41 protein-coding genes are annotated in these 44,019 nt (G+C 37.3%); 4 read left to right on the top strand and 37 right to left on the bottom strand.

Annotated elements, in window-relative coordinates:
- The first annotated feature begins 211 nt into the window (after window positions 1–211).
- On the top strand, window positions 212–943 hold the full coding sequence (locus EKM66_RS10185) for an alpha/beta hydrolase (protein WP_125764249.1): 732 nt from the start codon (window positions 212–214) through the stop codon (window positions 941–943).
- Window positions 944–1,046: 103 nt separating this feature from the next.
- Window positions 1,047–1,775, top strand: a complete 729-nt coding sequence (locus tag EKM66_RS10180; RefSeq protein ID WP_125764247.1) for an alpha/beta hydrolase — start codon at window positions 1,047–1,049, stop codon at window positions 1,773–1,775.
- Between the two features lie 51 nt (window positions 1,776–1,826).
- Here the strand turns inward: EKM66_RS10180 and EKM66_RS10175 are convergent, their stop codons facing one another.
- The 25 genes from EKM66_RS10175 to EKM66_RS10060 form a co-directional block, all read right to left on the bottom strand.
- Window positions 1,827–2,381 carry a GNAT family N-acetyltransferase gene (locus EKM66_RS10175; protein ID WP_164505122.1) on the bottom strand — a complete coding sequence of 185 codons (555 nt, stop codon included), beginning with the start codon at window positions 2,379–2,381 and terminating at the stop codon, window positions 1,827–1,829.
- Window positions 2,365–2,538, bottom strand: coding sequence for a hypothetical protein (locus tag EKM66_RS12615; protein WP_164505121.1), 174 nt, complete (start codon window positions 2,536–2,538; stop codon window positions 2,365–2,367). Before EKM66_RS12615 ends, EKM66_RS10175 begins: the two co-directional genes overlap by 17 nt.
- Before the next feature lie 86 nt (window positions 2,539–2,624).
- On the bottom strand, window positions 2,625–3,482 hold the full coding sequence (locus EKM66_RS10170) for a MurR/RpiR family transcriptional regulator (RefSeq protein ID WP_125764243.1): 858 nt from the start codon (window positions 3,480–3,482) through the stop codon (window positions 2,625–2,627).
- Between the two features lie 55 nt (window positions 3,483–3,537).
- Complete coding sequence (locus EKM66_RS10165) at window positions 3,538–4,515, bottom strand: Gfo/Idh/MocA family protein (RefSeq protein WP_125764240.1); 978 nt, start codon at window positions 4,513–4,515, stop codon at window positions 3,538–3,540.
- Window positions 4,516–4,544: 29 nt separating this feature from the next.
- Entirely contained in the window at window positions 4,545–5,555 is a 1,011-nt protein-coding gene (locus EKM66_RS10160; RefSeq protein WP_125764255.1) for a Gfo/Idh/MocA family oxidoreductase, read from the bottom strand.
- Between the two features lie 170 nt (window positions 5,556–5,725).
- On the bottom strand, window positions 5,726–6,232 hold the full coding sequence (locus tag EKM66_RS10155) for a citrate lyase holo-[acyl-carrier protein] synthase (RefSeq protein ID WP_125764238.1): 507 nt from the start codon (window positions 6,230–6,232) through the stop codon (window positions 5,726–5,728).
- Between the two features lie 93 nt (window positions 6,233–6,325).
- Entirely contained in the window at window positions 6,326–6,802 is a 477-nt protein-coding gene (gene ribH / locus EKM66_RS10150; protein WP_125764236.1) for a 6,7-dimethyl-8-ribityllumazine synthase, read from the bottom strand.
- Between the two features lie 228 nt (window positions 6,803–7,030).
- Window positions 7,031–8,320 carry an APC family permease gene (locus EKM66_RS10145; protein ID WP_125764234.1) on the bottom strand — a complete coding sequence of 430 codons (1,290 nt, stop codon included), beginning with the start codon at window positions 8,318–8,320 and terminating at the stop codon, window positions 7,031–7,033.
- Between the two features lie 24 nt (window positions 8,321–8,344).
- Window positions 8,345–9,058: a gamma-glutamyl-gamma-aminobutyrate hydrolase family protein gene (locus EKM66_RS10140; RefSeq protein ID WP_125764232.1), complete on the bottom strand. Its 714-nt coding sequence runs from the start codon at window positions 9,056–9,058 to the stop codon at window positions 8,345–8,347.
- 162 nt (window positions 9,059–9,220) lie between these two features.
- Window positions 9,221–9,589 (bottom strand): dihydroxyacetone kinase phosphoryl donor subunit DhaM, encoded by a 369-nt coding sequence (dhaM, locus tag EKM66_RS10135; protein ID WP_125764230.1) that lies wholly within the window; start codon window positions 9,587–9,589, stop codon window positions 9,221–9,223.
- Window positions 9,589–10,182, bottom strand: a complete 594-nt coding sequence (dhaL, locus tag EKM66_RS10130; protein ID WP_125764228.1) for a dihydroxyacetone kinase subunit DhaL — start codon at window positions 10,180–10,182, stop codon at window positions 9,589–9,591. The genes dhaM and dhaL overlap by 1 nt, the downstream gene beginning before the upstream one ends.
- A 21-nt stretch (window positions 10,183–10,203) precedes the next feature.
- The gene (dhaK, locus tag EKM66_RS10125) at window positions 10,204–11,196 is read right to left on the bottom strand and encodes a dihydroxyacetone kinase subunit DhaK (protein WP_125764226.1); all 993 of its coding nucleotides are present in this window, start codon (window positions 11,194–11,196) and stop codon (window positions 10,204–10,206) included.
- 282 nt (window positions 11,197–11,478) lie between these two features.
- Window positions 11,479–12,903 carry a 6-phospho-beta-galactosidase gene (lacG, locus tag EKM66_RS10120; RefSeq protein WP_125764224.1) on the bottom strand — a complete coding sequence of 475 codons (1,425 nt, stop codon included), beginning with the start codon at window positions 12,901–12,903 and terminating at the stop codon, window positions 11,479–11,481.
- A gap of 50 nt (window positions 12,904–12,953) precedes the next feature.
- Entirely contained in the window at window positions 12,954–14,696 is a 1,743-nt protein-coding gene (locus EKM66_RS10115) for a lactose/cellobiose PTS transporter subunit IIB (RefSeq protein ID WP_125764222.1), read from the bottom strand.
- A 39-nt stretch (window positions 14,697–14,735) separates the two neighbouring features.
- Complete coding sequence (locus EKM66_RS10110) at window positions 14,736–15,083, bottom strand: PTS lactose/cellobiose transporter subunit IIA (RefSeq protein ID WP_125764220.1); 348 nt, start codon at window positions 15,081–15,083, stop codon at window positions 14,736–14,738.
- Between the two features lie 14 nt (window positions 15,084–15,097).
- Window positions 15,098–15,952, bottom strand: a complete 855-nt coding sequence (locus EKM66_RS10105) for a PRD domain-containing protein (protein WP_125764219.1) — start codon at window positions 15,950–15,952, stop codon at window positions 15,098–15,100.
- Between the two features lie 315 nt (window positions 15,953–16,267).
- The gene (gene lacG, locus EKM66_RS10100; protein WP_125764217.1) at window positions 16,268–17,692 is read right to left on the bottom strand and encodes a 6-phospho-beta-galactosidase; all 1,425 of its coding nucleotides are present in this window, start codon (window positions 17,690–17,692) and stop codon (window positions 16,268–16,270) included.
- 42 nt (window positions 17,693–17,734) lie between these two features.
- The gene (locus EKM66_RS10095; protein WP_164505123.1) at window positions 17,735–19,474 is read right to left on the bottom strand and encodes a lactose-specific PTS transporter subunit EIIC; all 1,740 of its coding nucleotides are present in this window, start codon (window positions 19,472–19,474) and stop codon (window positions 17,735–17,737) included.
- Between the two features lie 32 nt (window positions 19,475–19,506).
- A complete protein-coding gene (locus tag EKM66_RS10090; protein WP_125764215.1) occupies window positions 19,507–19,857 on the bottom strand; it encodes a PTS lactose/cellobiose transporter subunit IIA in 351 nt (116 codons plus the stop codon).
- Between the two features lie 41 nt (window positions 19,858–19,898).
- A complete protein-coding gene (locus EKM66_RS10085) occupies window positions 19,899–20,753 on the bottom strand; it encodes a PRD domain-containing protein (protein WP_125764213.1) in 855 nt (284 codons plus the stop codon).
- A 314-nt stretch (window positions 20,754–21,067) separates the two neighbouring features.
- A complete protein-coding gene (locus tag EKM66_RS10080; protein ID WP_125764211.1) occupies window positions 21,068–22,378 on the bottom strand; it encodes a Sapep family Mn(2+)-dependent dipeptidase in 1,311 nt (436 codons plus the stop codon).
- Between the two features lie 12 nt (window positions 22,379–22,390).
- Window positions 22,391–23,707, bottom strand: a complete 1,317-nt coding sequence (locus EKM66_RS10075; RefSeq protein ID WP_125764209.1) for a PTS sugar transporter subunit IIC — start codon at window positions 23,705–23,707, stop codon at window positions 22,391–22,393.
- A gap of 36 nt (window positions 23,708–23,743) precedes the next feature.
- Complete coding sequence (locus EKM66_RS10070) at window positions 23,744–24,268, bottom strand: GrdB-related putative oxidoreductase (protein WP_125764207.1); 525 nt, start codon at window positions 24,266–24,268, stop codon at window positions 23,744–23,746.
- 16 nt (window positions 24,269–24,284) lie between these two features.
- Window positions 24,285–25,001 (bottom strand): GntR family transcriptional regulator, LSA1692 subfamily, encoded by a 717-nt coding sequence (locus EKM66_RS10065; protein ID WP_125764205.1) that lies wholly within the window; start codon window positions 24,999–25,001, stop codon window positions 24,285–24,287.
- Window positions 25,002–25,025: 24 nt separating this feature from the next.
- A complete protein-coding gene (locus EKM66_RS10060) occupies window positions 25,026–25,979 on the bottom strand; it encodes a N(4)-(beta-N-acetylglucosaminyl)-L-asparaginase (protein WP_125764251.1) in 954 nt (317 codons plus the stop codon).
- 263 nt (window positions 25,980–26,242) lie between these two features.
- Here EKM66_RS10060 and guaD point away from each other — a divergent pair, with 263 nt between their 5' ends.
- Both guaD and EKM66_RS10050 read left to right on the top strand, forming a co-directional pair.
- Window positions 26,243–27,565 (top strand): guanine deaminase, encoded by a 1,323-nt coding sequence (guaD, locus tag EKM66_RS10055; protein ID WP_404811469.1) that lies wholly within the window; start codon window positions 26,243–26,245, stop codon window positions 27,563–27,565.
- Complete coding sequence (locus EKM66_RS10050) at window positions 27,552–28,895, top strand: uracil-xanthine permease family protein (RefSeq protein ID WP_125764202.1); 1,344 nt, start codon at window positions 27,552–27,554, stop codon at window positions 28,893–28,895. Before guaD ends, EKM66_RS10050 begins: the two co-directional genes overlap by 14 nt.
- A gap of 486 nt (window positions 28,896–29,381) precedes the next feature.
- Here EKM66_RS10050 and EKM66_RS10045 read toward each other — a convergent pair whose 3' ends face one another.
- From EKM66_RS10045 to EKM66_RS09990, 12 genes are all read right to left on the bottom strand, one after another.
- On the bottom strand, window positions 29,382–30,542 hold the full coding sequence (locus EKM66_RS10045; protein ID WP_125764200.1) for a GNAT family N-acetyltransferase: 1,161 nt from the start codon (window positions 30,540–30,542) through the stop codon (window positions 29,382–29,384).
- Between the two features lie 58 nt (window positions 30,543–30,600).
- Window positions 30,601–31,686 (bottom strand): DUF871 domain-containing protein, encoded by a 1,086-nt coding sequence (locus EKM66_RS10040; protein WP_125764198.1) that lies wholly within the window; start codon window positions 31,684–31,686, stop codon window positions 30,601–30,603.
- A gap of 25 nt (window positions 31,687–31,711) precedes the next feature.
- Window positions 31,712–33,034, bottom strand: coding sequence for a PTS cellobiose transporter subunit IIC (gene celB, locus EKM66_RS10035; protein ID WP_125764196.1), 1,323 nt, complete (start codon window positions 33,032–33,034; stop codon window positions 31,712–31,714).
- Window positions 33,035–33,173: 139 nt separating this feature from the next.
- Window positions 33,174–33,947, bottom strand: a complete 774-nt coding sequence (locus EKM66_RS10030; protein ID WP_125764194.1) for a MurR/RpiR family transcriptional regulator — start codon at window positions 33,945–33,947, stop codon at window positions 33,174–33,176.
- A 131-nt stretch (window positions 33,948–34,078) separates the two neighbouring features.
- Window positions 34,079–35,530, bottom strand: a complete 1,452-nt coding sequence (locus EKM66_RS10025) for a 6-phospho-beta-glucosidase (RefSeq protein ID WP_125764191.1) — start codon at window positions 35,528–35,530, stop codon at window positions 34,079–34,081.
- Window positions 35,531–35,546: 16 nt separating this feature from the next.
- Entirely contained in the window at window positions 35,547–37,004 is a 1,458-nt protein-coding gene (locus EKM66_RS10020; RefSeq protein ID WP_125764189.1) for a 6-phospho-beta-glucosidase, read from the bottom strand.
- 51 nt (window positions 37,005–37,055) lie between these two features.
- The gene (locus EKM66_RS10015; protein WP_125764187.1) at window positions 37,056–37,391 is read right to left on the bottom strand and encodes a PTS lactose/cellobiose transporter subunit IIA; all 336 of its coding nucleotides are present in this window, start codon (window positions 37,389–37,391) and stop codon (window positions 37,056–37,058) included.
- 108 nt (window positions 37,392–37,499) lie between these two features.
- A complete protein-coding gene (locus EKM66_RS10010; protein WP_125764185.1) occupies window positions 37,500–37,808 on the bottom strand; it encodes a PTS sugar transporter subunit IIB in 309 nt (102 codons plus the stop codon).
- Between the two features lie 190 nt (window positions 37,809–37,998).
- Window positions 37,999–38,850 (bottom strand): Cof-type HAD-IIB family hydrolase, encoded by an 852-nt coding sequence (locus EKM66_RS10005; RefSeq protein WP_125764183.1) that lies wholly within the window; start codon window positions 38,848–38,850, stop codon window positions 37,999–38,001.
- Window positions 38,851–38,926: 76 nt separating this feature from the next.
- Window positions 38,927–40,231, bottom strand: a complete 1,305-nt coding sequence (gene aroA, locus EKM66_RS10000) for a 3-phosphoshikimate 1-carboxyvinyltransferase (RefSeq protein WP_125764181.1) — start codon at window positions 40,229–40,231, stop codon at window positions 38,927–38,929.
- 704 nt (window positions 40,232–40,935) lie between these two features.
- Window positions 40,936–42,270 carry a M20 family metallopeptidase gene (locus EKM66_RS09995; protein WP_125764179.1) on the bottom strand — a complete coding sequence of 445 codons (1,335 nt, stop codon included), beginning with the start codon at window positions 42,268–42,270 and terminating at the stop codon, window positions 40,936–40,938.
- 39 nt (window positions 42,271–42,309) lie between these two features.
- Window positions 42,310–43,812, bottom strand: a complete 1,503-nt coding sequence (locus tag EKM66_RS09990; protein WP_125764177.1) for a YfcC family protein — start codon at window positions 43,810–43,812, stop codon at window positions 42,310–42,312.
- Window positions 43,813–44,019 lie beyond the last annotated feature (207 nt).

Genomic DNA, 44,019 nt, shown 5'->3' with positions numbered 1-44,019 from the left:
ACACTAAATTTTATCATGAGTTGGAGAAAAGTTATTAAGATTTGTTTAAGATGTTGCATTTGGGCTTGACATGTAGCTAAAATTTCTAACTTCATATAATTTTTGTTATGTAACCTTGTAATACTTTAATTGTCATTTACCTAACTTGACATCAAACTCAAAGACCCTCAACATGAACAATAGATAAAAAATAATATTCGGAGGCAATTCAATGACTTTATTGAGCACAAGTTTTCGTACTAATTATTTACACACGTATTTTAAGACAACGGTTGTGATACCAGACACAGGCAAGACCGACTACAAGGCGGTTTGGCTATTGCACGGATATACCGCTGACGATACGACTTGGATGAGAAATACAAATGTCGAGAAGCTGGCAGACAAATACAACTGGGCAATCATAATGCCAGAAGGCAGAAATGCATTCTATACTGATTCAGACTTCATCCCATATTACAGTTTCTTCATTAAAGAACTGATTCCAAAGATGCAAGGCCTACTACCTATCTCCTCAGAACCTGAAGATAATTATATTGCAGGTGTAAGTATGGGCGGTTACGGTGCACTTAAAATTGGATTGGAAAATCCTGATAAATTCGGTCGTATTGCGGCAATGTCACCTGTTGCTGACATTGAAAATTTCAGAAACAATCCCAAGAGCCCAATGCCATTAAATACTTTTGATACTATTTTCGACTCGACAAATAAAATTCATGATAATCAACTTACAAATATTTTGGATAAAGTAGATGCCACAGATCAAAAAGTTCTTCAATTATGTGGTGACGATGACTTCATGCATAATGATAATGTGGTTTTGAAAGACAAATTAACTAAGAAATTCGGTGCTAACTACAAGTGGATGCCAGTTGAGGGCGATCACTCATGGACAACTTGGACAGCAAATGTCGATGGAGTATTCAACTGGTTAAACAAATAGCTATTAAACGTCATACTTTTGTATGATGTTTTTTTGGTTCAACTTGCAAAATACTAAAACTGATTTAAAATCATTAACATAATTAATCTATCGAGGTTTTTAAATGACACTAATAAATATGAGCTATCGCACCAACTATCCGCACACATACTTCAAAACAACTATCGTTATTCCCGATTCGGGGAAAAAACAGTACAAAGCTGTTTGGTTGTTACATGGATATACTGGAGACGATACCGCTTGGATTCGCCATGCAAATATTGAAGAACTGGCACGTGAACATGATTGGGCAGTCATTATGCCTGAAGCAAGGAATGCATTCTATACCGATTCCGACTTCATCCCATACTACAGCTACTTTATTGATGAATTAATTCCTAAAATTCAGGGAATGTTCCCTATTTCTGATAAAGCTGAAGACAATTATATTGTTGGATCAAGCATGGGCGGTTATGGTGCTCTCAAAATTGGCTTCACTAACACTGATAAATTCAGTAAAATTGCTGCATTATCACCAGTTGTAGATATTGAAAACTTTAGAAATAATCCTAAATGCCCAATGTCCAAAAATACTTTCGATACCATTTTTGATTCTCGTGAAAAAATTCAGGCTAATCAGTTAACAAGTATTTTTAATAGGCTTCAGCCACGATCAAAAGTCCTGACGCTTTGCGGCGATGAAGATTATATGCACGAAGATAATATTATGTTCAAAAACTTCATGACAATACATTTGACTGACCATTATACTTGGATGCCAGTTGACGGTGACCATTCCTGGGTAACTTGGGTTGGTAATATTGGCAAGGTTTTTAAATGGTTAGAAAATTAAAAAGCTATGAATCGGTATTTAAACCGGTCCATAGCTTTTTGCGCTTAATAATTATTTTTCAACATAATGAAATAATTCATCATGTGTAATTAGCATAAGTGCACTACTTAAGCTTGAATTGTCTGCATCCCAAGGCTGTAAATACTCAAATCCCATAATCTCGTAAAAATCCATAGCATTCGTTAAAGCTTCTAAATAAATAACCTTACATCCTAAATTGAAAACTCTATCCAATTCTAGCAATTTATGTAATAAATAGCTCATCATACTTCTACCAAATCCCAAGCTTTGATACTTTTTATCAATAGCAAAGTACTGTATCTTCACCGCACTAAATTCCCTCATAGTTTCCCGTGATGCCGGCGGTTTAACGTAACAACTAGAATGTTCAACTAGCAATAAAGATGAAGAAGTTGAAAAAAATCCAACAATCACATTATTTTTAATTAATAAGGTGGTGGAAATACAATTCTCAATATCTAAGTTCATTGCTTCATAAACAAGAAACTCATTTAACCGTGGATCACCACAATCAAATGAGTTTAATAAGTTTATATCATCAATCATTGAAATACGTATTGGCATAAGATTAATATTTTTTCCCATTAATAGTAACATTAGATTCATTAACAAATTTTCTAATCATCTTTTGTTTAGCGTCTAATTCTTTCTTAGTTTTTTTTCGAAACAAGACATCGTTAATTCTACTTTCCTCAATGGCAGAGTTAATAACTATCTTATTTCCAATTTTGTAATTAGTCATTATAACTCCTCCTCTCAGTAACATTAGAATAACAGGTAATATCACCAATAACAATCAAACAAATTCAAAACCAAAAACAAATAATATTAATTATCAAAATTCTTTTCAGATACCTTTTCCTTATTCATAATATCCACTAAATGAGTTGTATATTCATCTTCGTAAATAATAGCAAATAATGTATCCAAGATATACTCAAATGAAATCTGTGAAGCAAAAGTTCCTACTTTAACAAAATTATATTCCGTCTGAGGAACTTCGACAACATACTTGGCCAACTTAGCCATTTCAGAATTGGCGTCACCAGTTATAAGAATAGTATTTCTGCCTTCATTTCTTAGATAATTCAAATATTGAATAGACTGGTGATTATTACCGCTGTAACTAATGAACATTCCACAGTCTTTTTCTTCCAAGTTTAATGAGTGCCAACTGCCTTCTCCATATTCTCCAGCAACGATTGGATAACGATTGATCTTGTTGAACTTATTTTGAAAGCTTCGCGCTCGTATTTGCGAATCCCCCGTACCAAATAAGAATATTCTATTGGCTTTAATTAATATTTTGGCAACCTCTTCTAAAACGTTTTTGTCCAGTTTGTCAGCAGTCTTTTGAATAGATTCAATCGACAAATCTGCCATATTCTTAGCAATTTCAAATGCAGAATCAGATGACGTAAACGGAAAGTTAGCATTAACATTCGATACAACATGAAGATTATCTTGCACTTCCTTGACCATTGCCACACGGAAATCCTTGAACCCAGTGAACCCAAGTTTCTTAGTTAAACGAATAACTGCAGAATGTGAAGAGTACGCTCTTTTAGCCAAATTCTGAACAGTTATTTCTGCCATATCCATTTGATTATCCAATATATAATCAGCAATTCTTTGCTCAGTTTCGGTAAAATCAGACTTTTGTTTTAATTTATCAATTACGGACACAAAATCACCTTCTTAGTTTCAATATATCATATTGATTCCAAGAAGGTGATTTGTTTTAACCTAATTTAATATCAGCGCTGCTCAATGCATCATCAACTATTTCCATGACCGTTTCACTGTGATTTAATTGTTGTTTAACAAAATCCATATCATGATCCGCAATTAATTGATTAAATTTCTTAAATTCTTCATACATACGATGATCGTTAACCTTATCATCTACATGTTTAGAAAATCCATCATTCAAATCAATATCGAAGTCTGACAAAACATTCGTTGGCCCATTAACGACAATTGATCCCTCGTTACCTTGGATAGTCGTTTGAATCTTGGCAGAGGTGTCCTTAGAACCGATACATACTACTTTTGTTTTCCCATAATCCAACAGCAACATCCCTGATGTATCGATATTCTTTTCAATATTTGCCATATATCTCACTGACTTGGGTTTACCAAGAATTCCAGCGATAAAGTGAATATTGTAAATATTAATATCCATTAAGGCTCCACCACCCTTTTTCGGATCAAACGCCGGTAGGATTTTACCTTCTTTAAAGGCATCATAACGATGTGAATACTGAGAATAATTGCATTCAATTAATTTCACATCACCAATTTTGTTCATTGAGTCTTTTAATTCTTTATAATTGGTCAAATATTGGTTGGTGATGGCTTCTACAAGAACTAGTTTCTTATCCAAAGCTAGTTGTTTTAAGTCTCTCATTTCTGACAATTTGAGCGTGAATGGTTTTTCACAAATTACATTTTTGCCTGCTTCCAAGCCTTTTTTGGCATATGCATAATGCAAGAAGTTTGGTAAGGCAACATAAACTGTATCAATATCAGCTTCATTTAAACACTCATCATAGTCAGTATAGACTTTTTTAATTCCATATTTGTTGCTTAATTCTGTCATTGTTGGAACGTCTTGTTCAACTCCAACAATAGCATTTAATTCAATTTCTGGAAGATCGTGAACCATTGTTAAATAGTCCTTAACAATCATACCAGCGCCAATTATAGCTAATTTCATATTAATTCATCCTTTCAATTTCCAAATATCTACTTCATCTGTTTGATTCCTTCTTGCAAAATTTCAATCTGTTTAATTGTTTCTTCGTCCTTAACCAACTTGTCAGCACCATTAATAATTGAATCATAGACGCCTTGATAGACACGACTATAATCACCGACTTCAGAAACAACCTTTTCTTCATGATACTTACCGGCATCGTCGTAATATGTCAAAGTCCCGTAGTCTTCAGGTCTATCCAATCCAAAATCATCATGATCAGGCATATAGAAATGCTTCAAATCGTACTCTTGTCTATCCATATCTTGTTTAATAAACATCCCTTTTTTACCATAGACAGTAAAACTTGGACGTTGCTTGATTCTGAAATAACTTGATTTGACTGAAACCTTCATCACGCCATAATACATATCCAAATCAAAATAATCATTCATCCTACCTTTGCCAAGTAACTGGCGTACATCATAATGAATAGAATCTGGATTACCAAAGAATGACAAAACTTGATCTACTGTATGACAACCATGACCATACAAGTAACTACTGCCAATCGAGAACTCCTTCACACTTTCAGGAATATAAGGACGATAGTAATCATACGTTGACTCTACTTCCAAAATATCGCCTAATACACCACTCTTGATAACCTTTTGAAGTGTCAAAAAGTCTGAATCAAAACGTCTATTTTGATAGCATTGTAAAAACAGATGCTTGCTCTCAGCCAAATCAAACAATTCTCTTGCTTCCTCAGGTGTCGAAACAAACGGTTTCTCAAGTAAGACATTCTTTCCAGCTTCCAAGGCTTGTTTGGCTAATGGATAGTGTAAATTTGCGGGTACACTGACGGTTACCAATTGAATCTCTGGATCCTTCAAAACATCGTTAATGTCATGTGTATATTTAATTCCATCAATTCTTTCCCAAGGGCTATCATTGGGTGCGTAGATAGTCTTCACATTGATATTTCCCCTCTTCAATGCAAATGGTAGATGATAACGATTAACACTCTTTCCGTTTCCGATAAATCCCATTGTTAACATAATGAATTCCTCCAAATCACTTGATAAATTCATTATATGTATCACCATTTGTAAAATCCCATTTTGGAGAATTATAGGTATGAATGTTCAGAAATTAATTCCAAATTGCTGTATTCATTAAACAAAATGTTCAAAAAAAAATGATTCCACAACGAAGTGAAATCATTTCATCAAAACTCAATATTCTCATTAATCAGTTTACATACAATTTTTCGTTTTTCCTCAAGTGTTTTGGCATCTTTATAGACACTCTCACGAGGACGCATTTTTAGATCCTCTCGATTCAACACTCCCAGCGTATCACCATGAACAATATAAACATCAATATTGAACAATGCGCCTAAGGGATTGTGATTCTCAAAAATAATTGCTGCATTCTTTACCATCTGCGCATCAGCACCAATAATTGCGAATGCCTGTGGACCTGTAGCAATATCCCAAACAATACGTTTCTTAACCTCAAAGTCCTTAAGAAAATCCGTAAATCCTTTTTCAAAGACACTGCTTAAGTACTGATTATTTTTGATTGGTCCAGGAACATTTAATTTTGCACTTACTAGAGATCCATAATCAGGTACCTCATCAGAAAGATACTTTCTCTCGCCAACATTTGCTACATGACTAAAATCTAATTGAGCTTCACTTTGCTCGAAACCCTCTGCAAAAACATCAACCATTCCGAAACACTCCCAAATTCTTTTATTGAATTGACCCCACGTCAACTATAAATTATTCTACCATGAATCAAAGAAATAATTTGTATCAATATATCATAATGATAATTTTGAGATTTGGTTTTCAATATCAATCATTTCTAGAACACCAGTTGCACACTCTGATCCTTTATTGCCAGCTTTTCCACCAGCACGATTCATTGCTTGATCCATATTATCCGTAGTTAAAATACCAAACATAACTGGTATTTGTCCTGTCAAAGATGTTTGTGCAACACCTCTTGAAGATTCTTTACTTACATAATCTGAATTAGTAGTCTCCCCTTTGACTACTACACCTAGAGCAATAATTCCATCAAAAACATCAATTTCAGACAAAATACTAGTTATTCTTGGCACTTCCATGACACCAGGTACCTTTACAACAGTAATATTCTCATCAGTAACACCACTGGATATAAGAGTATCAACGGCACCCTTACACAATTTATCCGTAACTGATTTATTAATTTGTGAAACAACAACAGCAATCCTCAAGTTCTTACCATCAATTTTGCCTACTATAGTGTTCATCCTTAATCATCCCCTCAATATAATTTCATAATATGTTATTTGTATTCCATTAATTTTCAGAAACATTGTTCAACAACATTCATAAAATATTTTATAACCGGAAGCGGCAACCAAAGTATTACTTCAAATTCAACATACTATATGCGACTATCATTTGCAAACCAATTTCATCATAAAACAAGGGATTCGCTCAAAGAACGAATCTCTTGTTTTCTAATAATATTTTAATTAATCTATAAAATTCTTTCTAGTAATAAAGTAGAACGGAACGGCGATGATCAAAGCTCCAAGTCCCCATAACAAGTTGACAACTGCCGTATTAACCAACAGCCATACTGATACAACAACTGCGACAACTGGAATGAACCAACCAAACGGAATCTTGAACCCTGTAGGTCTATTCTTCATGGTCTTTCTAAACACTAGAACAGCTATACATGCAGGAATGTATTGAGCAAATCTTGATACTGCACTGATTTGTGCCAATGTAGCGAATGTCCCTGACATTGCAATTCCCCATCCTAGAATGGTTGAAACAATAATTGCGACATATGGTGCACCCTTACTATTTTCCTTTTTCAAAATAGCTGGCATCATACCGTGGTTAGCCATGGCAACACCAGAACGTGGTGTAATAAATGATGAAGCTACACAGATACCACCAATGGATAATAGACTACCTGCGGCAATCAGATACTTACCAAAACCACCAAGGATCTTGCCAAATGCATCCTGCACTGGTGTGACACTGCTTGCCAAACTACTACCCAAAATACCGATACATACAGCTTGAATCAATAGATAGAATGCTGCAACGATCAATAAAATGGCAACTAATGCACGTGGTAAGTTCTTCTCAGGATTCTTCATTTCACCTGCGGCAACAACAGCACCTTCAACACCTGTGAAAGCATAAAACATTGTCATAGAAGCAGTTGCAAATGAACTAGTATTAGCAACTTTACTTGGTAGAAATGGTGTGAAGTTACCACCTTTGATGAACCAGATACCAACAGCGATGAAAATCACTAATGGCAATAGTTTTGAAATTGTAATCGTATTATTAACGATTGAAGTGACTTTTAAACCTGAAATATTCATTACCATCAAAACAATGGCAATCACTGTAACAACTAAGTCCTTTGAAAAGGTATTATTCAACGATGGAAAAATACCACCTAAGGCAGTCGCAAATCCAACATACATTGTACCTTCAGCGATAATACGAATCGCCCAAGTAACGAATCCGACTTCATAACCAACAAAGTCACCGAATGCTGCTTTGGCATAAACATACGGTCCACCAGTTTCATCGAACAAACTGGCATCTTCAGCTAAACATAATCCAATAGTCAAAATAAGAAGTGCATCGAATACCAAGACTATCAAACTAGCTGGGCCAAAAAGTTTCATCCCCTGATTAGGTAGTAAGAAAATACCTGATCCAATAATTCCGTTAATACCAAATAATAAAATTGTCCAAAAACCCATTTTGTGATTTGCTTTAGTTTTTTCCATATTAAGAATCCCCTTTAGTTCGTCTTATGTTCTATCGACAAAATCTTTGAATATTGCTAACTGTTCGGGGTACTGCTGCCACAAATTTTCGGGATGCCATTGGACTGCTTGAACACTGGCATCTTCATTCTCAATCGCTTCAATAACACCGTCTGGTGCTTCAGCAACAATCTTGACACTTGGAGCTGGTTCTTTAATTGCCTGATGATGTCTTGAGTTAACGAACGACTCTGTACCAACTGACTTTTGAAGCGCTGATTCTTCAACCTTAACGTGATGTGTTGGTTGATCTCCAGGTGCATTTTGGTGATGTTTTAACAATGTTGGAGCATCATATTGGACTGCTAAGTCCTGATAGACACTGCCACCAAGGGCAACATTGATAACTTGTGCCCCACGGCAAATTCCAAGAATTGGAACATGCTTGGCAACCGCCTTTTTGATCAAAGGAATCTCAAACAAATCGCGATTACGATTAGTTGTGCCTAATTCAGGAATAGGTTCCTCACCCATAAATGTTGGATCAACATCTGGTCCACCAGTAATCAGAATACCGTCTAACTTATCCAATAATATATCGATCTTATCCTCTGGAAGATACGGCAAACTAACTGGAACTCCACCAGCTGCGAGAATCGCGTTGACTGCAGGACGAGGAACGAAGTCAGCCTGCTGCTGATTGATGACCGCCGTGGCTTCTAAGAATACATCTGCTGTAATACCAATTACTTTACTCATCTTTTTACCCCTTTAAATTATTATATGTTGATTAGATTAACACTTTTTTAATTTTCGTCAAATATATCGATAAGAATATTAAATTAATTTTAATGATAAAACTCAAAAAAAGACTTAAAAACACGTATATTGTGCTCTTAAGTCTTCTTAGCGACATTCCGTCTATTTAATTTTCATATCTTTGACACTATTTTCAATTATCTCTAGCGGTGAATCCACCTGCGCCAGAGTAGCGGCGGCATAAGCACCTTCAACTAGAGCAACGTCGAAACGATGAATCTTTTTATCGCTCATTTCTGAAACCATATCGAGATTCATCTTAGAACTGCCCAAATCATAAAAGGCTAATATTTCATCACCAGTATTGGCATCCACCGCATCTTGGACCTTCTGCATTGAACTACCAATCTCATTATCATCAGTTCCACCAGCAGTCGTAATAGATACATCAGGTGCTGCTTCAGATATCAAATCTTTAACACCCTCAGCAATTTTATTTGAGTGAGAAACAATTACTATTCCAAATTTCATTAGCTATTTTCTCCTAAGACGTCTACTAATGATTCAAATAAATAGGCGCTAGATTGTGAGCCAGGATCCAAATGTCCCTTGGATTTCTCCTCCAAGTAACTTGCACGTCCCTTAGTTGCTACCATATCCTTGGTAGAATCAAGTGCATCCTCAACTACAGACTTATCGAAGTTATCTTGCTTCATTGCATCGGCTATAGGTTGCCATACATCGATCATAGTCTTCATCTTGATATCTGATTCACCACGGCGCTTAATACCATCGGCACCTATTTGAATCAGGTCTGCCAACTCAATATTCTCAGATTTTACAGCCTTCGACATATCTAAGAAGGCTGTCCCATACAATGGACCAGATGCTCCGCCAACTTTTTGAATCATAGCAAAAGCTGTTGCCTTGTACAGATCAGAAACATTCTCTGGTGCTTTTTTAGCGAATGATTCAGTTATTGCCTTGGCACCACGATCCATGTTCGTACCATGATCCCCATCACCGATTGCTGTATCTAATTCATTCAATTCTGACTTATTTGCTTCTAGCTTCTCAACAAACAGTTCGATCCACTTTTGTGCTTCATTTAACTCAAGTTTCATAATGTCATCCCTTCCAAATAATTACCAACCTATAGTGGTTACAGGTTCCTTTAATTTAGAGATCCAATCATCATCAGCCTTCATAATGGTCAATGAGATACCTTGCATATCAAGTGATGTAACGAGATTCCCAACTTTACTGAATCCCACGTCAATGCCATCAGACTGCAATTCATCCAAGACATTATTAGCGAAGATATATTGTTCCATGAGTGGAGTTCCACCCATACCGTTGATTAGTACTGCGAACTTACCTGACTTATCATCAAACTCTTTCATAATTTTTTCGATCAACTCATGTGCCAATTCTTTAGCATGCTGAATCTTCTCAACTGAATAGCCACGCTCGTTGTGAATACCGATACCATATTCTATTTCATCATCTTTCAATTCAAATCCAGGATGACCAACGGCTGGGACAGTCGCAGCATGAAGTGCAATACCAATTGTCTTAGTATTGTCGATCACACTCTGACCTAACTTAGCCAAATCATCTAAGTTCATTCCAGAACGTGCAGCAGCTCCAACAATCTTCTCGACCAAAGCAGTACCAGCAACTCCACGCTTGCCTTGAGTAAATTCACTATTTTTAACAGAAATATCATCATCAACCACAATTGTAGCAATTTTAATATCATCAGCTTCAGCCATTTCCTTTGCCATATCAAAGTTCATGACATCACCGGAATAATTCTTAACTATCAACAACACACCCAACCCTTGGTCAACTGCATTGATAGCCTCATATATTTGATCAGGAGTTGGGGATGTGAACACTTCACCAGCAACAGCAGCGGACAACATTCCGTCACCAACGAATCCGGCATGTAATGGTTCATGACCACTTCCACCACCGGAAACAACACCTACCTGCTTGTTCTCAGAAAACTTTTTATCATTTCTAACTACAGCAGTAGTATCCTCAATTTGTTTGACCAAATCAGAATTTGTCTTAACTAGTCCCGAAATCATTTCAGGAACAATGTCTTCGACATTATTGATAATTTTCTTCATTAAAGAACCCTCCATTTTGAACAAATATTAAACGAAAAACTGAATACGATTACAACTTCCATTATACTTCATTCAGAAACTCGATGAAATTTATTAGTATATTTATAAATGAATAGACAAAAAGACGTGATGATTTCAAGTCATCACGTCTTTTAATTACGATTTACTTACAGGATTACTCCTAGGGTGAGCATCGATTAACGATACTAAGTAAGGCTGTACTTCAATCACAAGCAATTAAGCGGCAATTAAGCATTTACTTCAGAAGAATTTAAATCCAAACTAATCTTTCATTGTATCTGAGAGCTCTTTGAACCAAAGGGCACTCTTCTTGATATAACGTTTTTGTGTCTCAAAATCAACATAGAACAAACCATAACGCTTGTTATAACCATTTGCCCATGAGAATTGATCTTGAAGTGACCAGATGAAGTAACCTTGTACATCGACACCTTCAGCACGTGCCTTGAGCAATGCCTCAATATGTTGATCTACATAGTCGATTCTTGGTGAATCATCAATAACTTCATCAGGACTAACAAATTTGTCTTTGTATCCCATACCGTTTTCGGTAATATAGATAGTCTTGCAATTCTTGTACTCTTTTGAAATTCTTGTTAGTACGTCATACAACCCTTGCGGGAAGATGTTCCAGTCCCAATCCGTCGTAGGAACATCTGGATTTGTAACAGATTCACATACTCCATGGAACTTGAATGATGTAGTACCTTTAGCACCAGTTCCATTGAATACATTGCCACTTGGTCCATCGTATGCCTTAACATATTGGTTTTGATAATAGTTAAGTCCGAAGAAGTCATTTTGAGTACTTGCGGCTTTTAGATAATCCATATCGCCATCTGCGATTTCAAGATGTGCGTCATTCTTATCCAATATCTCGTTGATCAAGTCCATTGTACCGTCACTATACTTGCCCAAGAATGTACCATCAAGCAAGAAACGATTAATGAATGCGTCTTGAAGATCAGCGGCATGTTGGTTTTCGGGTGTTTCTGTAATTGGATAAACTGGTTGGATCACATGGATCAAACCAATTCTACCTTCCAATCCCAACTCTTTATAAGCTAGAACTGCACGAGCATGTGCAACCAATTCGTTGTGTTGTGCCTGAATAGCACTAGTTACATCGAAGTGATGATTTGGAGGGAAAGCACCAGCAATGTATTGACTTTCGGCTAAAGAAATCAATTCATTGATAGTGAACCAATTTGTAACTTCAGGGAACTCTTTGAAACAAAACTTAGCATAATCAACAAAGTCATCAATTTGCTTCCTATTTAACCAGTCTCCTTGGTCAAATAGGGCCTTTGGTGTATCGAAATGATGCAAAGTAACGTATGGTGTAATACCATGTTTCAAGCATTCGTGGAATAATTCGTGATAATATTTAACACCCAATTCGTTAGGTGTACCAACAACACCATCTGGAAAAATTCTTGTCCAAGCAATTGAAACACGAATTGCATTTAGACCATATTTTGCTGACAACTCAAGATCTTCAGGATAACGGTTATAGAAGTCACTGGCAGGATCTGGACTGAAACGTCCCTGCTTCTTCAAGTAGTCATCCCACATTGTCTTCCCTTTGCCGTCAACTTTTGTATTTCCTTCAACTTGGTATGCGGCTGTGGCACCACCAAGAACAAAATTCTTTGGCAATGATTTTACACGATTTAATAATGTCATATAAACTCTTTCTCCTCGTAATTTTTGAAATTAATACATAATCTTAAATATTAGTTTGTTGCAGGATCTGCATCAGTATCTTTGTCGTCACTTGTACCATCTAATTTACCAACGATAAAGTGAAGAGCTTTGTCAGCATGTCTTGTCAAATCAATATATTGTTTACCAGTAGTTGTGATCATCTTAACATTTGATTTATCTGCTTCTTGTTTCAATGTGTCACGCATAGCATCCATTTGTGGAGCTAAAACAACAACATCCATATCAGGTAACAAGTCACCGTGAGCACCATAAGCTGCGGCTGCGGCTTCAACAGGCAAATCTTTTTCTTTTGACATCTTATTCAATGCGTTAGCAAGGATACCTGAAGTACCACCACCAGCACAGATAACTAAAATATTTAGATCTTTCTTATCTTTTGTTAAACCTAGTGGAATATCTCCTGCGGCTGTAGCAACAACTGCTGATGTATCAGCGTTAGGATCAATTCCGTTTGCTTTATCTTCTGCTGCCTTTTCAGCTTCTTCTTGAACCTTTTGTGCATCATAGGCCTTGAAGAATGGGTAGTAGAATATGAAATCGACTGCTAATAGTAAGAATACCAAGATTAATGCTTGAATAGAGAATCCAGTACCCATGTACAATCCGATAGGACCTGGTGTTGTCCATGGTAAGTTATAGATAAATCCGTTCATACCCAAGTGATCAATGAAGAACTTGAATAACCATACGTTCAAGATTGGTGTTAATAGGAATGGAATAAAGAATACAGGGTTCAAAATCAATGGAGCACCGAACAAGATAGGTTCGTTAACACCGAATGAAACAGGAATTGCTGCGGCACGACCAACAGCTTTCAATTCACTTGACTTAGCCATCAAAGCAAACATGTAAGTGATGACCAATGTAGCACCAGTACCACCAAGTGTAGCAACGAAGTACTGTGTACCTTGTGCTAGAACGTCTGTAGCATGTCCACCAGCTTGGAACATCTTCAAGTTAGCTTCAACGTTTGATAGATAAATAGCTGTAACGGCAGGTTCAACGATTGATGGTCCTTGAATACCAATGAACCAGAAGAATGCCATAGCACCATAGATAATTGCCAAACCAACATAACCATCAGCGGCAGTGAACAATGGAGCCAATACTTGGATGATCCAAGCAGCTAAGTTAGTACCTGTAGCTGCACGGAATCCAATATCAAATAGTGCGAAAACAGATGTTGACAATGCAAAAGGAATGATATTTGCAAAGGCTGATGAAATGTTCTGTGGAACAGCATCAGGCATCTTGATTGTAATGTGATTCTTAAAACATACATAGTAAAGATTTGGAACAATGAAACCAACTAAGAATGCGGCCAATAGACCTTTAGTACCCATGTAGCCTGTTGTAAAGAACAAACCTAATTTGTTATTGAATGGATCAACAGCAACCAATAGGAATGCAATTTGTGCAGCAAACATAACTGAAGCTGTAGGAATTTGGTTGATCTTGGGTAATCTCAAGTTCAAACTTCCAGTAAGTGCTCTGGCAACATTAGCTGCAGCCATTAATGATAAAACACCCATTGAATAGTTATAAACCTTTAATAATCCATCACTAACATTTGTTGGCCAGAAGAAACCCCAAATGTTAGGAACGTTTGCAACAAGTAAGAACAAACTGGAAAAGATGATGATTGGCATCAATGAAATGAAACCATCACGGACAGCTTGTAGATAAATGTTAGCGGACAATTTCTTGAAAAATGGTTGAGCTTTTTCAATTTGCTTAACAATTCCGTTCATGATTCTTACTCCCCTCGAATTTTAATATCTGAAACTTAATTATTTCATACCAAGTTTTTTCTCAATCTTATTGATACGATCATACTCATCAATGAAGAATTCAACTTGATCCTTTAACATCATTGTTGTCATCAATGTATCTTGACCATGAACCATAATGAATGTGACATCCATATCCATACCGCCGGCTTCATTAGCCAAGAGCTTTGTTTGTTCGTTATGTGCATCGACGATTGATTCATTTGATTCTTCAACCAATTTACGAGCTTCATCGATCTCACCATCACGAGCTTTGTTCAAAGCTTTGATCAAAGCTGTTTTTGCATCGCCAGCATATGCGACGATTGCGAATCCTGTCATTGATATATCTTCTTTAGTAACTGCCATAATTCTTACCTCACTTAGTTATTTGCTTTCTCTTGCGTTAATCGTTGAATATGAATTATAAAGTATAAGAGCTCGTTACCACTCAATTTCTTACCTAGCTTAAGTTGAAGCTGTTCGTAGATCTCTTTCGCAATTTCAAATGATTTTGGATACGCTTTCATCATTTCCGACTCAAGTGTCTCATTTAATTCTTCATTGTCATTGTTTGGAGTATCTAATCGACCAGCTAAATACTGAAGATGAATCATGAACCTATCGTAATAATTTGCGTTATCGTCAAACCTGATAATCTTGTTATCACTCAAAATTTTCTTAACAACCTTATTGATATCGATTGTCTGACTCTTGTTCAATGAACTCTCATTGGACTCTTCACCTTTAGCATTGATAAAATGCAGCGCTATACTTTTCATTTCTGATTCTGGAAAACTAACATTCAAGTTTTTGTTAATTACATCTAATCCATAGCTTGCAATTAAGTATTCAGTTGGATATTGGTTACTCATATCAGGAATGACACTCTCAGTATAGGTGCGAGATAGAAATCTCTGGTAAGCCCCGTAGATGTGATCGCTTAAAGTAATATAAACGTAATCTAAAACGTTGTAATTAAATTTCTTTTTAGCATAATCGATAATTTCATAAGTAGTTGTGACCACATCGATTGGAATGTCTTTCATCAAGAAGTACAGGTTCTGTTGAGATTCCTTAGTGTTTAAGTAAAAAATCTTTTCGACCCTGTCGGTATCGATATCCGCACCTTTCGTCTTGCCAAAAGCAATTCCTTTGCCCTTCACAATAGCCTGACGCTTGTCTCCCAGGTTGACTAACGCACTGTTATTATTAAAGACTTGGGCTATCTTTACCATCGCTTTTCCCCCTTTCTGCACAAAAAAGCGAGACTACCAGCATTGCAAAAAGTCTGGCATTAACTATGTTATATGCCTTTACTCTTAATTACAATGCTTAGTAATCTCGCCTAATTTAATAGTAACGATTTACTTTGCTTTATTTTTTCAACAAACCCATTGTATAACAGAATATACGATTTGTAAACGTTTACAAACAATTAAGTTACAAAAGCGAACAAAAAGCCCCAAAACTCAACAGTTTTAGAGGCTAATTTTGTTTGTTTATTTTTATTTCATAGGGGTGAAATAAGAGTTTTATTGCTCTGTTTCGAGTTAATCTTCAATTACATGTGTCTCACTAAGTTTCTTAAACCATAGGGCACTACGCTTTACGTAACGTTTCTGTGTAGGAAAATCGACGAAGAACATACCATAACGTTTGCTGTAGCCATTTGTCCATGAGAACTGATCTTGTAATGACCACATGAAGTAACCCTTAACATTAGCACCATCGTGAATTGCATCAGCGATCGCACCGAAGTACTTAGTTAAATAATCAATACGTTTTGGATCATCAATAATAGTATTGTCAGTCACATTGTCTGGAAGACTCTCTTTCAAGCCAATACCGTTTTCAGTAACGTAAGTTTCAGGAACTAATGGATATTCATCGTGAATTCTCATAAGAATATCGTGCATCCCCTTTGGATAGATCGACCAATCCCAGTCAGTCGTCTCAACATCATCTGGCTTCTTCTCTTCACCAATACCATGTAGACGGTTGACCGAGCTACCTTTGGCACCTGTACCATTATGAACGGTCTCTGAAGCACCATTGTAGGCACGCATCCACTTGCTGAAGTAGTTATTGACTCCGACAAAGTCTAATTGATGAGCAGCCTTACTTAACTCAACCATTTCTTCATCAGTGTATTTGAACATCGGCTGATTATTGGCATCGAGAATCTCCTTGACCAAGTCCAATGTCTCTTTGTGATACTCACCAGCTAGAGTTCCATCTAGATATAGTCTATCTTCAAAAGCATCCATCAAATCAGCAGCGTGCTTGTCAGAGGCACTATCACTATATGGATAAACAGTTTGAAGTGCATGAACAACACCGATTTTGCCGCCTAAGTTCATATCTTTATACGCATTAACAATTCGAGCGTGAACAACATTTTGATTATGCTCAGCTTGGAAGGCTAGATCAAAACGACCAGTTGTTGCAGGTGGGAATGTTCCAGAAACATTTTGTTGAATAGCCATCGATGTTGGTTCATTGATAGTGATCCAGTTCTTGATTTCTGGGAATTCCTTGAAGCAATACCTAGCATATGCTAAGAAATCATCAAGCATTTCTTGGCTCAGCCAATCACCATTATTGTGTAATCTCTCAGGTGTATCAAAGTGATGCAAAGTTACATAAGGTACGATATGATGCTTCTCACATGCAGCAAATAACTTGTGATAAAATGCCACACCACGTGGTTCAACCTTACCAGCACCATCTGGGAAAATACGTGACCAAGCAATTGATACTCTGATAACTTGAACACCGTACTTTTCGGCGAGTGTTAAATCTTCTTCATATTTGTGATAGAAGTCAGCGGCTGGGTCCGGGCTGAAACGCCCTTGTTTCTCCAAATAATCATCCCAGAGAACACGTCCCTTGCCATCCTCTTTAGTAGCACCTTCAACTTGATACGCAGCGCTGGCGCCACCCATTACGAAATCTTTTGGTAATGTCTTAGTCATTTATAACTCTCCTTTTAAAAACGTTTTCACTTTAACTATATCTTATAAATATGATTTGACAAACTTCAATGCCATATCTGCATCACGAGTCAATGCAATATACTCTTTACCTGAGGTTGTAGCTAGTTTAACTCCATACTTATCGGTAATCTTTTGAACATTGCCTTTCATACTTTCCATTTGTGGAGCTAAGATAACTAGATCCATATCTTGAATCATATTCATATCTTGACCGTATGCACGTGCTGCGGCTGATAGCGGTAAATCACGATCTTTGGCAATCTTATTTAATGCATTAGCAAGAATACCTGATGTACCACCGCCGGCACAGATAACCATGACAGCTGTTTCTTTATCAAAACCAGTTCCTGAATCTGTTGTGTCATCGACTGCTTCTGCTGTAGATGTTGCACCTGCAGTTGCTGTAGCCATAACTGTTCCATCAGCTGAAACTTCAATGTCACCATCATCTTCGGCAACGTCTGCTTCAGCATCGTCTAAATCTAATCCTTCTTCTTCAGCTTTTTTAGCTTCTTCAGTTAGTAATTGATTGTCGTAAACTTTCATGAATGGGAACCAGATAACAACATCAATTGCCAAACTTAGAATTACGAATAAGAATGCTAATGGAGCAAATCCTGTACTGATCAAAATACCAATTGGTGCAGGGATAACCCAAGGCATAACATACATCATACCGTTCATCCCAAGAACAGAGATAAAGAACTTGAACAACATAATATTAACAGCTGGTGTTAACACAAATGGAACAAAGAATACAGGGTTCATGATAATTGGAGCACCGAACAAAATTGGCTCATTAACAGAGAAACTGACAGGAATAAATGCAGCCTTACCTAAAGCTTTCAATTGTTTTGATCTGGCAAGGAATAAGAACAAGAATACTAGTACGAATGTAGAACCAGTACCACCCATGTTCATAACATAATCTTGTGCGTTTTGTGCAAGTACATGTGTTGCTTGATGTCCAGCTTGAATCAACTTCAAGTTAGCTTCAGTATTTGTAACTTCAATAGCTGCAACGGCTGGAGCAACGATTGATGGACCTTGAACACCTACGAACCAGAAGAATCCCATGGCAGCAGCAATAATTGCTAGACCAATATATGAATCACTGGCTGAGAAAACAGGTGCTAAAATTGCGACGATTAGTTCAGGTAAATTCTTACCAGTTGTTGTAACGAGCAATAATGAAAATGCCCAGAAAACTGTAACTGATAATGCCATAGGAATAACATCTTTGAATGTTTGAGAAATATTCTGTGGTACCTGTGGAGGCATCTTGATTGTAACGTTGTTCTTAATACATACATAGTAGATATTTGGAACAATCAAACCTACAAGATATGAAGCAATAAGTCCTTGTGTACCCATGTATGTTAGATCAGCGCCACCCTTATTTTGGATAATGGCACAAATGATAAAGGCAATTTCTGAAGCCATAATAACTGAAACGGCATTCATTTGATTTGTCTTTGGTAAATCAAGGTTCTTTGCATCAGTAAGATTCTTAGCGGTTGTTGCAGTAACAAACAATGCTAAAAGTCCCATTGAGTAGTTATAAGCAATCATTAAATTACTTTCAATGTTTGAAGGCCAATAGAAACCCCATGCATTTGGTAAATATGTTACTAATAGGAACAAAGATGAGAATAAGATAATAGGCATTGCTGCGATAAACCCATCACGAATAGCAGAAACATAAATGTTAGCGGCAAACTTTTCGAATACCGGTCTCATTTTATCGACTCTACGAGTCATAGCATCCATCATAATGAAATCCCTCTTTTATTTTAGTTTTTCATATCTAATTTATCTTCAATTTTATTGATTCTTTCATACTCATCGATGAAGAACTCAACTTCATCTTTAAGCATCATAGTGGTCATTAATGTGTCCTGTCCGTGAACCATGATGAATGTCACGTCCATTTCCATTCCACCTGCTTCATTCGCAAGTAATTTAGTTTGTTCATTGTGAGCATCAACGATTGACTCATTAGCAGTTTCAACTAACTTTTTAGCCTCGTCGATTTTTCCTTCTTTTGCCTTGTTTAATGCATTGATCAAGGCTGATTTTGCATCCCCTGCGTAGGCGACGATGGCAAATCCTGTCATTGATATATCTTCTTTTGTTACAGCCATAATAATTCCATCTCCCTGAGTCTTTTCGTTTCGTTTCGTTTTTAGTCTTTCGTATCTTCTTGAATTAATCGTTGAATATGAATTACGAAGTACAATAGCTCATTGCTTCCTAATTTATTATCAAGTCTTGCTTGTAGTTCATCATAAATTTGTTTTGCAATTTCAAATGATTCTGGATATGACTCCTTCATCTCTTTTTCAAATTTCGGACTTAGGACATCATCACCTTCATCAGGTTTATCAAGCCGGCCAGCTAAGTATTGCAAATGAATCATAAATCTATCAAAATAATTGCCATTGGAACCCAATCTAAAAATCTTATTGTCATTAAGAATGTTTTTGACTATTTCATTAATATCCTTGCTCTCAGCTTGCTTCATTTGACCCTCTTGGGGCTCTTCACCCTTAGAATTAATGAAATGTAATGCGATTGCTTTCACCTCAGATGCAGGAAATCTTATTCCAAGATTATTATGGATAACTTCCAATGCATGTTCGGCAATTGCATACTCCTCCGGATATTGGGCAGCCATATCGGGAATTAAGTTTTCTTGATATGTACCACCATTAAAGCGTTTTGTCGATTCTAAGATATGATCACTCAGCGTAATATACGCATAATCTAGAACGCTATAGTTAAACTTTTTATAACCATAGTCAATAATTTCATAAGTAGTTGTGACGACATCTATTGGAATATCTTTCAATAGAAAATAAAGATTTTCTTGAGATCCTTTGGTATTCAGATAAAAAATCTTCTCGACCTTATCTGTGTTAACCTTTGATCCTTTGTGTTTGTTAAAAGCAATGCCATTTCCTTTGATGATAGCCTGGCGATGATCTCCTATATCGGCCAAAACGCTGTTGTTATTAAATACTTGTAGTATGTCTACCAATTTTTGTTGCCCCCTCTCTTCCTTTATGCGTGCATTCTCTGCACAAAAAAGAGACCACTGATGGCATGGTTTTGAATCTCAAACAACCATGACACCAAGTGATCTCGCCTAATCTAATAGTAACAACTCACCGTCTCATATAAAAAAAGAGACCACCAGCATTTCAAATAATCGAAATGCCAAGTGATCTCGCCTAATTTAATAGTAACAATTCACTAGAGCTATTCATTTCTTTCAACAGCTCTTAGTATATGACAAATAATTGAATTTGTAAACGGTTACAATTAAACTTTTTTTACTTTACTAAATATTTACTAACATAATTCATTGATGAAACAATCATAATAAACTTCCATCATCATTTGCCAATCACTGAATTGTAGCCATTCGTCACCCTTGTGAGCAATTCCCTTTTGACCAGGGAATGATGGTCCAAAAGCAACAATATTAGGCATAGCTCTAGCATAGGTTGCTCCAGTGGTTGTAACAGGAGTTCCGTCAAGACCAGTATCTTCTTCATAAATATTTGAAAAGCGCTTGATATAGTCTTGATTCTTCTCACTTAGCTTAGATGGGAAGCTACGATTGACTGTTACAGACATGCCATCATTCAATTGTGACTTCAACTGGTTAATGACCTTATCTTCAGTAATTGAGATTGGATAACGCATCGAAATATTGAATGACAACTTGTTATCCTTCTTCTCAATCTTGTAAAGTGACAACTGCAAACTTCCAGAAGCTTCATCGGCGAAGTTCAGTCCTAGATTCTTACCATCGTATTGACTCGATAGCTTAGCTGATAGCCACATGAAGAAGTCGCCAGTTTGTCCTGCTAAACCAACCAAATTATCAGCTACTTTAGGCAATACATTATCGGCCATATCAGGGGCATTACTTGGAGCCTTCTTCCCAGTAAACTCTTTCCATGTGCCATCACTTAGTTGGAATTTAGCATAGTCTGGAATATAACTACGGTCGAATTGACCAGAGATAGATTCGATTTGATCTGATGAGCCATCATCAACAGTTTGAGAAACCGTTAGATCGACTAATCCACGTTCACCATAGACAATTGGGAACTTGCAATCTGGTGTATATCCAGCATATGGTGGCTTCTGTTTTTTCAGATAGTATGGAATATCACGGCTACCGGACTCTTCGTCAGTACCGAACATGATACGGACACGTTTGTTTAATTTAATTCCCTGAAGTTTGAGTAAATATAATGCAAACAATGTCGACATCAGCGGTCCTTTATTGTCGAGAGCTCCACGACCATACATCATATTGTCAACTTGAGTCAATTTGAAAGGAGGATAACTCCAATCATCTTCAACGTCAACAACATCAATATGTCCTAATACACCAAAATATTCTTCTGCATCTTCTGGACCATATTCAGCCCATCCAACACAATTAGATACACTACCCGTACGGAATCCTAGCTTCTTAGATAATGCCAGCATATATTCCAAGGCACGCTTAGGTCCAATACCAAACGGTGCTTCAAAAGTAGCATTACCATTAACACTAGGAATTTGAAGCAATTCGTCCAGATATCCTAGAAATTCATATTTATGTTCATCAAATAATTCTTGAAAATCGGGTCTAACTTCATTCATTTTTTAACTTCCTTAAATTGTACTAAAGTCGATATCAATATCGGCATCCTTCTCGACTGCTGCTTCCTCACCTAGATATTGTTTATCAAGCATCTTAATGAATGGGTAGTAAATCACAATACCTAAGACTAATTCGAATAACTGAAGAATGGAACCAAGAATACTTCCGGTAGATAGCCATCCAGAAATCAAAGGAGGTGTCGTCCATGGGAGCATAACACCATTGGTATATGGTACCCATCCCATTGAAAATACGAAACCAGAAATAGCTGTGTTCAAAACAGGAACAATGATAAATGGAATAGCAATAATAGGGTTTAGAACAACTGGCAAACCGAAGATAACAGGTTCGTTAATTCCGAAAACACCAGGAACAATAGCTAATTTACCAAGTTCTCTAACACGTTTTGATTTACATACAGTCAACATAAGAATTAGTAGTGATAGTGTACTACCACCACCACCGTATGTTGTGAAAATATCAATAAATTGTTGTGTGTAGATATGTGGCAAAGCTGTACCAGCATTGTAAGCAGTAAGGTTATCTTGTGTTAAAGCAAAGAAAATTGGTGACCAAACACTGTTAACAATAGTTGGTCCATTGATACCAAAGCACCATAGAACTGATGACAAGAAGTTGTATAGCAATACTGATGGTAGTGAATTACCAACGTTCTTCAATGGTGATTGGATCAATGTGTAAATAAAGTTATAAGCTGTTTGATAATCTGTCAAACTAAATACAACTCTGACAATAAAGAATACTAGAACAACTAAAGCACTAGGAATCAAAGCATCGAATGATTCACTAACTGCAGGTGGAACCCCTTCGGGCATCTTAATTGTCCAATTTCTCTTAATAGCAAATCTAAAAATTACAACGGCGATAATAGCTGTAAAAATACCTAAGAAAATACCGTTAGGTCCTAAAAATTGTGTTTCAACGGCGCCAACTGTTTTTTTGCCAACAGTTACTGACGTAGGAGTCATGATCAAGAATGAAATAATTGCTACAGCAGCTGAGTTAACAGCGTGTAGTCCACGGTTCTTACCATAAGCATACGCAATACCAAAACATGATAACAAACCAGTGAAACTAAATACTGAGTTAGAAACAGCACTAAACCATTCTGCCCATTGTGGTCCTAATACGCCTGTCCAAAAGTCTTCCCATCCAGGGATCGGAAAATTACCGATCAATAGGAAAATTGACGTAACAATGATCAATGGTGTGATGATTAAGAAACCATCACGCAGTGAACGTAAAACAACATTGTTAGCCAATTTGGTTGCGACCGGCATCAATACTTTTTCAAATTGTTTCTGCATGACTTTTCACCCCTTCTTAAAAAATAACAATATTATTTAAAAACAATAGTTAGATTTGAGTTCTGATATATCTTCGTTATTAACCTTTTTATTGCATAATTCCAAAGCATGATCAATAGAATCAGACAATCCTGTGCCACCCTTTTTTGGCATATGAATAATATCTAGCTTGTCACTAAATTGTGGAACTAAGTCTTCATTCTTCTCACTGGCAACCATCGCTACAACAGGAATATCGGAATTAGTTTGAACGGCTAGACCTACTTCTAGAGCCATATCAGCGAAGTCATGGTAATCATATGTTGGTCCAACTAATAGAACATCTGGTTTCATTTTTTGTAACATACGTGTGATTTTTCCAGATACCAAATCCTTATTCTCTGAAAAATATTCTGTACCACAGAAGAATGTTGCCATAACTTCAGAATCTTTTTTCTTTAGGGTCTTATCAATTGTATCTGCAGCACCCATAGCAAGTTTTTTACCACCAAGTTCAGTATCAGCTTTTTCCTTACCACCAAGTCCAGCTTGAATTTGATCCAAAAGGACAATAATCTTCATTAAGAATCCCTTCTTTCTAATGATTTCTATATAAAATATTGTGGAACGTATATTTATCAGAACGATAGTATGAATCATCATACAAAATAGGATATCCATCGACTGAATATGCGACAGTATGAGCCAAAAATGCTGGAGAAGATTCTTTTGTCTCAAGTAAACGACTTGTCTTCTTATCTAGCTGTACTGCTTCCAATTCCTGGCTTGCATATGCAATAGATATATTCTGTTCGATCAATTCATACAATGAACCTTCGGCTTGCTTCTCATCTAGCATTGGCAAAAGCTGCTCTTTTAAATAAATTTGTTCATGAGTCATTGGTTCATCGTTAACGTATCGTAAACGTTCGATTTTCCAAATCTCATCATCCTTGTTTAGTCTTAAATCATTCGCTACAACTTGCGGGTAATCAGTAACTTCTGTTAGACTCAAAACCTTTGTTTGAGGATTCAAATTCATTTTTTTAGCTACTTCGGTAAATCCTGCTAGACCATTAGCACCACTGGAAATCTTTTTGTTTGCGGCAAGTACATATGTACCTCGATTACGATCTTTGACAACTACTTGTCTCTTTTCCAATGCATCAATAGCTTTTCTAATCGTTAATCTACTAGTCCGATATTGATCGGCAAGATCATTTTCGGAAGGTAATTTTTGGTGAATACCGTAAACTTTTCGTCTGATTTCATCTTGCAGTTTGTCTGCAACTTCTAAATACAAGTAATTCTGCATACGTGGTTTCCCTCAACCGCTAATCTAATCGATTGGAGCTTTAATTCTCTTTTCATATGCATCGAGCCATTCCTGAGTGATTGGTTCAATTACGGTAGTTCCATTCTCTCCAGGATTTGCCATCATAATCTTTGGAGCGTGCTCATTATCGCCAGCAGCAAATGTAAACTCGACGTTTGTGGCAACTCCCCATTCACCCTTGTTGTTCAATGCTACTAATGAAAATTCACCGACTTTTCCATAGCGTTTTTTTAATTTCTCTACAAATGGATAAACTGCTTGGTCACATGCCTCTTGTGGAGTTAATCCAGTACCCATCAAACGAACAATTTCGTAACATAGGCAACCCTTCATAATATCTTCACCAAGACCAGTAGCCGCAGCCCCACCGATTTCACTATCACAATAGAATCCATCACCAACTAGAGCTGAGTCTCCTGTACGGCCAGGTTTCTTCATAAATAATCCAGATGTTGATGTTCCTACTGCCATTGAGCCTTTACTGTCAAGACTGACCATTCCAACCGTGTCATGTCCATCGTAAGGACTCAAATTTTTTTCTTCTATTTCACGTTTGCGCTTTTCCCAAATCTTCTTAGCACGAGCTGTGAGCATGCCCTTACGTTCAAAATCATTTAATACAGCGTATTCTGATGCACCTTGTCCAACTAAGAAACTGTTGAAATGTTCACCGCTCAACTTGCGTGAAACAGAAATTGGATTCTTGATGTCACTAATGCCGGCAACAGCTCCAACCGCAAAGGTGTCTCCATCCATAAAGGCTGAATCCATTTCTACTAAACCATTAGCATTAGGTAAACCACCATAACCAACTGACTTAAAGAATGGATAATCTTCTACTTCCTTGATGGCAGTTTCAACAGCATCATTACTATTTCCACCGTTCTTCATCAATTCCATACCCTTACTCAAGCCTTCATATGCCATTCTCCAAGTTCCGATCATAGCAAATGTCATCATTTATCACCCCATATTCGGATTTATTAAAACCAATTGTCTACACCAATCCAAAAGTTATGCAATCGATTTCACACATAGTATATGCAGAATTGTATATACAATCAAGCTTTATTTTAGAATTCTTTTAATTTAATAATAATGCTATAAATATTTTTCTATTGAAATACTTATTTCCGAACGTTTAGTCCTTTATTAAAAGGAATATTCATGTTAACCTATTTACAACAAAAATAAGGAAGTGTTAGATTATCACCTATCAAATCGTTTTTGAAGGAGCAATTTTTTCTTCAGCATCGTTTGACAAGGCGGATTTTTCACCCAAAGTTCTCACATGTATTGATCGATCAGGAATGATTGATCGCGTAATATCTGTCGACGAACCGGATTATAAATCGGTCAAGCAAACTGCTGAAAATCTTAATATTCTTCATCCTATACCGAAGGGCAGTTACTTACTGCCAGGATTCATAGATTTACATGTCCATGCACCACAATGGCTACAAGCTGGCCTTGCTTTGGACAAACCGTTATATGAGTGGTTACAAAATTATACTTTTCCACTCGAAGCTAAGTATCAAGATTTGGACTTTGCAAAGAAGAGTTATACAAGTCTTGTTAATGAATTACTAGCAAACGGAACAACGACTGTTTTGTACTTTGGCTCGATTCATACAGATGCCAATTTAGTTCTCGCGGATATTTGTGCGCAGGCTGGTCAACGTGCTTTCATTGGTAAGGTTGCAATGGACAATCCTGAACAAACTCCAGATTTCTATCGTGACTCTTCATCTAAAGAATCATTGGAACAAACCGAACTATTTATTCAACGGTTATTTGATCTGCAAAAGAAAATAAGTGCTGAATTAACACCAGTCATTACACCTAGATTCGTTCCCAGTTGTACTGATGAAACACTTGCTGGTCTTGGACAATTGGCTGCCAAATACAATCTCCCCATTCAATCACACTGTAGTGAAAGTATCTGGGAAGATAATTATGCAACTGAACGTTTTAATTTAAGAGACGCAGAAGTTCTCGACAAGTTCCATTTATTAACCGACAAATCTGTTATGGCTCATGGTACTCAACTGAGTGATTCAGATTTGGACCTATTTAACGAAAGAAATACCGCTATTGCTCACTGCCCTATTTCAAATGTTTACTTTGGTAATTCCGTATTACCGGTTAAACACACACATGAAAAGAATGTCGAAATAGGTATGGGTACAGATATTTCTGGAGGTTTCTCCCCAAGTATTTATCGCAATATTCAACAAGCTGTTATGTCCTCACAAATATTACAAGATAGTGGTGAAGCAGATGCCCGTATATCTGCTACCAACGCCTTCTATCTTGCGACAGTTGGTGGTGCAAAAGCACTTCACGTTAAGACTGGACAGATCAAAGCTGGATATAAAGCTGATTTCCAAATTGTTACTGATCAATATTCTGAATTAATGTCTAATGAACCACAGGATGTTTTTGAAAGACTAATTTATCACACGACAAAATCAGAAATTAATGAAGTATATGTTTCTGGTAAAAAAGTAATCAATCGAGGAGAGAATCATGGAAGAAAATAAAAGTACGCTATTAGTCGGACCTGATGACAAAGTTGGATTCGGTGAAGCCGGATTCCTAGGTCTGCAACATGTCTTGGCAATGGATATTTACGTTCCACCTATTATCTTGGCAGGAATGATGGCAATGACTGCTGGACAACAGATGAGTCTCTTGCAGTCGACTTTCCTCGCTGCTGGAATTGGTACAATTTTACAAACTTACGTATTCATGAAAATGCCGGTATCACAGGGACCTTCATTTGTTCCACTTGGAGCTGCTGCAGGTGTCGTATTAGCATCTGGTGGTGTTAATGGCAACGGAATGGCGACGCTTATTGGTGCCTTGTTGGTCGGATCGATAATTCTGGTCATACTTGGTGTCACTGGTATTTTTCATAAGATCATCAACACATTAGTCCCTGCTCTTGTTGGTGGAACAATCATTACTTGCGTTGGTTTGTCATTAATTCCATCTGCCTTAAACAGTAATATCTTTGAAGCGCCAGGTAATATCAATAACAACATTATCCTTGCTTCGATCACAGCTTTAACTCTCCTAGTTTCAGTTGCCATTAGTATGAAATTCCCAAGTGTTCGCCGTGTCTTTCGGACTGGTTCGATCATCTTCGCTTTAGCAGTTGGTACAATTGCCTCTAGTATGATGGGCTTGTTCAATTGGAAGACAGTTGCAGATGCCGCTTGGTTTAGTCTTCCTTCTGGAACAGCCTTTAATTACGGAATCTCATTCTCACCTTCAGCTATCATTACTTTTATTATCATCTATGCAGTTATCACAACTGAAACAACCGGTACATGGTTCGCCATGGGAGCCGTTACTAACCATGAGATCAGTAAGAAACAATGGAACATGGGTATCATTGGTGAAGGATTCAGTTGTTTAGTTGCTGCATTACTTGGTACTACTCCTGTTACCGGTTACTCTACAAATGCTGGTGTTATTTCAATTACCGGCGTCGCCAGTAAACGTGTCTTCTTATTTGCAGGTATCTGGTTCACAGTCCTTGGATTCTTCAGTAAATTGTCAGCATTCTTGGCCGCCATCCCTGCACCAGTTATCGGTGGTGTCTTCGCAATTATCTGTGTAACTATCATGTTGAATGGACTTAATGTTATCCGTGGATTGCATACAACTGACCGTGATATCTATGTTATCGGATTACCCATCATCCTTACACTTGCATTGGTATTACTTCCAGCAAACGTTACTAAACAAGCACCACAAATTATTCAATACTTACTAGGTTCTCCAATTGCGGCCGCAGCCATTGCTGCAATTATCTTGAATCTGGTTATGCCTAAAGTTAAAACTATTACTTCTGAAGCTAAGTAGATGGTTAATGCCGCCTACGATTGAAAATAACTGTTCTGCTGAGGGACCTAATTCAGCCATAAAGCGGTCTGAATTCTCGATTTTGAACTCTGCATAAACCGCAGATTTCAAAAGTCGTCCTGTGCTGCACAGACGGTAGAACACCGTCTTACACCACTGCCACAGCGGAACAGTTACTTTCAATCTACGGCTGATTTTACTACAAATTTTAGAATCAAAAATAAAAAGAGGTTGTATCACACTTGGAAAAGTTCAAGTGTAATACAACCTCTTTTTCGTACTATTAAATTTAAAAATCAAATGGTCGGAAGGTTTGATAATATTCACAGCTATGACAGTGACGTTATGGCTTTAGCCATTTACGTCACCGGGCGTGTTTGAAGACTTGCCGAACTTAGCAAGGCTTCAAACCGAAGCATGAGACCGCCCCTTGGCTCAGGCTGGTCCGCATAGCAGGTGAATATTTTCAAACCTGGAGACTTACTACTAGAAGTAGTCCCTTAATTGAGGCTTCTCCGTAACAAAAGCATTGCTTAAAGCATCAATCGAAGTAGCATCCCCCTTAACATAACCATAATGAGCAAGTGAATCAAGTGATCTAATCCCAAACATAGCCTTAGTCAAAGTCGTAATATCCAATTGAATATTACTTGGCTCATTAGTCTTCTCAAACTTGATATTGCCATTATTGATAGATAACAACCACTTTTGATTGTTCCAATCCAGAGTATCACTAACATTGATAACTACTGGATCAAGGTTGTGCTTAATAAATGGATATTTCTTAATAAAACTCTTCAGATTAACGATTCTAGCCGACATATATGGAACAGTTGTAACAGTGGCTACATATGGTTCTTCCAACAAATCCGCCTTAACCTCAGCATCAGATGACTCATAAACAAAATTACTGAACATCGATTGATGCTTAACAATGAAGTTAGCCAATGCACTGTAACTGTTAGGATCATTTGTTACCCATTCCTGAATTCTTAAGTTGTCGCCATCGTTCGAATACAATAGATAGCCACTCAACTCATCGGTATCATCAAAGTACAATGCAGCGAACCAATCAGAATGCTTGTATGCCATGTGATCCCACCACCAGTCTTCACGGACTACTCCGCCAAGTGAGTTGTGATCTTCATACAGTTTTCTAACTGACTTAGGCATTTCATTCAACCTAACACGTTCAATGTGACCTGTCTTAGGTGCTTTGATACGAGGCCACTTTGAACTAGGAATATCTGTTATCACGTGGTTAAATACTTGTTCGTAACCGAAGCGGCGATAATATCTGAATGAGAATGGTGCTAAATAAGACAAAGTAACATTGTTATTGTACATATCTGTCAATGCTTGATTCAGCAATGTTCCAGCTCCACCACGTCCGGCAAACTCCGGAGCACTCATTACGTCTCCAATACCATTCATGTGATATGTCACACCGTGGAAGTCAACTTTAAATGGAATACTTAACAATCCACTTCCAAGTTTATTGCCATTCATAATTCCATATGCCAGTGAGTTATCAAATCTAGTACTCAAGGCATTCTTCTTTTGCTCATTGTCTGGGCGATTAAAGGAATAAAGATATAATTCATAGAACTTTTCAAAATCTTCTTTCCCTAAGCGATAATCTGTCATGAATCTCACTCCTATAAAAAAGATACTATTCAGTTGAGAATAGTATCTTTATTTTTTATTATTCTGCTAACTTAAAACTACTCCATGTCCCAATATAACTCAATAAAAATGCTTCTTCTGAGCTTAAGTGTCCGACAACATTTCTACGTCCATCATTCTTGATATCACGTAAAGCAATTTGTGTTTCACCTTTATATTGACCATATTGATTGTTAACAATAATGATGTCTCCACGTTTGATATCGTCAGTATCATGGGCTGGAAAGTCCTTATCACGATATACAACACGTGTCATCGTACTACGTAGTAGATAATCTGAGGCATCACCACGGTACATATGTGTAGATTTTAAGATAACTTCTTTTTCAATATCAGTAATGTTTTGAGATAAATCAACTTTCAATTCAGGCAATGGAGCAAAGAATGCCTTAGATGCTTCTTCAAGTTCTTCATCAGATGCATAAGTGTTACCAATGATAACATCGTCAACCATTCCTGTTAGAACAAGATGTTTAACTTGTGTAGCAATTGGTAGATCACGATCATCTTCCAATGTTGGCAAACCATCTTGAACTGGCCATGGTCCAAATGTTGCTGTATGTGAACTTACGAATGCAGCTGAATGAATGTTGTGCTTTCTGAACAACTTAGACCATTTAGTAAAGAAGTCCTCGCCTAGTCCAGTGTATCTTTGTGGATAGAAGTTGTGGCAACCAAGGAGATTGTTGGCATTAGGTTGGAATGCCAATATGTTATCTAAGTAGTGTGTACCTGAACTCATATTGATCTCAATCTTCAATCCATAAGGATTATGAGTCATTTTAGCTTCTTCCATACCAGTGAAACCTTCGTCCAAACGAAGTCCAGCAGCACCGATTTCCTTGAAGAATGAAAGATCGTCATAACTGATGCCTAATTTGGTAAATAGTCTTGGGTTCATGTCGACAATTGTTGCCATTCCCAAATCATTAGCGTAAGAAATGGTTTCTTTGAATCTTGCAATTGTCTTATTCTTGTCATCACCTAATTCGAGCAATGACATGAATATACGTGAATAGTCTAACTTACTTGCAGTATCAAGATATTTCTTATCCTCATCCAAAGTTGAATGTTCAGGATATAGTGATAATCCTAGTCTTCTCAAAACATGACCTCCGAAAAAATTTTTATTATGCTTTGGCAGTATCTACTGAGCCAGCAAGATCAACGTCTTTAAGTTCTTCTTTGAGCTTTTCACTATCCATCTTCTTGAAGAAGTAGTAGTAAATTGCAAAGTCAATAACAATATTGATGATCTGCATTACTGAACCAGAAATATGACCAGTAGCGATAAATCCAGAAATAATTGGTGGAGTCGTCCATGGTAGGTAAACTCCCATTGGTTTGGCGACTAATCCTGTTGCCATACCAATATATGTAGTAATAACGTTAGCAAGTGGTGTCAAAATAAATGGAACAGCCATCTTGTAGTTCATAACGATAGGTAGACCGAAGACGATAGGTTCGTTAATGTTGAAGATTGCGGGACCTGCAACCAACTTACCTAATGTCTTCAATTCCTTACTCTTAGATGCAAATGCTAGAAGCATAGCCAATCCAAGTGTGGCACCAGAACCACCCATGTGAACGAACAAATCAAAGAATGATGTTGTAACAATGTTTGGTAGTGGTTTACCAGCTGCAAGAGCAGCTTGGTTTTGTTGCAAGGCTGTTAGCCAGATAGGCATCATAACACCTGAAACAACGTTGGCACCGTGGATACCGAATAACCATAGGAATGAAACAAGGAATTCAGCAACTAAAGCACCTGGTAATGTATCACTTAATGTACCAAGTGGTGCAGCCAAGAAGTAACTGATGATGTTTGGAATACTTTGCATTGGTGTTGCTTCAACACCTAAACGTACGATCCAAACAACGAACAAAACAATCAAACCTGGGAATAAAGCAGCAAATGAGTTACTTACTGCAGGTGGAACTGTATCAGGCATCTTAATTGTCCAGTTCTTGTGAATCATCCAGACATAAAAGTCTGTGATGAACAATCCAACAATAATAGCTGTAAATAAACCAGCTGAGTCAAGTTGTGTTAATGGTAACCACAATGCTCCAGCCTTATCTGTCTTCAATGGAATCGTTAGGATAAATGCACCTAATGAAACAATTGCAGCAGAGATTGGATCTACCTTATAACTCTTAGCCAAGTTAAAGGAAATACCAACAACAGCGATGAGTCCCATAATATGGAACGATGCATTAGTTGGATATTGTAATACGGTTGCCCAATTCTTACCGAATACACTAGCCATGAAGTCTAGGTATGATTGAATTGGAAATTGTGCGATGATCATGAAAATTGAACCAATGATAATCATTGGAACAGCCAATGTCATACCATCACGCAAAGCAATCAAATGACGTGACGAAGCGAGTTTGCCAGCTAGTGGAACTAGCTTTTCTTGGACAAAGCCGCCTTTCTTATTGTCAGCCATGTTAAAGCCCCCTCAAATTTTTTCTTGTTACTAAGCAGAAACACCCGAATCCGCTTACAAGAACTATTGTAACCCTTTTCAGTAAAAAATGTTGATAAATTGGCATAATGGAACTTTTTTACATAAAAAAAACACGTTACTAATCTGTAACATGTTCCTTAAATATATTTTCAGGTTGGTCTACCATCTTATGATAAGCACAACTTGATATCTGTTCGAGCATATAAACCATCGGAACTTGGGTCGTAACATTGATATGTCCCTTTCGCACCTGTGGAATATCATATGATAGTGAAAAGTCCACCACTTGGTTCAATGTCGAATACGAGTTAGCAGTCAGCGCAATCGTTGATGCACCATGCTCCTTGTAGTATTTTGCTTGTTGTAACGTTTGTTGTGTCTCGCCTGAAACAGAGATGATCACCAGCAGTGTTTTGGAGAAGTCACGGTCTGAAAATGGCTCCGGTTGAAACGGATCATTTATCGGTAATGAATAGATACCGTAACTAGACAGGATGCTTGCACCATAATCAGCGATTCGGCCACTATTACTTACCCCGAAGAATAGCACTAGATCGGCGGCATTGATCATCTGTGCCGCCTGATTGATCTTATCTGAGAACACACCTTCATGTGTGATCACATCGAAGAAGTTCTTGATTGGCTCCATACTGCTATCAGTGAATTTCTTTGCAGGTGACTTTTGACTCTGTTTCAATGCATATTTGAATTCTGAGAAACCACTATAATCCATTTTTTTTAGGAATCGCAACACAGTGGTAGTTGAGACATGTGCTTCATTCGCAAGATCTCGAATGGTCATATCTTCAACTTCTTTTAAATGACTAACAATGTACTTGTAAACGATCAATTCTAGTCGATTTAACTCGTGAATTTTCTGATATGGAAACATGAATCTCACCTTCTTTTTTAAATTGGTCTATATCATTCATAAAAAACAGTATTACAAAATATATGTAACCTGTTACATATTATCTAAAATAAAAGGCTGGAACAAATGTCCCAGCCCTTAGTTACTCATCCCTAGTCAATATCAGCACCGTTTGTACGGATAACCTTTTGATACCAGTAGAATGAATCTTTCTTGGAACGAGCAAGTGTTCCATTTCCTTCATCGTCTTTGTCGACATAAATGAAGCCATATCTCTTAGACATTTGTCCTGTTCCAGCAGAAACAAGGTCAATACAACCCCATGGAGTGTATCCCATTAGATCGATTCCATCTTCATTTACTGCTGTGATCATTTGTTGAACGTGGGCACGTAAGTAGTCGATACGATATGGATCATGAATGCTTCCATCTTTTTCGACCTTATCATAAGCACCGAATCCGTTCTCAACAATCATCAATGGTTTGTGATAGTGTTCAGTCAACCAGTTCATTGAATATCTCAATCCAATTGGATCTACTGGCCAGCCCCAATCGTTATATTTAAGATTAGGGTTCTTAACAGTCTCACGGTCACCAATAAATTTGAATTCTGGATTATCATCACTGTATTTGACAGTCATTGAGTTGTAATAACTGAATCCAACATAGTCAACAGTACCTTCTTTGAGTACGACACGGTCTTCTTCAGTGATATCTTTTCTCAAATCATGATTCTTGAAGTAAGCTTCCATACCAACTGGATATTCACCCAAGGCTTGGACATCTGCCCACCAGTAACGTCTTTGCATAGCTTTTTCAGCCAACAAGATGTCTTTTGGATCTGATGATGCAGGATATACTGGTGTGAAGTTGACCATATTACCAATTACAAAATCAGGATTGATCTTGTGACCGATCTTAACAGCCAATGCACTAGCAACTACTTCATAGTGTGATGCTTGATACATCAATTTTTCACGTTCGTCTTCTGATTCATTATCTCTGAAGATCAAGCCAGAGTCTGTAGCAATCGAGAAGTCATTTGTGAAAGTTGTTTGGTTGTTGATCTCGTTAAATGTCATCCAATACTTAACTTTGTCAGCGTAACGTTCGAAACAAACCTTAGCAAACTTAACAAAGAAGTCGATGACCTTACGATTTCTCCAACCACCATATTCTGTTACCAAATGATATGGCATTTCGAAGTGAGACAATGTGATAACTGGTTCAATTCCATATTTGAGACATTCGTCGAACATGTCATCATAGAACTTCAAGCCAGCTTCATTGGGTTCATCTTCATCACCATTTGGAAAAATTCTTGTCCAAGCAATTGATGTTCTAAAACATTTGTAGCCCATTTCAGCAAATAACTTAATATCTTCCTTGTAGTGGTGATAAAAGTCGATTGCTTCGTGATTAGGGTAGTTTTTACCTGGAATAATTCCATCAGTGATTTCACGTGGGTGTTGATAAGCGCCGGCAGTCATAATGTCACTGACACTGACACCTTTACCATCTACATCCCATGCTCCTTCTAGTTGGTTGGCAGCCACAGCGCCACCCCACAAGAAATCTTTTCTTAAACCACTTTTTTCCGTCATGTAAAATCCTCCCTAATTATTTTTGAATATTTGTATCTAGATTTTTACCATTTGATTCAATTACATTCTTAAACCAGTAGAATGAATCTTTCTTATAACGAGATTTTGAACCATTGCCTTCGTCATCTTGATCGACATAGATCATACCGTAACGCTTCTTCATTTCACCAGTACTTGCTGAAATAAGATCGATGAAGCCCCATGGAGTATATCCAATTAAGTCAACACCATCTTCTTTAACAGCCTTTTCCATTTGTAAAATGTGATCGTGGAAATATGAAATACGGTAATCATCATGCACACTGTGATCAGCTTCCAACTTGTCATATGCACCAAAACCATTTTCAACGATGAATAATGGCTTGTGCCAACGTGTTGTCATCCAATTCATTGCGTAACGAAGCCCAACTGGATCAATCTGCCAACCCCAGTCTGACTTCTGAACAGTAGGATTTGAAACCAAATCATTGTGTTCATCAAAGTCAAAGTGAGTCTCACCGGCATGTGCTTTGGTTGTGAATGACATGTAGTAACTGAATCCTACATAGTCCACAGTTCCAGCCTTGATAGTAGCCAAGTCAGCGGCTGTAATATCCAAGTTATAACCTTTACGCTCACGATATTTCTCCATCCATTCTGGATAGAAGCCTAATGCTTGAACATCACCGTAATAATAACGATATTGTTGAGCACGTTCAGCCTTCATAATATCTTGAGGTTTAGATGACAATGGATATACAGGACACATTGCAATCATTGATCCGACTTGCATTTCTGGGTTGATCTTGTGTGCCATTTGAACTGCTTTCGCACTGGCAACGAATTCGTAATGTGCAGCTTGCAACATTGCTTCTTCCCAGTTGTCTGAGTCTGTCAATTCAAGACCTGAGTCTTGTAGTAGTGGATGTGGATCTCTGTAATCAATTTGATTATTGATTTCATTGAATGTCATCCAATACTTAACCTTGTTCTTATAACGTTTGAAACATACTTCAGCAAAACGATCGAAGAATTCAATCATCTTACGATTGCTCCAGCCACCGTATTCTTTAACCAAGTGATATGGAATTTCAAAATGAGATAGTGTGATAACTGGTTGAATACCGTACTTCAAACATTCATCAAACATATCATCATAAAACTTTAATCCAGCTTCATTTGGTTCAGTTTCATCACCATTTGGGAAAATTCTTGTCCAAGCAATTGATGTTCTGAAACATTTCAATCCCATTTCAGCAAATAACTTAATATCTTCTGGATACATGTGATAGAAATCGTTTCCCCAATGATTAGGATAAACTTTTCCTTCTTTTACGCCGTCAGTAACCTCTCTAGCAACGCCTTTAGCTCCGGCAGTCATAACATCAGCAATGCTGACACCTTTACCACCTTCTTGCCATCCACCCTCAAGTTGGTGAGCAGCAACAGCGCCGCCCCAAAGGAAGCCTTCTGGCATCTCAATTCCTTCACTCATTGATGTTTCTCCAATCGTTAATACTTTTTAATAACTCAATTAATAACTAAATTATTTAGCGTCTTTAGCTAACTTCTTGTATAAGTCAACAATTTCACCAGCAAGGTCTCTGAATGTAATAGCATTCATGATGTGGTCTTGTGAGTGAACCATTAGTAATGTAACTTTGGCATGGTTACCATTTGCTTCTTCAGTTAACATTCCTGTTTGAACATTGTGTGCTTCTGTTAGGAAGTTATCTGATTCTTTTAATTTTGAGTCAGCTACTGTAAATTGACCTTTCTTAGCAGCAGCGATAGCCTCAAATGCAGAGCTCTTAGCGTTACCCCCATTGATGATCAATCCCATAATTGTTTGTAGTTGTTCGTCGTGTTCTTCTTCAGCCATTTGTAAAATCCTCCATAAGCGCTGTATACGCTTCCCATTTTTTTGAATATAAAAGGGGTGCAATTTCAGCGCCCCTTAATTTGTTACTATAATACGCAATCTGCGTGATTAACCAATTAATTCCAAAGCTCTCTTGAATACTTTTTCACCATTCATCATTCCGTAGTCTTGCATGTTGATTACTTCAACAGGAATTGAAAGCTTGTCTTTAAATTGTCCTTCAAGATATCTAACTTGAGGTCCAAGCATAAGTACTTCTGGATGTTTCTCTTCAATCTTTGCATCTGCATCTGAAGCAGCAGTAGCGAAGATTTCTGCATCGATTCCATCTGCGGCAGCAGCCTTTTGCATTTTTGAAACTAGTAAACTTGTTGACATACCTGCGGCACAGCATAACATAATTGTTCTTTCAGCCATGATAAAAACTCCTCTGTATAGTAAATTGTATTAATTTGTTTTTTGATAAAAACGTTTTCTTAAAACGCTTTCATCGAACAACTTGATTGTATAACTAGAATCAACATTTGGCAAGATGTTTTTTAAGAAAAACAAAAACGATGAAAAATGTTTTAATAATCTCAACATTTCTCACCGTTGTTTTTTTACATCAAATATCTAATCTACTTCTATTATCATTCCGTTCGAATTCTCCATCAAGAACCCGATTGATCATAACGCCAACTCCGTTCTCGTTGTTGGTCTTAGTAATATTCCATGCAACTTCTTTAACTTTTTCAATAGCGTTATCCATTGCAACTCCATAACCGACTTCACGAACCATATCGTAATCATTTCCATAATCACCAAAGCACATAAAGTCTGCCATAGGAATACTTTCAATTTCAGAAATTCTTTGTAGTGCAGACAATTTAGTCACATCTTGCGCATTAATTTCAAAGTAATTAGAGCCTGAGCGACTGATTGTTACTGGCAATGCTGCCAGGGATTCTAATTTTTTACGAAGTTCGAATAAACGCTTAGGACTCGTACTGAAACAAACTTTGTAAATATTAAAGTCTGGATCTTCATTTTTTTTACGCAAATCATCAATCGAATTGGCGTGGATATTATGCCTACTCATCCCCTCAAAGTAAGTCGTCCAGCTCTTATTAGGATCATAGACATACGTGTAATTGATACCATCGATTACAACTTTGAATTTGTTGAACTCAACACGTTTCAAAATTTCATCAACAATATCATGGTCGATAGGCCTGTCAACAACCTGTTCCCCTTTTGGGTTGACCACCACACCACCATTAAGAACTACTCTGTATCCCTCAGTTTTCAAGTCTTTTTTAAAAAACTTATTTACTGAATGTAACGTTCTTCCAGAACAAATTGCATAAATAAGTCCTGAATCGACTGCTCTGCGAATAGCATCAGCGTTTTCAAACGGTACTTGGCTGTAACTATTAAGTAGAGTCCCATCTAAATCAGTTCCAATAAATTTGATCATAAAGTTACGTAACCCCTTACATTTTTTTCATTAACACCATCATACGTCAATGGTTCTAAAAAAAGAAGTGTAAAACTTACCCGACAACTAATACCTTTTTCATATCCGAAATGAAATCTGGGTAAGAAATATCAATTGCTTCAATGTTCTTGATCTGTAATGGCGTATCGATCAAGTTCGATGCGACACACAACATCATAGCGATACGATGATCGTCATGGCTGTCAACATCATCTTTTACATGAATAGATTGATTGCCTTTAATAACGATAGAATCATCATTTACAGTCATAACGATGCCTAATTTGGCTAATTCAACACGCATATTGGTAATGCGGTCGCTCATTTGTAAATGAACATCATGAATATCTTCAATAATTGTTTTACCACTGGCTTGGGATGCCATTAAAGCAATCAATGGTATCTCGTCAATGATGAATGGAACTTGCTCAGCACTGATAGTCGTTCCGTGGAGCTTCTGGCTGACCATTGTCAGATCTCCATATGGCTCAACACTATTCTTGGATCGATTAGTTATTTCGATTTTTCCGCCCATTTGCTCAATTACTTGAAGTAATCCAGTTCTAGTTGAATTCAATCCCACTCGGTGAAGCGTTAAGTGGCTATTGTCAGCCAGTAATGATCCGACAATGTAAAATGCGGCAGATGAAAAATCTCCAGGGATTGTTAAATTCTGACCAGTTAACTCAGTGTTTTGTGGATTAACAGTAATCACATTAGGATCTGTTGTGATATCAGCTCCAAAATAATTTGCCAAAACTTCAGTATGATTACGTGTGGGCATTTTTCTAAGTATTTGAGTCTTTGAGTCAGCGAATAAACTAGCAAAAATCAATCCACTCTTAATCTGTGCACTTGCAATATCTTGTTGGTACGTAATTCCACGTAAATTATTTGAACCGGTAATTTCAAGGGGTAAGTAATCATCAGAAGTTCTTGTCAAATCGGCACCCATGTCTGTCAACAAGACAGCCAAATTATCAGACGGACGTTTACTTAAAAACTCTCCACCATTCAAGGTGTATGTATCAGGCGTTGTTGCCAACATGCCCATGATCAGACTTTGTAATTCACCTACATTGTTCAAATTAAGCGTATGAGTCAGTGGATTGAAATTACGATTTGAGCCTTTGATGATCATATCTTTAGTCGTAGGCTCTACGTGCATTTTCACGCCTAGATCCTGAAATAGTTTAACTGTTGTAGTTAAATCTTCTGAAAAGGAAAAGTTACTGATTTGTGTAACTCCTTTTGCCAAAGAAGCTAAGACAATGGCTCGGTGTGCGATACTTTTATCCCCGGGTACCGTCATCTCGCCCTGAAATCTATATTTCATAGGTTGTGTATTAAAATTAAACATATCATTCACCCGCAAGATAGCTCTTGCAGTATCCTTTCTTGCAGAATCTACTAATTCTTTTTGAAAATTCCAACGTTTTCTCTTACTCCTAAACTACCTAATTTGCTTATATAAGACAAATTTTTAGTCTTATATTGTTCTTTTCCGCTTCCGGTTGAGAAAAAATTACCTGCCGTATGGACCGATTCCAGCCACGGTCTGGAATCTCGACTTTAAGCTTTGCTTCGCAAATCTTAAAGCTCGTCCTGTGGCTTCGCCACTTTTACGGCTGGTATTTTTTTCTCAACCTCCAGCTTATATACCTCTCTGTATCTTATAGATACCTGAAAATAGTTAGAACTAATATTAACCACTAACATTTTCATGGTCGCATAGTCTTATTCATTTAATATTCCCTCACAAATTTTGAATAGAACTATTAAAAAAAATTGGATGTAAAAAGTAATTCAACCCGCAGTGGCAGCTATGTTGGGACGACAGCATGTCATTCTTCCATAACTAGGACATCTTTTGAAATTCGCGGTCCATGCGGAGTTCAAAAGTGAGATCCCAGACCGCACTATAGCTGGAACCGGTTCCACGGCAGGCTCAATTACTTTTTACCGAAGTGTCACCAAAACAAAAAGAGAACTGCATAAGCAGTCCTCATCTTTAAGAATATAAAATATATTATAATACTTTTTCAGCTTTTACAAAGTATTTGTCTAGACACATAAACGATATACAGCTTCAGCGATGATCTCCATAGCTTTACGCATATCTGCTCTACTCCAATTTTCATTGGCTTGATGCATGAAATCTGGTGTTGTTGGCAGCATTGCACCAAACGCAACACAATTATTCATCGTTCTAGCAAAGGTAGCACCACCAGAAATTGCTGGTTTAGACTCTGTATCACCAGTAACATCTTGATATGCAGACATCAATGTTTTAACCAGTTTCGTATCTGTTGGTACGTAGAGAGGTGCTACATAATCAAAGTTCTCATACTTCATACCAAAGGATTCTACGGCATCTGAAACTTGCTTGATCAATGTATCGTGATCAATTTTAACTGGAATTCTCATATCTATTTGGACACGTGATCTTTCTGAATTGATTTCCAAGCTTGAGATATTAAATGTTAATTTGCCTGAAACATCATCAGACACATCACCTAACAGGTTAGTGGCATTAGCATCTTCACCAAACTTCTTCAAAAATTGAAGAATATTAATGTCTGGGAACACATCAGACAAGGCAATTCCAAGTCTAACCACCGCATTAGTTCCCTCAGGTGCATTCATTGCGTGGACAGAATTACCATGAATTTCAATTCCACCATCAATTTTATCTGCATCAAACTTGTGGTTTTGTAATGCAGCAAATACTTCTTCTTGTTTAGGACCATTATAGACAGCTTTACCAGGAACAGCATTGAAGGCATCAACAATATTCAAGTTGAGCTCGTTTGAACCGGGTCCAACCAAATAAGATTGTTGCAATCCTTTTTCTGCATAGATCAATGGAAATTCAGCGTCTGGTGCAATTCCCATGTCAATTGGAGTTTCCTTCTTGTTATATTGGGCAAGACATCTCCAAAGGGTCTCTTCGTCAGTTCCAAAGATAAAGCGAATCTTCTTATTGAAAGTGTATCCAGCATCCATGATTGCTTTGACTGCAAACAACGAAGCTACACTTGGCCCCTTATCATCTTGTGTTCCACGTCCATACAGCTTGCCATCTTTTTCGATCATTTTGAATGGTTCAGTATTCCATGCATCAATATTTCCAGCTGGAACAACGTCCATATGGCATACCAATCCAAATATTTGGTCACCTTCACCGATTTCGGCATAACCGTAATATCCTTCGGGATCTTCATGTGTTGTATTACCAATACTTTGAGCAACTTCCAAAACTGTATCCAAAGCTTTTTTGGGACCAGGACCAAATGGTGCATTTTCCTTTGCATCCTCACAATATGAAGGAACTGCAATAACTTTACTTAGCGCATCAATTGCATTATCTTGAACTTTATCTGTGATAAATGTTTCCATTTTGAAACCCCTTTCAACTTTTATATTTATATTATTTCATTACATCATCGAAACAACAACCAAATATCCAGCGACAACAACAAATAATATAGCCATTAGTTTCCACATGTACTTCCACCATGAAACGATATTAACGTGGCCGATTGCTAGAGCACCCATTACTACACCTGAAGTTGGAGTAATTAAGTTGACCCAACCAGAAGCAGCTTGATAGGCTGTAATTACAAGTGATCCATCTACTCCGGAGAACTTGCCCAATGGTCCCATAATTCCCATAGTTGCGGCAGCTAGTCCTGACGTTGAAGGAATTAAGAATGACATTGGAATATAGAATATGAATGTTAAAACAATGAATATTGCTGATGAAAGATTCTGTAATCCTGTTTCACCAAAGTGAAGTACTGTTGCTGTAATGTATCCATTGTTCATAATTACCTGAATACCACGAGCAACACAGACGATAATGGCAACACTCAAGAATTCACCCATACCTTCCATGAATGCATTGATATATTCAGATTCACTCATGTGGAAGACAAACATAACAATGACTGACATTAAGAAGAATAATGTGGTGATTTCTGAGAAGTACCAAGTACCTAGTGGAGCAATATCTTGGCCGATCAAAGCACCAAGGAATGGCACATGAGTTAACCATTTAGTAAAGCTGTCGAAGAATGTCCAGCTTGAGTTAAGATTACTCCATGGAATCAATCCAGCAATCATGATTACAAAAGTTGCACCAAATAGCCAAATGACAATCTTTTGACCACCAGTTAATTCATGATCATCAGATTCTTGTTTCATCGAGAATTCTTCCAAGTCTTTTTGACGACGTTCAAATACATATGATTTTGAAGGATCTTTTTTAATTTTTGCTGCATAATGCATTACATACCAAATACTGATAGCAGTGGTAATTATCAACAATACCAATCGAGAAATTAGTCCCTCTCCTGGTGAAATATTAATAGTTTGTGAAGCAACACCGGTGGCAAATGGGTTCACTGTAGATGCTAAACATCCAACCTGTGTACCCACCAGTGCAATCGATATAGCGGTTATCGAATCATATCCAACACTGATCATTACTGGAATCAAGATTGGGTAGAAGGCAATTGTCTCTTCACCCATACCAAAGGTTGATCCACCAATAGCAAATAATATCATCAGAATTGGAATAATAGCCTTTTCCTTGCCACTATTCTTCTTAATAATTGCGGAAATACCATCATCAATGGCACGGGTCTTATTAACAACTCCTAAAAATCCACCAATTACTAAGATAAATAATGAAATGGAAATAGAACCGTCTGTATTAGCCGTTCCGACCATCCCATTAACCGGTGCCATAAAGACATCCCAGATTCCTTGGGGACTGTTGGTACGTGCCTTATAAGTTCCAGCGATAATATTACCAGCCTTAGTCGTAGCATATTGACCAGCTGGAATAATCCAAGTCAATATTGCCACAGCAATTATAAGGAAAAATAGTATCGTATACGCCGAAGGCATTTTAAACTTTTTTACTTTTTTATCCATGCTTTCTCCTCCCTGAGCAAAGTACAGGTTACAGCTTAAACAATTTGTTCATTTAATACAACGCTTTCATGAATGATTTTGAGATTAATTTCTTTATGGATAGGGGTCTACGGTTGAAAACAAATGATGCCTGCTGATCGAGTAGGAGGTAAATTAATTACCGACCTCTCACACCACCGTACGTACGGATCCGTATACGGCGGTTCA

The sequence above is a fragment of the Companilactobacillus hulinensis genome (genome assembly GCF_003946555.1).
In the GTDB taxonomy this organism is placed as follows: domain Bacteria; phylum Bacillota; class Bacilli; order Lactobacillales; family Lactobacillaceae; genus Companilactobacillus; species Companilactobacillus hulinensis.
This window is presented reverse-complemented; position numbering and strand designations above follow the sequence as displayed.

Bases quoted from the DNA above. Each gene is read 5' to 3' on its own strand.
- EKM66_RS10030 (WP_125764194.1), bottom strand. From the start codon at position 33,947: ATGTTTCCATATCAGAAAATTCACGAGTTAAATCGACTAGAATTGATC.
- EKM66_RS10105 (WP_125764219.1), bottom strand. From the start codon at position 15,952: ATGGTAAAGATAGCCCAAGTCTTTAATAATAACAGTGCGTTAGTCAAC.
- dhaM (WP_125764230.1), bottom strand. From the start codon at position 9,589: ATGAAATTTGGAATAGTAATTGTTTCTCACTCAAATAAAATTGCTGAG.
- EKM66_RS10115 (WP_125764222.1), bottom strand. From the start codon at position 14,696: ATGAACGGAATTGTTAAGCAAATTGAAAAAGCTCAACCATTTTTCAAG.
- EKM66_RS10175 (WP_164505122.1), bottom strand. From the start codon at position 2,381: ATGGGAAAAAATATTAATCTTATGCCAATACGTATTTCAATGATTGAT.
- EKM66_RS10155 (WP_125764238.1), bottom strand. From the start codon at position 6,232: ATGGTTGATGTTTTTGCAGAGGGTTTCGAGCAAAGTGAAGCTCAATTA.
- EKM66_RS10065 (WP_125764205.1), bottom strand. From the start codon at position 25,001: ATGCAGAATTACTTGTATTTAGAAGTTGCAGACAAACTGCAAGATGAA.
- EKM66_RS10140 (WP_125764232.1), bottom strand. From the start codon at position 9,058: ATGAGTAAAGTAATTGGTATTACAGCAGATGTATTCTTAGAAGCCACG.
- celB (WP_125764196.1), bottom strand. From the start codon at position 33,034: ATGGCTGACAATAAGAAAGGCGGCTTTGTCCAAGAAAAGCTAGTTCCA.
- EKM66_RS10025 (WP_125764191.1), bottom strand. From the start codon at position 35,530: ATGACGGAAAAAAGTGGTTTAAGAAAAGATTTCTTGTGGGGTGGCGCT.
- EKM66_RS10180 (WP_125764247.1), top strand. From the start codon at position 1,047: ATGACACTAATAAATATGAGCTATCGCACCAACTATCCGCACACATAC.
- EKM66_RS10075 (WP_125764209.1), bottom strand. From the start codon at position 23,707: ATGCAGAAACAATTTGAAAAAGTATTGATGCCGGTCGCAACCAAATTG.
- EKM66_RS10090 (WP_125764215.1), bottom strand. From the start codon at position 19,857: ATGGCTGTAACAAAAGAAGATATATCAATGACAGGATTTGCCATCGTC.
- dhaK (WP_125764226.1), bottom strand. From the start codon at position 11,196: ATGAAGAAAATTATCAATAATGTCGAAGACATTGTTCCTGAAATGATT.
- dhaL (WP_125764228.1), bottom strand. From the start codon at position 10,182: ATGAAACTTGAGTTAAATGAAGCACAAAAGTGGATCGAACTGTTTGTT.
- EKM66_RS10020 (WP_125764189.1), bottom strand. From the start codon at position 37,004: ATGAGTGAAGGAATTGAGATGCCAGAAGGCTTCCTTTGGGGCGGCGCT.
- EKM66_RS10005 (WP_125764183.1), bottom strand. From the start codon at position 38,850: ATGATCAAATTTATTGGAACTGATTTAGATGGGACTCTACTTAATAGT.
- EKM66_RS10095 (WP_164505123.1), bottom strand. From the start codon at position 19,474: ATGACTCGTAGAGTCGATAAAATGAGACCGGTATTCGAAAAGTTTGCC.
- EKM66_RS10070 (WP_125764207.1), bottom strand. From the start codon at position 24,268: ATGAAGATTATTGTCCTTTTGGATCAAATTCAAGCTGGACTTGGTGGT.
- EKM66_RS10160 (WP_125764255.1), bottom strand. From the start codon at position 5,555: ATGTTAACAATGGGATTTATCGGAAACGGAAAGAGTGTTAATCGTTAT.
- EKM66_RS09995 (WP_125764179.1), bottom strand. From the start codon at position 42,270: ATGGAAACATTTATCACAGATAAAGTTCAAGATAATGCAATTGATGCG.
- aroA (WP_125764181.1), bottom strand. From the start codon at position 40,231: ATGTTTAATTTTAATACACAACCTATGAAATATAGATTTCAGGGCGAG.
- EKM66_RS10050 (WP_125764202.1), top strand. From the start codon at position 27,552: ATGGAAGAAAATAAAAGTACGCTATTAGTCGGACCTGATGACAAAGTT.
- EKM66_RS09990 (WP_125764177.1), bottom strand. From the start codon at position 43,812: ATGGATAAAAAAGTAAAAAAGTTTAAAATGCCTTCGGCGTATACGATA.
- EKM66_RS10110 (WP_125764220.1), bottom strand. From the start codon at position 15,083: ATGGCAGTTACTAAAGAAGATATATCAATGACAGGATTCGCAATCGTC.
- EKM66_RS10010 (WP_125764185.1), bottom strand. From the start codon at position 37,808: ATGGCTGAAAGAACAATTATGTTATGCTGTGCCGCAGGTATGTCAACA.
- lacG (WP_125764224.1), bottom strand. From the start codon at position 12,903: ATGACATTATTAAATCGTGTAAAATCATTGCCAAAGAATTTTGTTCTT.
- EKM66_RS10045 (WP_125764200.1), bottom strand. From the start codon at position 30,542: ATGACAGATTATCGCTTAGGGAAAGAAGATTTTGAAAAGTTCTATGAA.
- EKM66_RS10185 (WP_125764249.1), top strand. From the start codon at position 212: ATGACTTTATTGAGCACAAGTTTTCGTACTAATTATTTACACACGTAT.
- EKM66_RS10145 (WP_125764234.1), bottom strand. From the start codon at position 8,320: ATGGAAAAAACTAAAGCAAATCACAAAATGGGTTTTTGGACAATTTTA.
- ribH (WP_125764236.1), bottom strand. From the start codon at position 6,802: ATGAACACTATAGTAGGCAAAATTGATGGTAAGAACTTGAGGATTGCT.
- EKM66_RS12615 (WP_164505121.1), bottom strand. From the start codon at position 2,538: ATGACTAATTACAAAATTGGAAATAAGATAGTTATTAACTCTGCCATT.
- lacG (WP_125764217.1), bottom strand. From the start codon at position 17,692: ATGACTAAGACATTACCAAAAGATTTCGTAATGGGTGGCGCCAGCGCT.
- EKM66_RS10080 (WP_125764211.1), bottom strand. From the start codon at position 22,378: ATGAATGAAGTTAGACCCGATTTTCAAGAATTATTTGATGAACATAAA.
- EKM66_RS10015 (WP_125764187.1), bottom strand. From the start codon at position 37,391: ATGGCTGAAGAAGAACACGACGAACAACTACAAACAATTATGGGATTG.
- EKM66_RS10165 (WP_125764240.1), bottom strand. From the start codon at position 4,515: ATGAAATTAGCTATAATTGGCGCTGGTATGATTGTTAAGGACTATTTA.
- EKM66_RS10060 (WP_125764251.1), bottom strand. From the start codon at position 25,979: ATGACATTTGCTATGATCGGAACTTGGAGAATGGCATATGAAGGCTTG.